Source organism: Pedobacter panaciterrae, assembly GCF_013204795.1.
In the GTDB taxonomy this organism is placed as follows: domain Bacteria; phylum Bacteroidota; class Bacteroidia; order Sphingobacteriales; family Sphingobacteriaceae; genus Pedobacter; species Pedobacter panaciterrae.
Window position 1 is genome coordinate 519044 of sequence record NZ_JABMKW010000016.1, and the last position, 57671, is coordinate 576714.

Here is a 57671-nt window from a genome sequence, read left to right on the forward strand (position 1 = left end):
TAGTAACCGGCAAATTAAGTTGTTGGTTAAGCAGGAACCATACCTGTCCGGCTTCAGATGAAGTTACCCCTTGCCCAAAAGCTAAAGCTACTTCCGGTTTTCTTACTGCTTTAATATTGCTGCTACCAAGATCTATTCCTTCTGCACTAAATCCACTTGTAACAGATAAAATGTTGATATTAGTTTCTGCAGCTACAGTCTGTAATGCACTGTACAAAGAATCAGCTGAAAGAGTTTGCCCTACTACCGGAACAACTAACGACCCATTTCCAAATGCCCGCTTACCAGAAGGAGTATTTGCGGAAAAACCTTTAAAGGCTGTTTTAACGAGCACATTTTTCAGCTGCAATTGATAAAGTGCTTTGCTAGCATTGTAATCGCTGTAGTTAATCAGGTAAGCATAAGGAGACTTTCCGCCTTCAACAGCACCCTTGCCAGGGATTAAAGCAGTAACCTGATTACCTTTTGCAATTGTCGCATTTAGTTTAGCATATTTTAAACCATAAGCATGAATAATGCTCCATCCTGTATTATCATAAAAAATACTGTCTTTTAAAACGTTCTCTTCAAAAATAGAGTGTACCAGTAAAAAATTTGGTTGGGCTGATGGCACCACATAAGCCTTTCCTTTTTCAAACGTTTTGCCATCATGAGTGGTGTTATCAGCTAGTTCATAAACATTTATATGATGCTGCAGCAACAGGCCTAAAAACTTTTGAGTTAAATTAACATCCTTACTATCACCAAAAACAAATGTCTTTGCTGGATTTTTCTGTCCTTGCTCCAGCGCATACTTAAAAAAATCCTTTTGAACTTTAAATAGGCCCGCTTTCTCAGCAACAGAACCTCTTATTGTTGAAAAACTTGTGGCCAGATGATTTCTGATAGTGAAAGCAAAAGTAAGTGGGCCGTTGCTCGACTCCTGTAAGATCCCTCTGGAGCTTGCCTGCTCAAATGTAGCCGCAACAGAACCAAAGAATTTAGGATATGTGGAACCATAAATTGGCGAAAGATTATCATAATTTTCTTTGGTAAAGTAGAACGACCCAATATCGTCTAAAGCTTTAGCATGGTATTTAGCTAAAACAACATTAAAATCGTAAATAAATTGGGGTATTACCGGACTCTCGTGGCGCTTCGGACTTGGTTCAAAATAATAAGTTGCGTTTGTTCCCTGTTCATGAAAATCAATTTGAACATTCGGATACCATTTATGAAAAAACACAAGGCGATTGCGGCTCTCAATCTGAACAAGATTTAACCAATCTCTGTTTAAATCTGTAAAATAATGATTGGTACGCCCATTTGGCCATGCTTCCTGATGTTCCTTATCTATTGGATCGCCAACAGCTGGAAACGAGTGATAAGCATTGTGCCAATTTGCGGCCCTGTCTCTTCCATCTGGATTCAATGCCGGATCTATAAAAATAACCGATTCATCTAACCATTTTTTCGTTTCTGCATCCTGGCTTGCCGCCAAATAATATCCGGTAAGTAAACTTACCTCCGTACTAGAAGTCTCGTTACCATGTACACCATAACCCAGATGTACTATAACAGGTGCATTACTGCTTAGCGCAGGTTTTGAAGGGTCTACCTGGTTCAGATGATCCTGTCTTATTTGTTCCAGATTATTATAGTTTGCAGGAGAAGTTATAGTTACTATAATTTGCTCTCTTTGTTCATATGTTTTGCCTATTGATTCAACATGAACACGATCGCTTATTTTTGCCAGTTCTCTGAAATAATCGACGACCCTTTCATATCTGGTAAAGTAGGATCCAATCGGATAGCCAAGGTATTGTTCCGGACTAGGTACTTTAGCATCTAAAGCAGTTGCTTTAGGAAAGTAATAATTATTTTGGGCAAATGTGTGTTGAACCAGCAGCATTAAAAATACGATCAATATCTTACTGGATTTATAGATTATTTTCATCATTATTTAAGTTAATAGATTAATTAATATCCTGGATTTTGTGTTACATCTGGGTCTGATAAAACATCAGAATACGGAATTGGAAACAACCAGTAGTTCTTATTGGTTAAACCCAATACTACTGCTGCCCTTTCGGTTCTTACCAGATCAAACCATCTATGAGCTTCAAAAGCAAACTCAATCCCATTTTCGTCTTCGATAGCTTTAATAAGATCTGCTTGGGTTACCGCTGTCGTTTCTGGCACATCAGCTCTTTTTCTTATCGCATTTAAATCTCCGGCTGACCCTGTCAAATTATTTTGCTGTGCCCTTGCTTCGGCACGTATCAGATACAATTCTGCAATTCGAATTAAATATGATGGATCAGTACTTGTAGATGTTGTATTATACAACACGCCATATACCGTAGCCCCGCTACCAGCTATTAAGGCGTTGCGGGTACCGCCTATTGCCGGATTATTTAATTTTGCCACTAATGCATCCGAAGGCTTTAAAGTAAACTGTCCTCCGGCCGAACTTGGATACCATAAATTCCAGTAGCTATTCCGGTCGTTAACTGAGTAAGCAAGCTCAAATACCGATTCGGCACTTTGAAAAGGTGCTGTAAAAAACGACTTATATGGTTTTACCAAAGAATACTTCGTATTATTTATAACCAGCGTAGCATACTTCTCTGCATCGGCCCATTGTTTCCTATATAAATGGAGTCTGGCTCTAAGTGCTCTTGCAGTACTTTTTTGCGCCCGGTTACGGGTTGTCGCATCCTCCGGAAGGAGCTCTTCAGCTTTAACCAGATCTGCTAAAACCTGATCATAAGTTTGATCCAGCGTACTACGCTTAATGCCTTTCAAAACGGTAAGATCTGTAGTTGGCTTTAATTGGAGCTGAATGCCACCCCAGCCTCTTGCAAGGTCAAAGAAAGACAATGCACGAATAAAGTACGCCTCTCCAAGAATTTTATTCTTTTCGGCAGCGGTCAGTAATGGGTCTGTTACCCCCGGCACGTACGTAATTACACTATTAGCAGAATTTATTGTTTTATAAATATTCTGATAAGCTGCAACCGTAATTACATTATCTGTAGGAACTGCATTTTGATCTAACTGGAGGTATTCACTTAAGGTTCCATTAAAGATAACATTGTCTGTGGTAATGGTACCCAGTGTTGGGTAGTTCGAGGCATAGTATCCCTGAAGACGATCATATGTACCAATTATGGCTGCACGCGCGGTGCTTACATCAGTAATAGAACTTTCTGTTGGTAAAGAATTATTTGGTACTTCTTCCAGGTATTTTTTGCACGATGCTAAAAAGAAAATAACAGCAATGAGGACTGTATTTTTGATATATGTTGCTTTCATTTTTTCTAGATTTTAATCATTAAAAGGTTACATTGGCACCGATCTGGAAAGTGCGGGGCTGAGGGACAGTTGCCCAATCATAACCTGCCGTATTCTGGTTATTACTTTGAGAACTTACTTCAGGATCAAGACCGCCATAATTGGTAAAGGTTAAAAGATTGGTAGCCTGAGCATATAATCTGATCCTGCTAATGTTAATCTTTTTCAATACTGCAACTGGCAAAGTATATCCCAGGGTCAGGGTTTTTAATCTGATGAAGGAACCATCTTCAAGATACCTGGAACTTAAGCTTGCTACATTCCCGCCATAATTATTGGCTGCACCTCCATTTTCAGTAGGATTCGAACTGTATGTAGTCAATCTTGGAATATCAGTGATATCCCCTTCCTTTTGCCAGCGATCTAGCTGACGCGGTAAAAAGCCAATATTAGCCTGAGTTCCTCCATGAACCATGAAGAAATCATTCATATTCATAATCTTGTTACCTTGCTGAAAATAAACGAAGAAGCTCAGATCGAAGCTCTTATAGCTTAAATTATTGGTTAAACCTCCGGTATATTTTGGCAATGCATTGCCTACTATTTGTCTATCGGCAGAAGTGATCAGACCATCCTTATTTACATCTTCATAAACGGCATTACCCGTTTTAGGATCAACGTATAACTGTTTGTACAACTGGAAGGAATTAACCGAATAACCTTGTCTTAGAATTGAAATATTTCTGCCCGAAGCGCCTAAGCTGATATCTGAAGCAAGTTTTTCGATCTTATTATTGTTAAAAGAGATATTAAAATTGGTTGTCCATTTAAAATCTGTTGATGCCACATTCGTGGAATTGATGCCCAATTCAAATCCTTTATTACGTACCGAACCATAATTTTGCAGGTAGCTGGCAAAGCCTGAGCGGTAAGGAACAGGAACGTTTAATAACAAATCATAGGTATATTTATTATAGTAATCTGCCACAATGCTTAGCCTGTTCTTGAAAAACCCGAACTCGGCTCCAACATTAAACTGACGAGTAGTTTCCCAGGTAAGGTCTGGATTAGCAAGTTGCGAAGGGGATATTCCGGGTTGCTCCAGGTAATTTGCTCCTGACGACCATAAACCTTGTGCTGCATAGGAGCCAATTCCGTTTTGATTTCCAGAAAGCCCAAGACTGGCCCTAAGTTTTAATTCATCAAATACATTCAGATTTTTAATAAAATCTTCCTGCCCAGCACGCCATGCTACACCTCCAGAGGGGAAATATCCCCAACGTTTGTTTATCCCGAATTTTGAAGATCCATCGGCACGGATACTTCCATCAATTGTATACTTCCCATTATAGGTATAACTTACCTTACTAAAGAAAGATAACAGTTTGGATTCAGCTCTGGAAGAAGTACCGGAGCGAGTTGCTGCAACAGAGACAGAACGAAGGCTGTTTGCCGCAAAACCAGTTCCGGTAGCAGCTGTGCTTTCATTTAATACCGTATTTATGGTATTACCAACCAATGCATTAATATTGTGCTTACCATCTTCGCCAAAAGATTTCACAAAATTCAATACCTGCTCATTAGTTAAAACAAGGTTCTTTGTTTCTGTTGATGAAGCTGAACCATTAGCGGCAATACCTGCACTGATTAGTGTACTAGAATAGCTGTTGTCATATTCACTGCTATTATCTAAACTCCAGCTACTGCGTAATTTAAGTCCTGGAACTATTGAATACTCACCATAAACATTGCCAATAGTACGCCACCCTACCGCTTTACTATCGAGGTTTTCTATTAATGCAAGATGATTGTCAAAGCTACCATACCTGGCATATGTACCATCCTCTTTAAATATTGGAAGGTATGATCTCGGAAATAATGCCGAATTGATAACTCCTTGAGGATTGTTGTCACTTCCGCTCAAGTTCCTGTTTGATCTGGTAAAGTTAATACTGGTACCAATCTTTAATCTGTCGGTTAAATAATTATCATAGTTTAACCTGGCCGAATAACGGGTATAGTCTGATGGTTTTACTATGGATTCCTGATCTAAGTAACCAAGCCCAACATAATAAGTGCTTTTATCTGTACCCCCTTGTGTAGATACCTCGTAATTTGAGGTACGGGCAGTACGAAACAGACCACTGATCCTATCATATGTCGGTTGGGTTTCTGGATTCGGAAAAGGCAAAACCACTGCAGAAAGATCTTCGCCTTTATCAATAGCGGTATTAATTCTGGATTCATTAGTCAACAAAGCTACTTCCGGCCCTGTAGCTACTTCAAACTTATTGATAGCAGTCGACCATCCCTGAAAAGAATTTAAATTTATCTTTGCACTAGTGTTTCGCTTTCCTCTTTTGGTTGTTACAATAATTACTCCATTTGCCCCTAATGAACCATATATTGCTGTTGCATTTGCATCCTTTAGAATTTGTATGTCTTCTATATCAGATGGATTCAAATCAGCGATTGGATTGGAAGCCTGCTGGTTACCTAATCCTGCGGAGATAGGATCAGAATTACTTACAAATACGCCATCAATTATATAAAGTGGATCTACAGAAGCATTGATCGAATTGTTTCCCCGAACTCTAAAGGTAATACCACCACCGGGTACGCCAGAATTTGAAGACACCTGTACGCCTGTAGCTTTCCCTTGTAACAGCTGATTAAATCCTCCTGATGGCTGATCCTGGACAACACTCCCACTAACACTGGTAATCGAGCTTGCTATATATTTACGTTCCTGAGAACTGTAACCCGTAACTACTATTTCATTTAGCTCACTAAGGTTTTCTTTTAAAAGGATTTCTACAGGGCTCCCTTTAGCAGTAATTTCCTGTTGTACAAACCCAATAAAACTTACTACAAGTGTGTACGGAAAGGTTTGTCCGGTTACAAAACTGAATTTACCATTCTCATCTGCGGCAACAGAATGAGTAGTCCCTTTTATTTTTATTACAGCACCCGGAAGGGGTTGTTTTGTTGTGGCATCTAACACAATACCATTTAATTTTGATTTAATTGTTGGTGCACCTACCTGTGCGGCTGCAACATGTGCCCATAATACACAAATGAGCAGGTATGCGCTTCTTTTATATAAATGCTTCATTTTAAAAGTTTAAAAAAGTAATGACATGCGAGTCCCCTTACCTCCTCTTTGAGTGGCATAATTGTGGAATCTAAAAATTTAAAGGTGATCGAAAATCTGCCTAAACAATCAGGCGAAATCCCCTAACAACAACGGCAACACTTGGAGAAGTTGCCCGAAAATAATGATGCTGATTGAAGCCTCACCATTGGAAAATAATGATCAGATTTAGAAGTACTGAGCGACTTGTTTTGAAGTAAAATTGCGTTCATGATTAAATAGTATATTAAATCTATAGAATTAATATACAAATAAAGCAATAAATCATAACATCCGCAATTTTTTATTTAAACTATAGGAACATTAACTAAGAAGAATTGAGATTTATACACTAAAAGTGTAAAATTTCTGAACCACAACATTCTTTTTATCGTTTCCAGCACAATAATTGTTGTCTTAAATTTTTAATTCAATATCTTACTTAATCCCAAATTTATGCACAAAAAACTACCAGTACCTTTATGGACCATCTTATCTCCAATCGTTGCCTGGCTAGCCTATTTTGGCAGTTCATTGGATCTGGGGATTTTCTATACATTCTTTCTTGCAGCCGTACTCATTGCCGCGGTACTTGCCGCAGTCCATCATGCTGAGGTTGTTGCTCATCGGGTTGGTGAACCCTTCGGCACTTTGCTGCTTGCACTGGCCATTACCGTTATTGAGGTTGCGCTGATCGTTTCTTTAATGTTAACAGGTGGCCCCGATACCGCGGCACTTGCCCGCGATACGGTTCTAGCCGCTGTAATGATTATTTTAACTGGAATTATTGGTCTGTGCCTACTTGTAGGGGGAGCCAAGTTTAAAGAACAGGTGTTTAGTTTACCAGGGGTAAGTGCGGCTGTGGTTACCCTTACAGCAATACTGGTACTCACGCTGATTCTTCCAAATTATACCACAAGTAAGGCAGGTCCTGAATACACCCCTATCCAACTCATTTTTGTAGCTGTGGTATGTCTGGTGTTGTATGGTGCTTTTGTAATGGTTCAAACCATCAGGCATCGCGATTTCTTTTTACCTCCCGATGCAGATGGCGACGAAGAGGTACACGCTGAACCGCCAACCAATAAAGTCGCTCTTTTAAGTACTTTCTTATTGCTTTTATGCCTGGGTATTGTAGTATTGCTCGCAAAGGCTCTGGCACCCGATATAGAAAATGCGGTCATCAACTTTGGAGCACCAAAGTCATTGGTAGGGGTCATCATTGCCGCAGTAGTGTTACTGCCAGAGGGGCTTGCAGCCTATCGCGCAGCCAGAAAGAACCGTTTACAAACAAGTCTTAACCTGGCGTTAGGATCTGCGCTGGCCAGTATCGGTTTAACCATTCCGGCTGTGGCAATCGTATCTATGGTAACAGGAATGACCATTACCTTAGGAATTGACATGAAGGCTACCGTATTACTCTTGCTGGCACAGTTTACAATCATGCTTTCGCTGGCTACGGGCAAAACTAATATCTTACAGGGAGTGGTTTTACTGGTCATATTTGCAGTCTATCTTTTCACGATAATAGCCCCATAATTTATTTAAATGGGTTACCTTTTTAGGGCAAGTGTATTAATTAATGAACAAAACTTGTATCTAAAACAAAATTATTATGAAAACCCTATTCAAATTTGGCTTTTTAGCTTTAGCAATATCTTTATCAGTTGCCGCTTGTACTTCAGAAAAAAAAGCAGATGCTACAGATTCTACAATGACTGATACTTCTATGACCACAATGGACACTACTGTAACTGATTCAGCTGCTATCGATACCGCTGTGAAGACGCAATAAAAAAATAATTTTAGGTTAATTACCTAAATAAAAGCGCCTGTTCAATTAATGAACAGGCGCTTTTGCTTTAATTCAACTATCTACTCAACTAGTTTATATCAGACCTATTTTTTCTTTTTGGAAGATTTGGCCAGCGGATTAAACTCCAGGCAGAGACTCAGCCAATGCCTCAGCTCCTGCTGCTTCTCTACATCAGTATCATCTACATACACAAAGTCTTTCATGGTTCGTCCATTGTTGATCATCTGCCTGCAATTGCTATCTTCCAATTTTTCCTCTACTTTGCTTGCTCCAATGCGGCATAATAAACCCGTACTGGTTACACATATACACATCTTTTCATCAACCATAAAGCAAATCCCGCTAAACATTGCTTTTTCTGTCACGTCATCCCGATCTTCAAGTAACTCTCGGACACGGTTCGCTAATCGTTCATTATAACTCATAAACTATTTTACGTTTAACTCAATGGTAAAAATACCATTCCTTTACCTAAATCACAATGGTGCACAGACATGTTAAACCGAATGAATAAACGAGGATGAATTAAAGAGTACGCAGATAAAGAAGACAAGCACTCCAAAAGAATTGAACTCACGGCTAAAGGAGAACACGTATCCGAGTATGATATTACCGGACTAAAAAAAATGCAACCCTGATCATGAGCGGGTCCACTGCAGATGACAAAGACTTATGTATTCAATTGTTAAAAAATGTTGAAATAAAATTCTCAGACCTACGGTAAAAATACAAAGGGAAGGCGTTGATGAGATATTTGCTGGTTGCAAAGTGTATTTGAGAATAACCCTAAAACAAAAACAGTTGTCCGGATTTGCCGGACTAGTTCTTGCGAATCACAAAGTGGGCAAGTGCAGGATCACCCATCATTCGCTGTACCTCGGACCGGACAATGTCCTGCACATCTTGTTTGATCTGCAGATAATTCTTTTGGACCATACTTGAATTGACTGTTCTGATCACTGGGATGGGAACATAAGCTTCCTCTTCCCTGTTGAGGGCCTGAAAGTCATTCTGTATCTCGCCATGGAAAGCCTTTAAGGTAATTTTTTGATCCGGGGTATCGGCAACCATCCCTACAAATTCACCACTGGAAAGTGCCGCAATTCTGGAAGCGGGAACGGCAAATTCAAGTTGCCTGCTTTTGCTGATGGAAGTATCTCCGCTATTGATTGACAAGCTTTGGCGGTCCTGCATAATTTTACCGATGCGTTCGCTCAGCTGCTTGGCAGTATCCCCGGTTACCTGGCCGGCAATGATGTTGCCCACTGTACTCATGATCACGTCGGCCTGTTCCCGGCCATAGTCCTTTCGCAGTTGGCTGGCATCCTGAATGCCCAGACATACCCCGATTTTATTACTCCTGCCAGTAGCAATGGTAGGAATGATATCCGTAGTCAGTGTGGGAAATTCATCGAAGATCAGCATGGATTTCAGCTTATTCTTCTGATTGATGATTTTCAGCAAACGGTTTACATACAAGGAAAGCACTGCCCCGTAGGTCTGGATCTTCTGCGGATTGTTTCCCATGCAAATGACCTTCGGATGCTCGGGATTATTGATGTCCAAGCTAAAATCATTTCCGGACAGCACATAGTAAAGCTGAGGAGATGATAACCTGGCCAGGGCAATCTTAGCCGAAGCAATCTGCCCTTCGAGTTGCTCCATGACATCATTCAGGTAGGCATTTACAAATGGGTTAATCAAAACTTCTATTTCCTTCTCCAGACGCATTACCGTAAACAAACTGTCATAATCCAGCTGAATCAATTCAATGGCATGTGGCAAAGTACAATAGGCGCCGTTTTGGTATTTACGTAAAAACCAAATGATTGCAGTCACAAAATTAATTGGGGACTCCACAAAAAAATCTCCTTGCTTTTTCTGCCACTCCCGGTTCAGTCCCAACAGAATGGTACGGGCAGATTCTGAGGCGTCGGTGATGTCAACCATTCCCAGCGGATCAAATACGTTTCCACGATGACATCGCGACAAGTCATCACTACTGCCAAGGGATTGTTCGGAAAAAAAATAAAGCGCATCAAAGCAAGGCTCAAAGCCGGCTACCAGGTACTGTTAAAAGACAATCAATCACATTAATTAATTAAATCCAAAAATCATGAACAAGAAAAATGTAGAATTCCTGAAAGACCAGATCAAATACACTGGATTTGGTGAAGGCTATGAAAGCCAGCTGAATGAGAAGATCGGCAAAGAACTCAAAGAATTTCAACTCTTAAACCGCACAGAATTCGGCAATGATGTGGTAGTCTCCAGGTTGGATTTCAGTCGTTCAGAATCAAGCGACCTGTACTTTTTTAACCGTTATGAACTCACATTCAGACCTCCACACTCCCAAGAGCTGATGAGCCAAACCTTTCAAATCGGCAAGGAGAACAACATCACCCAGAAAGAGGCCTATAACCTGCTAAGCGGGAGATCCGTTTTCAAGGAGTACAGCAAAATGGAGAAAGACCTGATCCAGGACAAATACGTCACTACAGGTGAGAAATACAATGCCTGGACACAGCTGAACTTTAAGGAAACCGATAAATACGGAAACTACAAATTCCAGACTTTTGGGGACAATTATGGCTTTGATCTGCAGCAAGCATTGGAAAAATTGCCCATTGCAGAACTTGGGGACGAAACAACAGCTGCAAGACTGCTGCAATCGCTCCAAAAAGGTAACCTGCAATCGGTAAACTTCGTTGAAGATGGTCAATTGCAGCAGCATTTCCTGGCCGCCAATCCCCGATTTAAAAGTGTTGATGTATACGATATGAACCTGAATAAATTGTACCTCAACCAGCAACAGGGGAAAGAACAAATAAATTCCCAGGCAGCATCCCTGGAAAACAAGACACCCAGACCCAGGGTAAAAAAGTCCGGTCCCACCATGTCTTAGCAAACAAGAATTCCAAACCGCTGACGTCAACACTGGCGTCAGCAAATCACAATATCCAAGAAAGAATGGAAGCAACAGTTATTTTAAAGCAATTTCTGGAAAAAATCGAACACGACCCACGAATCAGGACCACACACATTGCCGTTTACATGGCGCTTTATCGGCACTGGATTCAAAGCGATCACCCCGCTTTCATCCGGGTAAAAAGCAAGCAGCTCATGCCGCAGGCAAAAGTATCCAGCAGTGCAACCTGGCATAGCGCCATCAGGGCTCTGGATGAATATGGGTATATACTCTACCAGCCCAACTTCAATAGAATGAGTTGCAGCAAAGTAATGATGCTGGATTTCTCCACCGCACCCTAGTTTGAGATACATTTAGCGCAATTGTCCTCAGACTGTAAACGAGCCAAGCTGCTGTGACGGCCTCTGGAGCCGGGCTATGTCCTCTTAAAAAAGATATCAAAATGGTTTATTCCGTCAGCGCACACTTTTTATTGTTTCCGGTCCAGGACATCTTTGATTTTATTCGCATGTTCCATCAGCTCGGTAAGGTATGCCCAATTCTCCTTCTCAATGCAGGATTTGAATTTCCTGAGCTGAGTAATGTGTTCATTTAACACATCAAGTACGTTTTCCTTATTTTGTTTAAATATGGGCATCCACATGGCAGGACTACTTTTGGCCAGCCTTACTGTACTTTCGAAACCCGCACTGGCCAGTTCAAATATGGCATTTTCTTCTTTCTCTTTTTCCAGCACCGTATTGGCCAGGGCAAAGGAAGTAATATGGGAAATATGACTGACATAGGCCACATGTACATCATGATCCTTTCCGCCCATGTATACATTGTACATGCCAAGTAATTTATACAACCGTTCTACTGTTTCAAGAGCATCCTTATCGCTTTCCCCTGCATCACAAATGACGTTGGCCCGACCGTCGAACGCATCCAATGTTGCCGCTTCCGGGCCACTGAATTCTGTTCCCCACATGGGGTGCGTGGCGATATACCTTCCCCTATTCGCATGCCCCTTTACGGCCTCCAGAAGAGAGGTTTTAGTGGAACCGGTATCCAGTACAACCTGGTGTGTTACAAGATCTAAGATATGAGGTAGTAATTTCTCACATACGCTTACCGGAGCACTAAGTATAACCAGGTCGCTGCTTGCTATTGCGCTGTCCAGATCAGCCACTTCATCGACAATCCCAAGTTCCAGTGCCTTCTGCGTATGTGTCTGCTGATTATCCACTCCTATCACTTTTGAAGCGAAGCCCCTATGCTTTAACACCATGGCCATGGAACCGCCGATAAGTCCAAGACCTACAACTGCTATTTTCATCTGTTTAGGTATTTTTTTTATTGTGAGTATATGCGTTATTTATACGAGTTACTGATCCGGCCTATCGCCTGCTCAAACCTGGAAAGATCGCCACAAAGACTGATCCGGATGTACCGATTTCCCTGACTGCCAAATATGCCTCCCGGGGTCAGAAAAACATTTGCTCCGTAAAGGATTTCATCGCTAAGGGCATAAGCATCCGGGTAATGATCAGGTATTTTTGCCCAAACAAATAAACCAACCTGTTTAAGCTCATAGCTGCAGCCCAGAATATCAAGTATACGATATACCTTATCTCTCCTTTGCGAATAGATGCTGTTGATAGAATTGTACCAGTCAGTCCCAAGACTTAAAGCCTTTGCTGCCGCCATTTGCAGCGGCTGGAACATTCCGCTATCCATATTACTTTTAAACCTCAACACCTCTTCAACCCGTTCTTTTGATCCGCAAAGCATACCGATGCGCCAACCCGCCATATTATGAGATTTACTCAAGGAGTTCAGTTCCAGTACCACTTCTTTAGCACCAGGCACCTCCAAAAGGCTTACAGGATGATCATTTAGAATGAAGCTGTATGGATTATCATGTATCAGCAAGATTTGATTTTCTTTTGCAAAGCGTATCAGGTTTTCAAACATCCCGGCATTTACCTGCTGCCCGGTAGGCATGTGCGGATAATTCACGAACATTAGCTTCACCTTGCTCAAATCCGTAGCGGCCAGTGCCTGGAGATCGGGATACCAGTTTCGCTCCTCCTGTAAGAGATAAGTTACAGCTTTGCCTCCTGCCAGTTTAACTGCACTGGCATAAGTAGGGTAACCGGGATCCGGGATCAATGCTTCCTCACCCTCATTCAAATAAGTCATACAGATGTGCATGATCCCTTCTTTAGAGCCAATCAGGGGCAATACTTCGGTGTCAGGATCAAGCGTTACCCGATACCACTTTTGATACCAATCTGCAAAGGCCTGTCGCAATGCAGGTATGCCTTTGTATCCCTGATAACCATGTACACCTGGCTTTGCAGCCTCTTCCTGCAATGTCCTGATCACATCCGGATGCGGTGGAAGATCGGGACTCCCGATGCCTAAGTTAATGATGTTTTTGCCTTCTTTATTCAGGGATTCTATCTCCCTAAGTTTTTGGGAGAAGTAGTATTCACTAACCCCCTCCATTCTTTTTGCAATCATGATTAAAAATTACTTTTACCCCGAAACAGTGATAACCGAATTAATTCAGACAGTAAATATCTATAGATTCGTTTTGATGTTGATCTGTAAAAAACTGTTTTCTTTCAAGCCATAAAAATAGGTTTTTAATCGAGAAAATTAAGTCATAATTTTTACATAAGAAATTTCATATGAGTAAATTTAGTTGTATAGCTTTATCATAAAATTCAGCTACCCAATATTTCGATGAAAATCAATGCGAAGCCCTTATTGATCACGTTAACTTTAGGTATTTTAACTGCAATAGGCTCGATCTCCATTGACATCTATTTACCGGCATTTGGTGTAATGGCCAATTACTTTAAAGTACCAATTGTTCGTATTGAAGGTACCGTAACATTGTTTCTGTTCGGCATGTCCTTTGGCCAATTGTTTATTGGTCCCATGTCTGATGTGTGGGGCAGAAAAACCCCTTTAAGAGTGGGGTTAGCAGCGTATGTCCTTTGCAGCATTTGCTGCGTAATTACCAGTTCTTTCCCTGTATTTCTGACACTAAGGTTTATCCAGGGGCTTGCAGGAAGCGCTTGTCAGGTCATCTGCAGGGCATTGGTAGGTGATATTTATAAGGACAAAAATGCAGCCCATGTATTCACTGTTTTACAGATCATAATGGGGGTTTCGCCAATATTGTCGCCAATAGCCGGCGGGATGTTAGCCGAAGCATCCACCTGGAAATACCTATTTCTAATTATGGCAGTTGTTTCGGGAGCAGGACTAATAGGATGTTTAACTATTTTACCCGCAGGAAAACCTCCGGCTGCTGATAAAAAATTCTACCTTCCTGTCATATTCAAAAACTATATCTATTGCATAAAACATCCCGCATTTATTAATTATGCAATAGTAAGAGCCATTAGCAATAGCGCAGCATTCTCCTTTATTACGGCTTCGCCATTTATATTTACACAGATTTATGGGTTAAGCAAAAAGCAGTTCGGCTTTGTGTTTTCCGGTTTTGCGATAGGAATAATTGCTACCGGAATACTCAACACCAGACTGCTGAAACATTTTGAGGTTCAAAAAATCACAAAACTTGCAATGATGTGCCAATTGGTTACAGGTTTAATAATGATAATCGTATTATATTTTAATGGGCCTTTCGCTGTTTTATTGGCATTGATCTTTATATTTTTAGCTATGCTTGGCTTGATTCTACCCAACACTACTTCTTTATATATCGGAGCCATTCCATCATTCAGCGGATCAGCTTCTGCACTGGTAGGAGCCGTAAGTTACCTATCTGCTTTTTTGATCACATCAATACTAAGTATACTTTACAATGGTACAGCCTACCCCATGATCTTAATGATGTATTGTTGTGCCGTTGTGGCTTATTTATGTTTGCAGCATAAGCATCTGGAAAGGTAGTGACCTTAGGCAGTTCTATATTTCGATGGTGACAACTCGGTATGTTTCCGGAAAAAATTATTGAAATGCGAGGGTTCTTCAAAACCCAGACAATAGCTGATTTCAGAAATGTTCCAGTCTGTATGTTTCAACAACGCTTTAGCTTCGCTTGCAATCCTGTTTGCAATATAGTAGCTGGTCGTCTTCCCGGTCGTCTCTTTTATGGCCCTGTTAAGGTGGTTAACGTGAACGAACAGCCTTTCAGCAAAGTCTTTGGCCGAACGCATATTAAATCGTTGTTCAGCCGATACAATCGGAAACTGACGTTCCAGAAGCTCCGAAAATACAGCAGTAATTCTGGCATTGGCATCATTGGTATGATACAGGTTTTCGGTAGGCTCCAACTTTAGCGCATAATGGATCATTTCGGTTACATAATTCAACAACAGGTCCCGTTTGTATTTATAATCAGATTCCATTTCCTTGATGATCTTTTTAAAGATCACTGAAACTTCCTCTTTTTGCTGCTCATCAAGAATATAGCATGGTTTTCCACCAATGGTAAACATGGGGAGGTCATTTAAGCTACCTCTCAATTTTTCACTATAAAAGGCTTCTTTGAAAATACAAAAGAAGCCTCTATTTTCCTTCGATGCACATTCCATTTTATAGGGTACCTGCGGGTTGAAAAAGATGAGTGCAGTACCATCGATCTTTATCGTTTTGTCGGCATAATGATAAAGGTTGGATCCGGTAACCAGGCTGATCTTGAAAAAATCCCTACGTGCATATTCAACAGTTGAATTTCCTTCCGGAGTACTGATGTCTTCCAATACAAAGGCATTAAAATCGCCAATTGCTTTTTGTGCATCGCTGGCAACGCCTGCGAATTTGTGCCTGTAAAAATCTTCTAAAGTTTCTATTTCAGCCATATGTTTTTTACCTGATCAAAAATAAAGATATTCCTGCAATTAATAACCTGTTGTCAACCTGCTATTCAAAGCCGGTGGCCTTACCAATATATGCCAGCTGTTCCATTTCTTTTTGTACAAATGCTATCTTAGCGTTGGCAAATTCGTAGGCATCCTCACCAAGAAACAAATGAACCGGAGGGTTTTCCATGTCTGCTACGCTGATAAAGGCTGCAGCAGCTTTTTTCGGATCACCAGGTTGATTCCCGTTAATATCCTGTTCGTGGGCAGCCTGAACCGCTCGTACCTCAGCATACTCCTGCATTTGATTTGATGGTACATTTAGCGAGGAATCACTTAGAAAATTGGTCCTGAAATATCCTGGTGATACTACCGTTACTTTTACACCAAAATTTTTCACTTCTTCCCTCAATGATTCTGAGAAACCATGAACTGCAAATTTTGTAGCACAATAGATTCCAAAACCAGGGAAAGCTCCTGTAAAACCACCAATAGATGCGATGTTAAAGATGTGCCCGGAACCTTGTTTGCGCAGATACGGCATTGCCTTCCTAATCACATTTAAAGAACCAAATACGTTGACATCGAAGTTTTGCCTGCTTTCCGCATCTGTCAATTCCTCAAGGGCGCCCGCTAAGCCATAGCCTGCATTATTCACAATGACATCCACCTTTCCAAAGCGCGCCACAACTTGTTCGATTGCAGCTGAGACACTTTCTTCATTCCTAATATCAACCGATAAGGGAAGAAAATTGTCATTTTCAGTACCTATTGCATTTTTTAAGTCCTGGATGCTTCTGGAAGTTGCAGCGACCTTTTGTCCTTGTTCCAATAACTGTATTGCAAGTGCTAATCCTAATCCCTTCGAAGCTCCTGTAATGAACCATACTTTTTGAATTGTTTTATCCATGATTATTGCTTTTTAATTTATGTAAACAAAGGTAAGCCCTCATGGAAACGCAATGATTGCAGAGAACAAATGAATACTTGCAAAATTCAAACAATCGTCCTGTTACAAAATGAGATGGTGGAAGCACTCGGAATACTTAAAAAGGTAATCCAATAATGTTTATTGGATTACCTCATTTTGGAATTTAGTCAGGCAAAAGCAGTCTTCAGCTCATTACTCACCCGTACCTTTCTGTATCGGTTAAAAGCAATAAACAGTATGCCCATAACCAGAATCAAAGAAATGTTTGCTATCCCCAGTAAAGTCTGGCTTTTAACAGCATATAAATTTGCAAACCCATAGCTAAATACCGAGCTAACCATATACATGGCACCACCGGTAAGTCCGCTTGCAACACCTGCATTTTTTGAAAAGCGGCTAAGGCAATAACCATAAATGATGTTGAAAATAAAACCACCGCACATATGTATACAGATCGTGAAGCCTATCAATGTATAAATATTACTACCAAAAGGAACTGTCAATATCATAAGGAACACTAAACTCACCTGTACGATAAGAGCGGTAACAACCTTTTTAGCCAGGGGCTGTTTAATAAGCGATTTGGCAATGATCCCACCAGTCATGATAGAAAAACCAGATAACAATGAACTATAGCCCGTAGTAACAGCAGAATAACCAAATACACTTTCTATAATAAAGGGGCTCGACAAACTGTAAATAACCACCATGCCAAAGCAAATGCCAATAATCGCCAAACCAAGGATAAAATCGGGTGTTTTTAGCATGCCACTATAAGTCTGTGCAATTGACCTGATCTTAAACGGATGAAAATGTTTTAAAGATTCGCCGCTGTAGATGAGTTCCAAAATTAAAAATAGAAGCGACAACACACCAAGGAAATAGAAGTTAGATTGCCAGCCAAAGACACTTTGCAAGTATCCCCCTAAAAATGGCGCCATAATGGGAGCACATGCCCAGATAATGGCAAACAAGCTGATGTAATGCTTTAATTTATCTCCCGAATAGATATCAACAAAATAGGCACGCTTTCCTACTACAATAAAGGCAATGGTGATACCCTGAATAATACGCATTGCATAAATAACATAAATATTGGGTACAATGGCAATAACAAAACTGGTCAGCGAAAACAGTGCGAGTGATACAATACCGATCCTAAAACGTCCGAAGCTATCCAATATGCTTCCAATAAAAATCTGGCTTACGCCTATACTAAACATAAATAGTACCAACGAAAGCTGAATAGCGGATGCTGAAACATGCAAGTCTTTTGCCATCGCCGGAAGTGAAGGCAAATAAATATCTGTAGCAAATCCCGACAATGGAATCAACGACAGGGCTAGCACAGTACTAAATCCCTGGTGATTTTCTTTTAAAGTTTTCATTGTTTTCTGCTATCAATTGCTTCCGTGTGCGGCTTCAGAAACAGCTTTCCACTCTTCAAAGCTGGCCAGACGTTCTTCATAAACTTTTTTTACCGAAGGATAAGCAAAAGACCCTAACAATAACCTTAGTGGTGGATGAGGTGCATCTACTAATTTAATTATGGCTTTTGCAGTAGCTGCTGGTTGTCCAAAAAAACCAGGAACGGACACAGCCTTCTGAAATGCATCTTTTACCGGACTATATATCTCCATAGGTTTTGCTTGAAAAGCCGACTCGCCGGACCAGTCTGTTGCATAGCCATTGGGCTCTACCAAAGAAACGTTAATGCCAAAGGCTTTCACTTCCAAAGCAAGTGTTTCAGTTAAACCTTCTACAGCAAATTTGGAAGCATTGTAAATCCCCAATACCGGAGCTGCTATTAAACCTAAATAACTTGATACCTGAATAATGTGTCCGGCCTTCTGCGCGCGCATAATCGGTAACACCGCTTGTGTTACCCAAAGCACGCCAAAGAAATTTGTTTCCATTTGGCTCCTTGCTTCTTGTTCAGAAGTTTCCTCAACGGCTCCAAACAGTCCATACCCAGCATTATTGATCAGTACATCAATTCTTCCAAAATGTTCCTTCGCCCTATTTACGGCTTCAACGCAGGCCTGGCGATCGTTAACATCCAATTGAACAGGCAATACCTGATCCCCAAATTGATCGCTCAGGCCCTGAAGCGCTTCGATGTTCCTTCCTGTAGCTACTACCCGATCACCACGTTTTAGAAATGCCTCTGCCCAGATTTTTCCAAATCCCCTGGAGGCTCCTGTGATTAAAATTACTTTTGACATTGTTTCTTATATTAATTGTTAAAACTCAGCACACAAAATAGACCAATCGGTCTTTAATTTGACAAAAAAATTATATTAAATACGACTCAAATTCAAGTTTGATGGCCTCGTGGATAATTCGCATTTGCTCATCACTTTCTAATACCCTTCTGAACAAAATAGCACCTTCAATCATGGCAAAAACTTTTATGCTAAAGTTCTTCGGATTCACCGTGGCTGATATTTCATGATGGGCAATACCATCAGATATGATATCAAAAAATCTTTTTTGCGAGGACCGGATTGCTTTCTTTACATATTCTTTCATATTAGGATGGGTATCATCAGACTCAACGCCAAAGTTCAGAATAGGGCAACCTCCCTCGGTGTTTTGAATCTCTGTATAGGCATCCAATAAATTTAAAAATTTTTCTTTCGCGGTTCCTCCACGCAACACAGCTCTATTCAATTGATCGGCAAGCTTCTCTGTCAGGTATAAAAAGGACGCTACACATATTTCATCCTTACTTTCGAAGTTTCCATAAATACCGCCTTTGGCCAGTTTTGTTGCCTCCATGATGTCACTAAGCGAAGTACCGGCCATTCCTTTTCTGTTGATAATGGAAGCCGATTTCTCGATAATAAATTTCCTTGTCCGCTCTGCCTTATTCATTACTTAAATATTAGAGGAAGCAAAAATAAACCATTCGGTCTATTTTAACAAATGTTTTCATCTTTCTATTGTAAAATTGCTCATAAAATGGGTAATCCAGTAGTCTACGGACCATGCGCCACTCCCCTTAATGATAATGATAAGCAGGATTGATAAGAGCAATATAAAATATTCAATGCCTTCCCCCTTTTTCCTGCCAGTCCAGTTCATCGCCCAGCCATCAGGGGCGTGCACCACAATGGCCGCAGCAAAGATGATAAAATTACCTATCGCGGCTACCCTGCCAAGGCATCCAATAATCAGTCCTATACTCCCCAATGTCTGGGCAACAATGACCAGACAGGCTATTAATACAGAAACCTTCTTAGCTTTAAAATCTGCTAGCGTTCCTTTAATGCCTATTCCTCCTCCCAATGGTGGAAACCATCCAAAGAGCTTTTGCATGCCATAAGGCAAAATGATTACGCCGGCCACCACCCTAAGGATGAGGGGAACATAATCATTGCCGGTATAAAAGATGCTGTCTATCATAAGGAGAGAATAAGCTAAAGTTAGCATATTAATTAATTTTCATTCGTTTCTCAAGATCATTTCCAAATGAATTATGATCTTGACTATTCTTGCTACCTTTAGTGTAAGATTGTTAAAACTACCCCTTCCAGAAATTATGTTGTCGAGTACGCTTATAGAAAAAGAGATTAAGGAATCCTTCTCTATCCATTTTTTTGCAGATAGACAATATGAACACCCATCGGCATCTCGGCTTGCTTATAACCGGATAATTCTGGTCAGTACCGGGCTTGGCACGCTAAAAATAGATGACCATACGTTTAAAATTTCATCGTCCGAACTTTTTCTAATTTCAAAAGGGCAGGTCGTAAATTTTAAAAAAGGCAGCAAATTTACTGGTTACGAGCTCAGTTTTGGTGATTGCTTTTGGGAAAAAGCTCCTTCAAGCGCCAATAATTGTAAGGCTGTACTGTTCAACAATGCCTCTGCAAACCAAATGCTCCCACTCATAAAAGAAGACCATGAAGAACTTAGTTCGCTGTTCAAATCTTTATGGAATGAATTCGCAAGAGAAGAATATATCAATAAGTTGGATGCAATGGCTGCCTATCTAAAAATTATCATGATAAAAATAGCTAACGTAAACGCATCCCTTGCAAGTGGAATCGACAATTATGAGAATCAGCTCTACAGACAGTTTATTGAATTGATAAGTGCACATTATCAAAGCTCACATGAGGTAGCGGCATACTCGAAGCTTTTAGGTATTTCTGCCCGAAAACTGGCCGATCTATCAAAACGTTGCAGTGGTAGAGGAGCCAAGGATCTCATAAATGGACAGCTTATTGCAGAAGCAAAAAGGTCTTTACAGTTCTCCTCTATGCCAATTAAAGAAATTGCACTTCAATTGAACTTTGCAACGCCGGACCAGTTCAGTCATTTTTTTAAGAAGAACGTACAGGTATCGCCCAAAGATTACCGGATGCTTTTTACAAACCTTGGTAGGTGATCATCTAACCAATTACACATTTGCAGCTTTTAACATGTGATTAACGGATTTTAACATTCCCTATGCCATAAGACGGCGGTAACTTTGGGAAAACAAAAAGACGATGTCAGTTAATAAATTAAAAACGGTTGCAGGTATAAGCATTCCCGATAGCAGCATTGCCAATCAGGCAACAGAACTTTTATTAGAACATGGAACAGAATTCATCTACAATCACTCTTTAAGGGTATTTCTTTTTTCTTCTTTAAATGGAAAAAGAAACCAGCTAAAATATGATCAGGAGTTGTTATATGTGAGCTCGGTATTCCACGATTTAGGTTTAACAAAACACTACAGCAGCCCTGATCTGCGTTTCGAAGTAGACGGAGCTAACGCCGCGCGCGATTTTCTTAAAAGTCATGGCCTACCGAAAGAATCTTTGCAGTTGGTTTGGGATACTATTGCTTTACATACTACGATAGGTATTGCAGAACACAAGGAACCCGAAGTAGCGCTGATGTATTCAGGCGTCGGCTTAGATGTAATGGGAGAAGGATATGAGCACCTCAGCGAAGAGAACAGAATTGAGATCATAAGTGCCTTTCCACGTAATGATTTCAAGAAAAACATCATCCCAACTTTTTTTAGTGGGTTTGAACATAAAACAGAGACCACTTTTGGTAATATCAAAGCTGATGTGTGTGCTTATATGATCCCAAATTTCCATCGCAAAAATTTCTGCGATTGCATTTTACATTCGCCATGGAATGATTAATAAGGATCAATAATTATTGCTTTCACAATTGTTAAGCAATTGTGAAAGCAATAATATAACTAGTTAATATGCACGCTAGCTATTCCTTTTTCCAACGCATGATCTTGTATGCCTGGTAATGAGGTTCCTTCTGCACGAATTACGGTGATATCTGTCATCCCCAAAAAGCCCAGAATAGTTCTCATGTAAGGTTCAACATAGTCGATTGATTTTAGTGGCCCTTCTGAGTAAATCGCTCCTGAGGACAGGGCTATATAAACTTTTTTGTTCTTGACCAATCCCTCAGGGCCATTTTCATCGTATTTGAAAGTGAGGCCGGATCTGGCAATATGATCTATCCATGCTTTTAAAGAAGAGTGAATACTGTAATTGTAAATCGGAGCACCGATCACAATCACATCCGCTTCCATGATTTCTTTAATTGCTTCATCTGAATGTTTAACCGCAGCTAAGAGCTCTGGTGTTCTATTTTCAGCCGGCGTAAAAAAGGAAGCTAAATGCGATTCTTCCAGGTGTGGAAAGTGTTTTTCAAGGAGATTGCTTTCCTGAACGGTACTGTCTGGGTAAGCTGCCTTAATCTTTTCAACAATGGCGTTTCCTAATTTAATGCTAAAAGAGGCATCGCCTCTTGGACTTGATATAACATGCAATATCTTTTTCATGAATTTATGATTTATTGTTGTCAAATCTATATACATTTGCTTACAAAAGATTAGTAGTATACAAAAGGTTAGCACTAATATTTTGTTTAGTAAACTGTAAATCAATTAATTATGCACGAAACACTGCAGCCAACTTCAAATGAATGCACAAGCAGACTGGCTTCTATCTCTGACGCACTTTATGTGATTGGAGGGAAGTGGAAGCTTAGGGTTATAGTCTCACTTCGTGAGAACAATAAGCGGTTTAACGAGATCCAGCGAAGTGTTGAGGGGATATCTGCACGGGTGTTATCAGCTGAACTTAAAGAACTTGAAATAAATGGTTTTGTAAAAAGAGTGGTTCATCCGCAAACTCCAGTGGTGGTTGAATATCAGTTGACACCATATGCTGATACTTTAAGCGGTGTATTGGAAACCCTGTCCGATTGGGGGGCAATGCACCGAAATAAATTGAGAAGCGAACGCTAGAAAAGGAAGAACTGAAAAATTCTCCCTTTTCGTACTCCTTAAGTTGTCTGTCAGATATTATATTTTGATGCTATTCTTTTGGAAGACAGTTATCGATTCGGGTCGCTTTTTTATAAATCTCTTCTGCCGAGCTCTTCATAATTTCCTGACAGGTCAATTTTCCTGCCCTATTAAATTGAATATAGTTTATTTTTCCCTCCTCTACAGTAAATTTCAACGGTTGAGATTTCTTTCCAGTGGAGATTCCACCACTGGCTACAGAGACCGTATGATCACCAACAGCAATATCGTGAATAGAAAACTGTTTGTTCTTTATTTTACAAACCAGTTTATCATCAATATATACCCTATAGTTGATTAAGGAACCCTCATATCCCGTAGATCTTATAATATAGACCTGTCCCATTTTTTCCTGAGCCATGGCTTTTTGAGAGATTGAAAAAAAGAAAATCAGATAGATTAATACTTTAATTGTTTTCATAACGCAGCATTAAGATGTTAATAGATCTTATAAAATTACAAAAAACTATAATTAAAATCGTAGTTTGCTTTATAAACGCTAAGTGATATTAAATGAAAATAATCATTACCAATATTCTATTCCTGCTTGTTCCAACCTTCATTTTCAGTAACCAGTTAGCACCCAATATTGAAAAACTCGAATGCGAACAGCTTTCAAATCCAATAGCTATTGAGCATCAACATCCTGGGCTAAGCTGGCAAATGGCATCGGAGTATCGAGCAAATAGTCAAACGGCATACCGGATAATAGTGGCAAGCAGTATCTCTTTATTACAGCAAAATAAAGGTGATTATTGGGATAGTGGCAAGATAAATTCTGTAAACTCAACCCAGGTTTTCTACAAGGGTAAGCCCTTAGCGTCCAGAAAAAAGTTGTACTGGAAAGTGATGATTTGGGATGAAAAAAATATGGCCTCTAATTGGAGCCAGACAGCTTCGTGGTCTATGGGATTATTAAAAGCCGCAGACTGGCAAGGGAAATGGATTGGCGCCTTCGAAAATCCATTTCCCGATTCGGCGATTACTTATCCCTCTCCCTTTTTTCGTAAAGAATTCACAGCCGAAAAAAAAATAAAACAAGCTATAGTTCACATCAGTGGCCTGGGGTTTTATGAATTGTTTTTAAATGGAAGGAAAATTGGAGACCAGGTACTGGCTCCCTCGGTTACCAACTATGATAAAAGATCACTGAAGAAATTACTTTATCCTTATGATGATCAATCCACTCAACGTGTACTTTATAACAGTTTCGATGTCACCAATTATCTGCTTCAAAAAAACAATGCGATTGGAATACAACTTGGTAATGGGTGGTACAATCAACGAGATCGAAGGGTTGAAGGTGATATGTGGTACGATGCGCCAAGGTTAATTTTTCAATTAGAGATAGAATATGTAGACGGCACCAGCAAAATCATCGGATCCGATAAAACCTGGAAAACAGCAAACGGACCGTTATTAAAGGATGGTATTTTTACAGGAGAAAAATATGATGCACGACTGGAATTGGGAGAATGGAATAAAATTGGTTATTCCGATGTTCAGTGGAAATCGGCCATTTTTGTGCGTTCACCTACCGGTGCTTTACGTCCGCAGCTTGCTCCTTTTGATAAAATTACCAGAACGCTGATACCTGCTTTTGAGGGTAAAACAAAAGACTCTGTTTATTCCTATCATTTAGATGAAACGGTATCAGGCTGGGCAGCAATAACTGTTCAAGGAAAAGCAGGCAGTCGGATTAAAATCAGGTATATCAGCGAGGAAGGTGATGATTATGGTCAGCTCGACAGCTACGTCTTGAAAGGGAAAGGGATAGAAAACTGGGAGCCAAAATTTACATGGCATGCTTTCAGAAGAATTGAATTAATTACCCAGGATGTAAGCCTTGACAAGGAGAGTTTAAAAATAAAAGAAGTCCACACGGATGTAAAATCAAATGGAAACTTCGAATGTTCAAACCCATTTTTAAATAAGATAAATACAGCCTATATCAAAACACAAAATGCAAACTTCCATGGAAGTATCAGCAGCGATTGTCCTCATAGAGAAAGACTAGGCTATACAGGAGATGGGCAGGTGATCATAGAAAGTTCCATTCTCACCTATGATATGCGTCAGTTTTATCGCAAATGGTTCAACGATATGGACGATGCCAGAAATAAAAAAACCGGATTTGTTACGCACACAGCCCCTTTTGGCGGTGGCGGAGGTGGGCCGGCTTGGGGGTCGGCCTATGTAATTATGCCCTGGACCTATTTTTCTTATTATGGAGATACCACAGTTTTGGCCGAGCATTATACCGGCATGAAACAATGGGTGGAATACCTGCAAACCAGAACCGACAAAGACGGATTAATAACCAGAGAAGAACCTAACGGATGGTGTTTAGGAGATTGGTGTACGCCCAACAATATTCAAATTCCGGCACCTTTGGTTAACACAGCCTACTTTTATCATGTTACCAATATCATGACAAAAGTGGCAAAGACATTGGGTAAAAATGATGATTCTCAAAAATTTGAGAACCTTGCAAATGAAATAAAAACAAATTTCAATAAGGCGTACTATAACACCTCCAAACAAACCTACTGGGAAGGCAGGCAGGGTGCTGATGTATTTGCTCTAGCTTTTGACCTGGTACCAAAGGAGAACTATGAGATCGTTTTCAACTCGTTACTAGCGCATCTAAAGGAAATTAATTACCATTTTGATACAGGTATTTTAGGAACTCCCCTGCTGATAAAAGTGCTTTCACAAAATAACCGGGATGATATTGCCTACCAAATTATGAATCAAAAAGATTCCCCGGGCTTTGGTTATTTACTGGACAGCAAAAACAGCACTTTATGGGAATCGTGGAATGGCGATGGCTCCAGGTGCCACCCTATGTTTGGAAGCGTGGTGGAATGGTTTTATTCAGGTATTGCAGGGATAAAAGTTGATCCGGCAAGTGTGGGTATGAAACATTTTTTAATTCAGCCAAAACCTATAGCCGATTTAAATTATTGCAAATCCTCATACAATAGTTCATTTGGGAAAATACGTTCAGAATGGAAACGAGATAATGGAAAGCTGCAGGTATTGATTGAGGTACCTAAAAATAGTTCAGCAACTTTTGTTTTACCTGGAAATAAAACGAAGATAAAGTATGATTCCGGACAAAGCACTTTAGCAAAAGAAACCAACAATAAATATCAGATCGAATTTCAATCAGGTGTATATAGCTTTGAGATAATATAAAAACAGCTTTGTTCTTAGATTGATATTCAACTAAATTTTAATTATTTTACGATATGAAATTACTATTAACGCTCTTATGTACTGTCATTTACCTTACTGGCTTGGCTCAGGAAAAATCACAATCAGATACGACCGTATATGAATTTACGGTCGTTCAGGTAATGCCTAAATTTAAAGGTGGCATGAAAAAGTTTTATGAAGCGGTAAATGCTAACCTGGAATACCCTAAAGGCGCCAAGGAGGCTGGAATTAAAGGCCGGGTATTTTTGTCATTCATCGTTGAATTGGATGGACGTATATCTAACATCAAAGTTGATAGAAAACTTGGTCATGGCTGTGATGAAGCTGCAGTAGCGGCAGTTCAAAAAACATCGTTTACTGAACCAGCCTATTACAAGGACAAACCAGTGCGTATGTTGCTAAACATGCCTGTTGGCTTTGGTATTTAATCCAGCAGTCGAATTTTTCTATTCCACTTTATCTGGGCTTCTTTATCTGCACCATGATTGGTTTCTTCATCATATTGATGCTGCAGTTTTTCGAACTCCTGATAAAACTTCTTGTAATTGGCTTTGATCTCATTCTTATAATTTTTGGTGTAATGGCTCGCGTTTAGGGCATCCTGGACCTTCTTTCCAATAAAGAACCCGATAACAATATGCCCCTGTTCATGAGCGATTAACTGATCTAAATTCTCATTCTTTATTCTCGATTTGTCGAGGTAACTCCGGGAACTGTTAGGACTGATCGTCAGGGCGACCTTTACTTTCACATCTTTTGAACGTCGCGTACCCTCTATGTTAAAACCGTAACTGTAATCGATATAGGTCATGCTTGCAAAGGATGTATTATTGGGCACAGGACCTTTGAAAAAGCTAATGTCAATTACTGGAATGTCTTTAGAAATATTGCTTTGCGCAAAAGAATGCGCCTGCGCCAAAAGCAAAAGAATAAATACAGATCTTTTTAGCAAAGAAACAAAGGGGAAAAATAACTTGATATCCATAGGAGATTACCATTATGATGACGCTCAATAAGGCCAATAATGATGCCAGTCATCTTTCACCTTTTTCCAACCATCACTAAACACAAACCGAAAGCTGGCTACTTCTGATAAACACGTACATAATCAACTTCAAAACGGTTGGGGAATTTGGTGTTTTCAAGACCACCTCCATTGGTACCTCCCATGGCCAGGTTCAACAGCATGTAATGAGGTTGTTTAAATGGATGTGTATTACTGCCATCTTTATTGTAAAGACTATCCATATCTACTTTAATCAGCAGCTGCTCATCTATATATAAGGCGATGTCTTTTTCTGTCCAGTCCATTCGCCAGATATGGAATTTTGAGACCCATTCGGGTCCACCCAATTCTATGATGGACTTGGAATTGCTGTGCCATTCCGCCTGATATTTTTTTGAAGTCCCAACAGCAATATTGGCCAGTAATTTCCCTCTGTAATATTCCATCATGTCTATTTCGCCATTGGAAGGCCATTCTCCGGATACACCGAGCGTCCACCATGCCGGCCAAAGCCCGGAGCTTACATCAATTTTACCCCGCATCACAAAACGACCATATTGCCAGGAATGTTTACCGGCGGTTTTTATGCTTGACGAAGTATATTCCGCATTTTCTCGGTTACTTCTCCAATCCCCGGATTCCTTTTTAAAACCTGGGTTAGGTCTGGTTTCCTTTCTTCCTTCAATAACAAGCAGCCCGTTTTCACACCAGGCATTATCCTGTTGATACCATTGGGCTTCTTCGTTGCGTACAAAGCCCTGCTCGTGCGTCCAACTTGTAGCATCAGGTTTACCATTGTTGTTAAATTCATCTGCCCAGACCAATTTATAACCTTCTTTTGTGTAAATCGATTCCGGATCCGCTTTCTGCGCGGATACATTTACCGTTCCGCCAAGGGCAAAAGCAAAAAGGATGCAAGTCATTTTATTTACCATATTCATTTCTAATACAAGTGATATGCATCCCTTAAGGTAATCATTCTGAGTTTTATTCCAACATTTTAACCCATTCTATAGAAAAATTCGTCGGCTACGATTTTACCATCTTTAACTTCATACACACAAATCTCGCTCATCGGCATTCTACCATGCTCTTTGTAGGTGGCGTCTATATCCATAACTATAGAAAAATGGTTGTCCGCAACAAGCGGATCTGAGGTCGATGCACTATGAATTTCTGCTACGCTTTGTTCCCAATGCAACGTTTTATTTTTAACGGCCTCCTTGCCTTCCGTCAATTCCATTGGAGATCCTTTCGGCTCTTTACTAACTACATTGTCTGCATACAGTTCATCAATGGCTTCTGCGTGCTTGCCTTCACGGCAAAGCTGTACTAATTTGTCAGCTACTTCCTGAGTATTCATACGATTATATTTAAGTTATCTCTAAGTTATTACAAATCTGCCTTTTAATTGTTTCCCAAATGTTACGTTTGGGTTATTTTGGCACTGATCGGAAATAAAAACCAGAATGCTGTAGATGGAGCTTTTTTATAAAGATTTGATAACAATCTATTCAGAAAAACTTTTGCTGATCGAATCCAGATAACTTTCATTGTTGGACCGTTTGAAAACAATGTCCTTACATTGGTTGAATTGAGCGAATGCTTTTAAAGCTTGAACAAACTTTTCAATAATGCGCTGCTCAAGATCCACGGATTCAAAATGGATGTTATGAACGATCAGCATTTTTTGTTTGCGGTCGGCTTTGGCATCCATCCTTGCGATAAAAGTTTCCCCTGCCAGTACAGGAAGTGAAAAATAACCGTACAGGCGTTTAGGGGCAGGCACAAAACATTCGATCTGGTAATCGAAATTAAAAAAGTCCTTTAAGCGGTGACGGAAGACATTGAGGATGTCGAAGGGCGAAAGAATGAAAACATCGTTGGAAAGTTTAACGTTAATTTCCTGATCGGGGAGCATATAGAGCGGGCCTTTCAAGCCTTCTACAATTACCATTTTTACTTTTCCTTCCTGAATAATTTTTTCCAGTTCCTTTTTAACCAGGTTGCCTTTCACACGACGGGCACGCCAGGCCATTTCCTTGGCAGAACAGATACCCAGTGCGCCTAGAGTGCGGTAGATCACAAAACGAGCGTATTCCTCATCTGTAGGCATGGTGAGGTCTGTTTCCTCCGGCACTAAATTAAAGGGTAAATCATAGGTTTTCTGAAAGGCTTTAGTCCGGCTGATCATCAATTTGCCGTTCAGGTAAAGTCTTTCCAAGGCAACCTTAGCGGGTCTCCAGTCCCACCAGCCGGAGCTTGCTGCTAAGCGGTCGTTCTCGAAATCTCCAACCATTAGCGCCCCTTCCCTTTCCACCCGGTCCAGAATCTGTTTCATTAAATTAACTTCCGGCTTAGTGAGCGGTTTTCCTTGCGTTTCAAAGGCCTTTTTTACAGGCAGGGAAAAGCGGAAATCCCCCATCGGAAGATAACCTGCATCTGAGCTGAAGTATTCATAAATTCGGCCATCCTCGCTAAGGTTGGCCAGCCATTCTGTTTGATAATCCGGTATACGTGCAGCCATCACATGATGATGGGCACGTTCAACAACATAATTTGTATCCAACTGCACAAAACCGAGATGATCAATTACGTTATAAACAGCTTCTACTCCAGTTCCGAATTGTGCTTTTCGGGCGAGCCCGGCGGCATCAAGGATGATCTTCCGTGCCTGTGACTGGGTAAGGACAATAGATTCCATCTAAAACCTTAAAGCTGATAATCAAAATGCACCACATCCTCCTGGATCCCACCCGTCGACCGGTAAAAGTCGATAGCATGCTGGTCTGCAAGATCGGCCTGCACAAAAACAAACTTACATCCATGCCCCTTGCAAAACGACTTGAGCTCCTCTATTAGCCTCCTGCCAACACCTTTGCGCTGCCATGCTACTTCAACAGCCAAATCGTATATATAAACTTCAGGGGCAGCATAATATATGGAAGGCATCATGTAAGCTGTCATTCCACCAACTACGTTTTCATAATCGTCAAGCGCACTAAAAAAAACGATCTGCTGATTTTCCAGCAAGGTTTGCAAATAAGCAACCGATGGCATTTCAAAATTCTGCATTTCAAATACCCGCTCATATACCCCAACCAGGGCCATTAGCTGTTTGATATCTGAAGATTCTAATTTCCGATAAGTAATTTTCATAAACGTATAACGTAAATTCCCGGACTACCCACCAAGATACTAATACATTTCTATTTTGAGATGATTTCAGGACTGCTGATTGTTTTAATGATAAACCTGTTTGTCAGTTCATTTTCATCAGGAAATCCGCAATCAAATTTAATGGTATGCTTTCCAGACTTAAGGCTTGGAATGGGCTGTTTTAATGCAATTTCGTTCTTAAAACTCCCCTTATTATCATAAATTTTAAGAGTTGTTCCATTGCATACAACTGAGTTTCCTGCTTCATATTCGCCCGGCAATTCAAGTTTAAAATATCCATCTAATTCAATCCACGGATTACTGATTACACCTTCTTTTCCCATAAAAGTAAGGGTAAAATTTAAGGGTTGTTCTGCATTACCATTTACAAACTGCCATTCCGAAAAGGTTGGTTGTCCAGGCTGAAGCACCTGCTTAGTATGTTCAAATTTGAATTTTTTAAATGGATATAGTTTCCAACCCTCGTTATTATGTTCCAGATGAAAATCGTTTTCCGGATTCTTTAATCTTGTCAATTGATCAGGAGAGAAAATTTTCTTTTTATAAGCATCCTGCCAAAGCTTGATCAGAGCTAATAGCTGAGTAGTATTTGGATTTTTTTGCAAATTTTTATAGCGTGCAACCAAAGCAAAACCTGCATGGTAACCGGCAGCTCTTGCCATCATCCATTCGATGTCATCTGCCGTTGTTGTTGAAGAAAGTAAAAACCATCCCAGCATATTAGGCATGTAATTTCTTTCCAAAAAAGGTTGGTTTTCCAAACGAAAATCTCCCTGGGATTCACGAAATCCGCCATACCATGGTTCTCCCCAGTTCCAATAATGACAAATATGCCAATAATAATGACTGGAACGACTTGTGCCGTTAACCAAGGTCTGCTTGGTATCCTTGAAAACCTTTTCGGCAAAAGCCTGCATACCATAATCACCTTCCCCCGAGGATAGACATCCTTCATGACCATCAAAATCCATCTGGCTAACCCCAGTTTCAGTAAAAAAACGACCTAAATTCCCTGCAATTTCCTGTTGAAGGCTAAAATTTGTAAAAAGCGTGTTATAGGGATAATCCATCATCATCCCTACTGCTGCCCCTTTTTCCTGAGCGGATGCTTTTGTTCCATAAGCACCTCGCTGGCAATCCAACAATTTGAATGGGCGTTCTGATGTCACTTCACGGAAACGGATAATTTCTTCACCGATTTGAACAGCATGTAATGTACTTGGCTTTATGTTCTTAAAATACTCATTAGATTCAACAACAATTTCAGTAGCAGACGATGTGATGTTTTCTGTTAGTATGGAGGAACCAGTTAAAGCAAGGCGCTTGTCGGGCAGCGGTGTAACATAAGGATCATTCGTATTGATAAAATTACTAAGTGTGTGTACACCTATACGAATCCCTTTTTTTGATGCTTTATCAACACAAACTTTCATTCCCGCATTCCCATTTGGGAAACTTGCAGGATTTAAAACAAAATGGCCCCAGGATTGAAACGGACTTTCATGGTAAACGGACATGAGTTCTGCCTGTTTTGCATAATTCAATAAGGTATCTATATTACTTTCATCAAAATCCGCAATCATGTAGGCCCTCCCGGTTTCAGGGGACTGTTTATGCCAAACCCCGTTAATCAATGGATGTGGAAGCCCCTCGGCAAGCTCAATTGTTCCGATACGAGATAGCACTTGATTTTCGGAACATCCAAAAAGGGCAATCTTTGAACCTATTGTAGTTTCATTGGGTATTGCATTAACCGGCATATTCGGATATTGATTCCAAACCGTGATTTTGCGGTCTTTTGATCGATCCAGACTGAATGCCTGTAAACTACTCCCATAGGACTGACTAACCGCCACCGAACCTCGCGAATAATCCGCCCCTTCAGCATTTTTTAAAACACCTCCAATGGTTTTTACGTTTAATGATTGAAGCCCGATCGCATATTCACCATCACGTACCACCCCAACCACTTCTCCAATCGTTTGCCCAATAATAGTTGGATATGCGCCCCAGACAACTGCATTTACTTTATCTTTTGTGTTCAAACGAATTAATTCGAAAACAAGGTGGGTTTTCTTTTGGACAACTTTTATTTCTGCGGAAACCTTGGCCTTCATAAAATTCAGGATAATGACACCTGATTTACTATTAAATACAGCTTGAGCCGGCTCTTCCCATTCCTCGGCGACACGAACACTTAATAAAGGGGCCTTTTCTCCGATAGCAAGGTAATTTTTTCCAGTCTTAGGATTTAGCATTGCGGCGACCTGACCAGTCTGGGAAATGCTGAGGCTCAGATCGTCTGTTTTTAGATTGATTTGCTGCGCAGATGCATTAAAAAATTGGACCAAAAGTGTAAAAATAACCAGGACAGTTTTTTTCATGAATAAAAAGGAATCTAATTTATACTTCGGTTTTCACCAGTAAAAGAAATGAAATTGAATAAATAATAAAGCTAAAATATAAATAGAATCCCTGATAAACTATTCAAATTTTGACACTTGTTGATGCTTTTTTGACCTATGGCGCTGAAGTTATGGCTTTCAATTTTGAACTTTTTGAACAAGATGCATATCAAAAGATTTTTGTTTCTTTTGCTTTTCGTAATGGCAAAAGCGCCGGCGTGACCCAGGCTTGAAATCTTACTCAATTTTTTGGTAAGCCACCGGATAGCGCTTTCTGAACATCGCGTAGGTCGCACTGACCATCACTAAGGCTACCACGGCATCTGTGGCTGTCCCAACACCAATGACGGCTACTTTTGACCCGAATGCGAAGATAATATCAAAGAAGATTCCGGCAAATACCCATTCTTTTAATCTCAGCAATTTGTCGGGAATCAGGAGCACGATGACGCCCGATATTTTAGCCACCCCCAGCAGGTAAATAAAATGCGCAGGGTAACCAAGTTGCTGGGTAATTTCCCAAACCAAAGCATTTTTGGTCAGTTCAAAGAATCCGCTTGCACCGAACCATAGGGAAGTTAAAACGATGCCGATCCAGAAGGTTATGTTTGTTGTTTTGGTATTCATGATTTCTATATTTATGTACTGTCTTACTTAAGTGTTTGCTATTTACTTTACCTTAATGTCTTTAAATTCGCCGGCGGTGACTATTGCCCTGGTGGCGCTGTGTATGGCGCTGCTTTTTCTATCCTGCAGCAGACCGATGATTTCCCATCCTGTTGCGCTGTATGCTTTGGGTAGTTCAATGCTAATCTTGCCTTTTTCGGGTTGATCCAGCTGGAAAGTCTGTAAGCTCCTTACAATCTGCGCATGACTCAATGTACGGCCTTCATTTTCCCCACGTTTGATCTGATGAACTGCGTTCTTTTGAACGATCGCGATCAGCAGTTCATCGTCAGTTGTTTTTCCGGTTACCTGGTAATTGAGGCTCATTTTTGCGCCCTGCTGCTTGCCCTGCAGTTGCAGTGTGTTGACTGCGCTACCGCTAATGCCACTTGCTATGGCATAATTCATCGCTGACGCATTGGAACCTACGAATTCCGTTTTACCATTAACCACTACTTGCGGTGTGTAAACCTGTGCACGAAGCTTGCTTGCATACTGATACTGACGTTTGCTGTAATCCGGATTGCTAAACACATCACGCCAGCCCTGGTTATCCCAGTAATCTACATGGTAAGACAAAGCATAAACGGGTTTGTCTCCGGCTTCGCGCTGCACTTTAGCCAATAGCTCGTCTGCTGGCGGACAGCTGGAACAGCCTTCGGAAGTAAAGAGTTCGAGAACGACGAAGCCATCCCCTTTTATCGTTTGTGAGATAGATGATTTGGAGGCCATTGATCTATTGGCCAGGGTCGCGGTCAGCAATAAGATGACGGCTAATGCACAAAGCATGGTGAGTTGTATCCTTTTCATAATTTGAATCTTTAATTTGATCCAAACTTAGGGACTAAGGATACCCAAAAACAGGAGATTCGGGTTGAATCGGACAATTGGGATCGCCACATAGACAGGGCGACCCTTCAATTGGATTGTTGTTAACGGTTCTCCATCCAGGATAAGAAAGAGGTCGATTTTTCCTTATTGATAAGCAGTTTATCCGGAGTTTCGATTACCAATTTCACATATAGCTTACGCAGGAAATAATGCTCAATCTCCTTAATTGCACTGAAGTTGATCAGGTATTGTCGGTTCACCCTAAAAAACTGCTTTTGTGAAACCGAGCCGGTAATCTGATCCAGGGATTGGTTCAGGGAAAATTCTTGTCCGTCGAAGCACATGATCGAAGTGGACTCATTCCGGATGTAGAAATAGGCGATCTGTGCGATCTGTACTGTGGTATATTTCTGGTGCTTGAATACCAGGAAACTCGTCTTCTCCGCAGGTTGAACCATCTGGATCAGCAGGTCGCTCAGATCCGGAATCGTCTTTTGCTGAAAGAAGTTTTTCAGGTCATCCACTTTTTTCATGGCCCCGGCAATATCTTCTTTTGAAAATGGCTTCAGCACGTAATCCACTCCGTTACGCTTAAAAGCCTCAAGCGAATACTCGTCAAAGGCTGTACAAAAAACCACCGGGCAGCTAATTGTTACCGATTTGAAAATCTCAAAGCTGAGGCCATCTGCCAGCTGAACGTCCATGAAAATCAGGTCGGGCTGTGGTCCTTTGGATAACGCCGCTACCGACTCTTCGATACTTTGGTACGCGCCCGTGATTTTGGCATTGGGTCGGAGTTCCCGGAGTATATTTTCCAATGATTTGGCGGTTCGTAATTCGTCCTCAATGATGATGATGTTCATAGATTAATGGAAGTTTGATTTGAAATAATTGCTGGTCGTCCAGGATCTCCACTTTCCTGTCCAGCAAATGACTGTACTTGAGTTCAATATTTTTGAGACCAACTCCCAGAGAGCTTTCCTCGTTATTCTTTAGCTGTATCTGATTCTCCACTACCAGCATTCCTGCTTCGCGGTAGATACTGATGTTTAATGGCCGATGTAAGGAGACGATGTTATGTTTCAGGCAATTCTCCACAAGCAGTTGTAGGGTAAATGGCGGAATAAGCGTTTCCAGCACTTCATCATCCAGTTTGTTGGTAAATATAAAACCATCATCAAACCTGGCCTTTTGCAGGAAAAGATAGGCGTTGAGGATATCCATCTCTTCACGAACGTGAATGAGATCCAGCTTGCGGCTCTCTAAGGTGTATCGGTAAAAGTTAGCCAGTTTCAGGATGAAATCTACCGACTGCTCATCATTGCTCTCTACCATGGCTTTCAGGGTATTCAGACTGTTGAAAAGGAAATGCGGATTGACCTGTTGTTTGAGCAGGTCATACTGCGCGCTGAGGTTGTCGTTTCTGAAGCGCTCCAACTCCATATTTACGTGTTGGTTCTCATAGTTCTGCTGCAGCAGGTTTAAAAACATATAGAAGACCAGGTTAATCAAGATCCCCCGAACCTCTACCATCAGCATCGTGGGGCCAAATTCAATATGGGAAAGTATTAGCTGCTGGATATAAGCCAGTGCGAGCATTACAGCGAGTCCGAATAACAGGGACTTCAGTAGTTTACGGTAAGAGATCTGCTGACCCTGGGTCTTATTGCTTTTTCGCGAAAGCATATAGATATTGAAGTACCACATCGTTACCGCAAAAGCCGCTGTGATACCTGCATTCACCGCAGCTTCTAAAAGATTGAACTGATGGGAAGCAAGTTGAGGCACTGAAGACAATACCCCCAGCACGATAGAACTGCTCCATATAATGGTATTTGATATCTTGAAATTCATTTTTTTCATGGATAAGCCAGGTGAGGTTAATCTGCCATTCTTATTTTTTCACGATGCTGCTTGCCCCATCGGATCATCTCCAGGATAATGGCCCCAAAAGAAAGGCAATAGTCTGTTTCACTGTATTCGACCAGCACTGGTGTTGAGGGTGTGACGGTTCTTTTGATCAGTTTATTGGCTTCCATATCCTTCAATTCCCTTGAAAGCATCCGGGTAGTGATACCCGGAATGCTTCTTTGTATGTCGCGAAAGCGCCTGTTGCCGTTACAGATCGAATTGATGATCATTAGCCTCCATTTTCCGCCCATGACGTACATGGTATCCTGCAGTGCCTGGATTTCTTCCTTTTGATTTCTGGGATCGGAAAGTATTTCTCCCGACTTACGGATAAGTTCTTCATTACTCATGATGTACTACTGGTTAAGGATTGCTTGCAAGATACTAAGATACGAAAGCTTATAAACTCATTCCCCCGTCCATCACGATTTCCGCACCGGTGATAAAACCGGAAGCCTCTCCGGCGAAATAAGCCACCATTTTAGCAACATCATCCGCAGCACCTATTTTCCGGAGCGGAATGCGCTCAATCATCCAGTCATCCAGGCCTTGTCGGCTGGCCTGGTCAAGTCCGAGTTTATTTAGAATCTCGGTCTGCGTTGGTCCTGGACTTACCGCATTCACACGTATCCCCCGCGGAGCCAATTCTACAGCTGCGATCTTCATTATTGAGTTCAGCGCCGTTTTGCCCGAGCTGTAGATAGAGGAGTTGGCTCCGCTCATGCTCGCCACGTTCGAGGAGAGGAAAACTACCGACGCACCATCATTCAGAATTGGAATAAAGCGGCTCAGCGTAAAGTATGCTCCCTTAAAATTGACATCCATCACATAGTCGAAATCCCGCTCGGTTGCATTTTCAATCCCTGCACCTGCCAAAACTCCTGCATTAATGAACAGGATATCGATCCTGTCATATTGTGCGCTCACTTTTTCAGCAAGTTCTTCAATAGCCGAGACCCGGCCCTGATCACTCACAAAACCGGTTACACCCAGATCTGCTGCCGCTTTTTGCAGCGCATCTTCGCGTCTTCCGGTAATGATGACTTCCGCGCCCTGTAATTTTAATTCTTTCGCAGTCGCATATCCGATACCACTGTTCCCTCCTGTGATGAGGGCTATTTTTCCTTTTAGCGTTTCCATATTTTTCTATTGTAAATTTGAACAAAAATAAAATGCATTTGGTATAATTTTGTTACCAGTATAATCAATGATACCAGCTAAAGCATTATTCCTGACATCATTCCGACAATACAATAGCATCATTTTATCTGCTCATATCCAGTGGTTTATACGGTTACTGAAATTTCTACATTGATATTGTTTCTGCTTGCTTTTGAATAAGGACAGGTCTGATGAGCAGCCGCTACAATGCCGGTTGCTTCTTCAACAGAAAGACCTGGGAGGTTAACCTGTAACCTGGCCTGTAAGGCAAAGCCCTCTTCTCCTGTTCCCAGGTCAACTTCAGTGTCTACAGAGGTTCCTTCCGGAAGTTTGATTTTTGCAGCAGCGGCATTGTGCTGCATGGCACCGATGAAACAGGCAGACCAGCCGGCAGCGAACAGTTGCTCGGGATTGGTGCCTTTGCCAATACTTCCCGGAGTAGACAGTTCGATGTCTAAACGCCCATCTGTGCTCTTTGCTTTACCTTCGCGGCCTCCGGTGATGTGTACTTTTCCAGTGTATAATACTTTAGTGATTGCAGATCCGCCAGTGGCGGTTAAAACTGTTTGATTTTTCATTGTATTTGAATATTTAAATTTTTGAATGATGATGATTGTGAGTTATTCATGTTTATCGGGTCCATGTGGCAACCTCAAGGATAGCATCCGCGAAAGCTTGCGGGGCTTCCTGCGGAAGGTTATGGCCAACGCCACCGTTAATGTTATGGTGTGCATATTTTCCTTTAAAGCGAATGGCATAGACGCTCGGATCGGGATGCGGCGCTCCGTTGGCATCCCCTTCCAGGGTTACTGTAGGCACGGTAATGTAAGGAGCAGTAGCGAGTTTAGATTCCAGGGCATCATATTTAGCTTCTCCTTTAGTGATCCCTAATCTCCAACGGTAATTGTCAATCACGATTTGTACGTGATCAGGGTTTTTGAAGGATGCTGCAGAACGGCTATAAGTCTCCTCGCTGAATTTCCAGGTTGGCGAGGCCGTCTGCCAGATCAGTTTGTTGAACTCAGCGGTATTTACCTGATACCCCGCCTGGCCACGATCTGTAGCAAAGTAGTACTGGTACCACCATGACAGCTCGGCTTGTGGTTTAAGCGGCGCCTTGTTACCAGCCTGGCTGCCGATTAGGTAGCCGCTCACAGAAACCAGTCCTTTCACGCGATCCGGCCATAATGCGGCCATGATATCTGCGGTACGTGCACCCCAATCAAATCCGCCGACGATGGCATTTTTGATTTTCAAAGCATCCATAAAGGCAATCATGTCCACGGCAAGGGCAGATTGCTGACCGTTACGTGGCGTTGCAGCAGACAGAAAGCGCGTGCTGCCATAACCGCGCAGGTAAGGGATGAGCACCCTATAGCCTTTAGCGGTCAAGATTTCGGATACCTCTTTGTAACTGTAAATGTCATATGGCCAGCCATGAAGAAGCAGAACGGGCTCACCATTGGCCGGACCCGCCTCTACATAACCAATATTGAGTACACCTGCCTTTATTTGTTTGATGTGATTAAAAGGGTCCTCGAGCTGCCTGAGCGTACTGTTCTCAGCTATCGTGATTGGTTTTGCTGTAGCTGAAGAAAATAAAATCAGCTGTAGCGCTGCAAATATAAAGGCTAGTCTTCCTAAGCAGTGGCGAGGGGATATAGATTGATTTTTCATTGTATTTTGTTTAGTATTTGTTGATTGATAAGGTAAATTTAGTGCTGCCGGGACCTGAGAAAAATTACAACCGGGCTGAAGTAGACAAGCTTAGACGCCAACCAGGCATTTGGGGGGGTCGAACATTATGCTCAATTTACTCCGATGGTCGTTTTTTCTTTTTCAGCTGAATGGTGATCATACCGCAGCTTTGTGGATCCCGTTCAAATCTCGCCGTAGATATTGCGAGTACAGAAGCGAAGGCGATCATAGCTGCCGCAAGCCGCCTCCTGATTTCAACTGCCAGGTCCCGGGCCGAAAATAAAAAGATGCTAGTTTTCATAATTACTGTTTATTAGGTGATTTGATACCCCAAAACTACCAGGACAGGCTATGAAAAAACGAGTAAAAAACCTTGGGTCAGACAAATCGGGCCATGACCCAGACAGCCTGGTGGCTGAATTTTCTCCGAAAGCAATCTTCAAAAAAATCCCCCAAGGGATTTTCGATTTGGCTTCTTTATAGGAATATATTAAATTTAGCAACGACCGACTTACAAAGCCAGTTAGCATCAGCACCGTTTATGAAATTTTTTGTACTATTTATTTTGTCTTTCCTATTGGTATCTGCCCTACCATTTCTCTGGAATCAATTTTCATTTGTTAAAGCAGGCTTTCCCTTTCCTTACCTGCAAAGAATGACCTTTGAGAATTCAGAATTCACATCCACAACAATCTCGTTTGTAAGGGTAAATTTTGCGTATGATTTGATTTTAGTAGGGATTTTTGTTTGGGTATTCTATAAATTCAGCGCAACCATAAAAGGTCACACTTCATCTAAGCGTCCTTTTGAGAAATAAATGAATGAGAAAAACCTTAATTTTAATTTTAATTGCAATCGCCACAATTGCCTCAATTTATACCCTGGTCCATTATATTAAAATGGATGGATTTTCATTCTCCTGGATTCTGAACTTCCTGCTGATGTTGTTTGTTGTTGTTTTTACCGGAGCACTAAAAAGTCCACTTGGTTCTCCCTACTTTAACGAAAAGGAATGGGAAGGGAGAGGAAAAACATATGAATATCTCGGAATAAATTTTTTTCGAAAACTATTGGTTTGGGTTGGCTGGGAAAAGGTGATCAGAAAATCCAATCCCATAGAAAAAAACACCAAAGCTTTAGTGAATTTGCATTATCAGACAAAAAAATCTGAACTAGACCACTTAATTATCCTGCTGATCGTCCTGGGTTTTAATGTTTTTGTGGCATTCGAATTTGGAGTGCTCAAATCATTGTGGTTACTCATATTAAATGTTTTACTAAACCTTTATCCGATTTTTCTTCAACGATATAATCGGCCAAGAATAAAACGAGCTATAAATTTAAGTAAACGAGCTATCTAATCTGATCGCTTCTTTTAAAAGCTTTTTTATTGGATTTTCATCAATCTCCTCTGCGGTTTGATAGATTTTATAAAAAATTTGCTTGTTTGTTCCATGAGACAGAAAGTGATCATGGTCATTTAATTTATGTCCATACCAAAAACCTAAAAGAACGCCTTTTTTGATACCTCCCCTGGGAACAGTTGAAGGCCAAATAATACATATCCCTTTGTTGCCATAAAAAAACGGAACATTGTATGAGATTTTCTCTTTACAGTATTCAGGAAGAGATTCAATAATTATCTGTCGCAATACGTCGACAATTATTTTTTCTTCTTCAGGAAGGATAGTAAACAGATCAACAAGGTTTCTGATTTTCATTGGAATTGGTTTTGCTACATGTATTGCCTATTCAAACTCAGTGATAGATTATTTTTTCAGCGACCCCAGATGCTTATAAGTATTGAGCAGCACACCTGTTGGTGTGGTCGATGTGCTAACGAATTCGAGCTCACGCGCGTCAAAGCTGTCAGAAAGAATGCGTTTGCCTTTACCCAGTAATACCGGGTATACAATCAGGATAACCTCATCTATCAATCCCGCGTTGAGTAGCAAAGGTGTCAGTGATATACTTCCGGAAACGACCAGATCGGGTCCGTCGGTCAACTTGAGTTTGCGAAGCTCCTCGATGAAATCTTCTCCAAGATCTTTCACTGGTCCCCATTTAAGGCTTTCCGGTCTGTGCGTCACTACGTGTTTGGTTGCAGCGTTTATAGCGTTCGCCATCGGAAAGTCTCCGGCATTTGGCCAATAGCCCAACCACTCATCGTATGTGCGTCGGCCAATCAGCAGGTCAAAACCAGGACCGTATGCGTCAAGAAGCATAGCCAATCCGTCAGAGGTCCGGTATGGTGCAGTCCATGCGCCATATGCATAGTTTTTGTCGTGCTCAATCACGCCGTCAAGCGAGATATGTTCGAAAATTCTGATCTTTCTCATTTTGATGCTATTTAGTATAATGATGATTCAAATTTAAAGAGGACAGGCTAGCTGTGTGAGGTGTAATTGCGACAATATAAGGGTGTTTTTCTCCTCTAACGCGCAATATCCTTTAACACCCAATCCATCTCCAGGTCCTTATTTGCTAAATAATCCTCAATAGTGTAGGAAATTGATACATCAGGCATTAATCCACGCCCGTCAATGTTTGTAATGTCACCAAAATAGGCCGGCATGTTGCCATAAGCGAGTGAAAGTTTACTGGTGGGAAGCGTCATATTTTTGATTATCCCTGCAGTCCAGACATTTTTACTGCCTCCGGTTTCTTCACCAACAAAAGTTACGTTTTTTAGGTTTCGCATATTTGCTGCCAGTAAACTGGATGCCGAAAAACTACCACCATTTATAAGTACATATATTTTGCCTTTAAATATGCTGGTATCAGGTGTAACAATGGGATAATTTAATTTAGATGCCTTTTTAACCCAGTCCCGTATTTTTGGATTATCATACAGTAACTTTTGCCGGCTTATTTCTGCCGGAAGCTTGTAGAAATAGGTTGGCGTATCTATTAAGAAACTATATATGCTTGATGCCCAACCGATTTCTCCTCCAGTGTTTCCGCGCAGGTCTATTATTAATGTTTTTAATTTTCTCTTTTGAATGTCCGCAAAAATACCGTGATACCCTTCATAATTAGCGCCATTAAAAAAGGTCTGGAGTTTAAGGTAGGCAATGCTACTATCAGCCGTTAATAATTTATACGCTGTATGTGGGGGCCGGGCAACACTACTGCTATCATAACCAGGTTTTTGAAAGGCATTTAGTGTGATTTGTTGCATACCTTTATTGGAACTGAGCTTAAAGTTCAAAGGTTCCCTTTTCGGATATAAAAAACGATAACGTTCTGCAAATAGGCCGCCGTTCATCAGGAACTCTTTATAGGTAGTATTATAACCATCTGAGGTAATGTAGTGGCTCAAGCTATCTATCAATTTAGCGGCTGGAACATCATTAATACTTAAGATCTCTGTACCCTTAGCTATTGTGGAATCGACAGATAAATTTTCGCTGATAAATAGCCTGTGTGCTATTACCCGGTAATTAAATTGATAAATAGGGTGCTGTAATGTTGGTTTCTTTAAAAATGCAATATCAGAGGCGGTAAATTTCGAGTAGTCTATGTTGATGGTTAAATGGCCATCGCCGATATAACTGATAACGCTTAATAGTTTAACATATAGACTTATGCTGGTAAGTGGTTGTTTTATGGTCATCCTTAAACTATCAAATTTATGGTCAAGATCTTTTTTACTGATATATAGATAAAGATTTGGATTTTCTTTTTCTAATGTGTTTTGCACGAGGTAAACATCTTTTTTAAGATCAGCGGGTTGATGCAGTTTTACAGACATTTCATCAAGATATTGCGCTTTACTATACGTACATAAAAGTAGCAGGCAGATAACTGAGATAAAATAATTCATCGACAAAATGGAATTTATTAAAGGTAATAATTATGGCCGTTTTTTAATACATGGACTTTGTTATCCACAAAACTGTATCGGCGCTCCGCAACTTGCGGAAAAATGCAACAGTATAATAAAACGAGCTAATCAGTAAACTACTGTAAATCAAACCCGTGCCAAAAAATTGATAGTTAGGCATTATTATGTAGCATACTCAAAACATAAATAACAAGAATATTTAGTTGAACTTTAATATAGTAATTATGAAAAAGATCATTTTATCAGCAGCAATTTTAGCTGTAGCAGGATTAACCTCAGTAAAAGCAAGCGAAATCAAAAATCCAGTGATGATTAGTGTTCATCAGGATAGTACAACCAAAACTCCGGTAGAATTAAAAGATCTTCCAGAACCAGTGCAAAAAACTTTGCAAACAGATCCAGTTAAAGAATGGACTCCAACAGCTGCATTTTTGGTAACAAATGCAGATAAATCAAGCTTTTACCAAATCGATGTTAAAAAAGGTGAGGAAACATCATCTTTGAAAATTGACAAAGACGGTAAAATAGTACAATAACATTTCATCTTAGTCAGAACCCCTGAATAGTTCTGATAAAATATAATCACAACAGCATTCCCTTAGTGATTGAAAAGGGCTGATGATGATTGAAAGGGGCTGCTTTTAAGCAGCCTTTTTTATGCATATATATTCCGATTAAGTGTTTACCAAAGATGACTACTTCACAAAATCAATACGCTGCACCAGATAGGCCTTTCCAAAGTTAGCTGGATCATGGGTTACTGTAGCTTTGATGAACTTCCATTTTGCTCGGCCTGACTGGTGGTTTAGCTCCCAGTTGTTACGTATTTCTAAAGCATTTTGCCATATTTTCTCCAATTGGTCTTTCACCGTCTGACTTGCGTAAGTGAGTTCCAATTTATCCCGGATATATTCATACTTATCATTCCATTATGCAGCAAAACCTGAATATGGAATTTCCAGATTATATCATAACAATGGAAAAAAGAAGCAATGAAAACCGCATGATCATAAAAGACGTAGATGACTAGTACATATTTTATGATAAATGAAATAAAGTTATTAGACAAAATACACTTGCAGAAGTATTTGCATCTGTTCTCGATGTTAAATTCCGGAAAAATTGAAATTGCCGAGTTCGAACAATTGTTTCTTGAAATCAAATCTCAGGATGAGTATGGGCAGTTGGGAAAGTTTGACGAGAGAATAGGAAAGGTTTTAGATACCCTCTATCTCGACATCAGATATTACTCACTGGCTTACTTGTATGATCCTGATGATTTTGTTAATGTTAATTTAATTAATTTTAATGAATGTGAGTTGATAAGAAGAGCAAAAGAGGCTTTTAAGAAGTTACAGAAACTGCAAAGCGTTAATAAAATTTAAGCTCAAACGTTCAATTTTTTTGCCTTCTTTTTGGGAGGTGCAGATCGTTAAGACCTGGCACTACTCTAGTCCGCTATATGTTCGGCTCTGGTCGAACAAGGTTCGAACAATTTCGGTCTCAGCGTGTAGCAAAAGGCGACTATATTATGTGTAACACTACCTGGACCAAAGGCCACCTAAGGCATGATACTCGTTTTCGGTGACGGCATGATAACCGTGCTGTACAAAACGTTTCTTTTATTTTTCATATCATTTCTAATTGATTAAGCGAAATTACTTTGACATATTTCAGCCTGAAGAGCTTAGATTGCAAATAAAAATGTAAACTTTGTAAATAAAATCTTGACATTATGCATGTTAACCGAAATCTCCTGTCCGGGAAACGCAAGTACCTGTTCGGGTTGTTGCTACTCTTGTTTATTTCTGTAATCTGCGTGGCTTTCAGTAGGAAGGATGGTGACGACTTTGATATCGCCAGGAGAGAAGTTTTGCTACGGAGGCTTGGACATGAGATACTCTTACAGTCGGGCGACAGTACATCAAGAGTGCTTCCGGTAAAAAAGATCGCAGAAAATGAATACCAGATCAGGTTTGAGAATGAGCTTACTTTTCAACCGGACTCTCTGGTGAATACTACTCAGCGCTTGTTGGGCAAAGATCAGCTGGCACGTGATTATGTTGTAAACGTAATGAACTGTAGCAATGCCAGTGTAGCCTATGGATACGCGATATCCAAAAATAAGAAAGATGATATTGTAGCATGCTTAGGAAGAAAACAGCCTAGAGCATGTTACATGATCAACATCAAATTTAAACCGACGGGCATAAATGTAGCAAAGAATGAATATTTTTTGGGAGGTCTGTCATTTTTAGCAGTTGTTGGGTTTTTCTTTTTGAGATCTGCTAAGCCGCGGAAGGCCTTACCTGAGAATGGGCATGCTGATATGTTCACTTTGGGCTCAGTGTTGTTCGACGTGAAGAATCGTAAGCTCATGACAAATGGAGAGACAACAGACCTGACCGGAACGGAAACCCGTGTACTGCGCATTTTCGCCTCGTCTCCTAACGAGATTATAGAGCGAAGTCGACTGCAAAAAGAGATATGGGAGGATGAGGGTGTTATTGTAGGTCGCAGTCTGGATATGTTCATATCAAAACTTAGAAAAAAATTGGAAATTGATCCGAATATCAAAATTGTTGTTGTTCGCGCCAAAGGATACAGGCTTGAGATTAGTTCTTAGAAGACTGAATGTATTTGCTGCTATCGGTATCCAGGAAAAGTACTGCCCCGTTATGTTTTCGTAATACAGTTGACGGAAAATCGCTACATATGGGCTTGGTTAGTGTATTTAACACAGCCTGTGCTTTTGCCTGTCCGGGTACCACACAATTGATAATCTTTGCACTCATTAGAACGGGGATTGTTAATGTTAGCGCCTGAGTAGGTACATCGTCTAGACTAGCAAAACAACCATCATTAACCTGCTGCTGCCTGCAGGGCAAATCTAATGTAACCACCTTTACGATTTCAGGATCACTAAAATTGGCAACGGGCGGATCATTAAAAGCAAGATGCCCATTTTCACCTATCCCCATACAAACGATATCAATCGGATGTTTTTCAAGTAATCTCGAATAACGTTTACATTCTGATTGAACGTCATCAACATTTCCATTCAAGTAGTTCACAGACTTAAAATTGAACTTATCAAATATGCGCTCTTTTAAAAAATTCCCAAATCTTTGGGTTGCATTTTCATCCAAATTGATATACTCATCCATATGAAAAGCATTTACGTGCTCCCATTTAATGTTCTCGTAAAAAAGCGCGCTCAAAAATTCATTTTGTGAAGGAGCTGCTGCAAATACGATATTAACGGAATCTTTATTTTTCAAAACAGCATTAATCTCGATGGCGAGCCGACTCGCTGCCGCAGCTCCCATTAATTTTCTTGACTTGTAAACCCGAAGCTCAGGCATGCTTAACTCTTTTTTTTTCACCACCAGATATAAATTAAATTGATTTTACATATATACTTTTCCCAGACACTATGGTTTGCATAATGTTCACATGATCATCGAAGATGACGATATCAGCGTCCTTACCTGCCACCAATGATCCTTTTCGATCTCCTATGCCGATTATATTTGCCGGACTAAGAGAAGCCATTTTAACGGCATCTTCCAGGGTAGCATCAGCCATTTCCACCATATTTCTAACCAGCTTATCCATCGTAGCAACACTACCCGCAAAGGCAGTTCTGTCTTTCAATTTAGCCACGTTATCTTCAACAATAACTTCCAGGCCATCACGTCGACTACCAAGAATACTTGGCCCTGGCGGCATACCTGCGGCGCGCATTGCATCAGTAACCAGTGCAGTTCGGTCTGCCCCTTTAATTTTGAGGACAAGCTTAAGTAACGGCGGAGGAAGGTGAATGCCATCAGCAATGATTTCTACAGTCATTGCATCAAGCAGATAGGCACTTTCTATCACTCCCGCATAACGGTATGCATTTCGCCTCGAAACACCCGACATACACGAGTAAAAATGTGTAGCATGAGTAAAACCTTTTTCAAATGCCGGCAATACCTCTTCGTATATTGCATTAGTATGTGCAATGGATGGCAAAATACCTTTTTCAGTCAGGTATTGAGCAAATTCTAAGGCTCCCTTAAGCTCAGGTGCTGCACTCCAGCGTTTAATAGCCTTAGAACCCGCAATAATCTCCTGATATTCTGCCGGATCCGGCGCCCTGATATATCTTGGATCTTGTGCCCCTCTTTGCTCCATAGAGAAATATGGTCCTTCAATATGTATCCCTATAAACTGTGCGCCTTTAACATTGCTGACATCGGCAGTTTCATAAACGCTTAAAGTATCAAGCAAATCCTGATGCTCACTACTTAATGTTGTAGGCATGAGTGCTGTTGTACCATGTTTAGCGTGTAATTCTGCAATTGCCAGAAAGCCATCCGGCTCGTTGTCCATAAAATCGTGACCACCACCACCATGAACGTGTAAATCAATAAATCCAGGTGCAATGTAATTACCCCTTACATTTATTTCTAATGCCCCTTCTACATGAATATCTGAGGTGCTTACGTCAAGAATCTTTCCCCCTTCAATAATGATACACCCCCCATTAATTATACGATGGGGAGTAATTATTTTACCATTATATAGCTTAATCTTTTCCATTTTCTTTAGTATTATTTAAGCCTCTTCAGCCTATCCAGCAATACCTTGATTTTCGCATTTCTAAGCTCATTTTCCTGAGCAATTTCTGAAGGGTACATGATCTCTGAATTGAGCGCTATAAACTTCTTATCCAGTTCTTTAGTAGGTAGCGCTTCAAGCTCAGGAATTAGTGCCTTAAGCTTTTCGGCGGTCATTTCCGGAGCATTTGCCCGGGATTCTATCGACTGATAAGTAAGATATTGTATACGGATGGCTGCCATTAAGCGGTAATGTTCAAACTCTTTTGCATTTTTAACGGGCTTAAGCTTCAGGAGTATAGCAGATGCTTTTTTGGTACTATCTAACATTTGATCAATACTTAAATCCGTATTGATCGGTTTTCCTTGTGTAATCTCGAAAGGAACCGCCGAAACCGCTTTCCAAAACGCATTAGCACTGTTTTCATCAAAACCATATTGCGATTTGGCATAACCGTAAATGAACTTTTCTGTATCAAGTGCCTTCCCGGACTTTATGGATTCAAGAAATGCCGCGATAAGCATATTAAATCCGCTGATAGGATAAACACGTCGGATTGCATAAAGATCTACGATATCCCTGGTGGTTTCAAACACGGGAGAATACAATCCGGAGGTAGACCAGGAAGTCATAATGATGCCTTTGTAGCCCAGCTCTTTTGCCAACGGAACAAAATCAGAAATATTTTTAAAGTGTTTTCCCCATTGGGTGAGAAAGTAATTATCGGGATGACTCCTTATTGATGGTGCTCCCCATACTTCAAAACCACTATGCATGAGTTTTTCATGGTCACCAAACATATTGATGTCCCATCCATAATTCCAGTCTATAAAAATGGTCTCTTTTGGTAAACCCTTTAATGCCTCCGGATATTTCAAAGCAATGTCTGCCCAAAGTACCGGTCTCTTACCCAATCCAACTACAACATCGCAAAGCATTTTGATATAATCGCCATATAGCCTTCCGATACCAACTGCTTTAATCTTCTTTTTGGATTCTTCTGAGTGTCCCAGCAGATAAGTCTCATCACCACCAATATGGATATAAGGAGAATTATGTGTAGAAATCAAGTCCTGATAAAGCGTGGTAAAAAGCTTTTTAGCCTCTGCCGCGCGAATTGGATTGACCTGAGAGTAATCTTTCTGATCTTCTCTCAGGTCTTTGTATTTGGGATTTCTAAGAATGTATTCAACATGTCCAAAGCTCTGTTGAAGTGGTATGACATCAAGTTTTATAGAAGCACAGTAAGCAATAAAAGCCTTTACTTCATCTCTTGTATAAGCAAAACGATTAGGAATCAAAGGTTCGTCCTGAAAAGGATAAGTTGCCTCCCATTCCATAACCAGCGTATTAATGCCACCCTTAACCAATTGCAGCGCAAGTTTTTTAAGAGCGGGCATAGGAATGGCCTGAATGCGCAAATCGAGATGAAATCCCCTTACCGGAAATGGTGAAACCGGATCGTTTAACCCTTTTTGAAATGCATTTGCATAGCCAAAAAATGTAGTTAAAAGCATTACAAGAAATACTGTTCTTTTCATAATTTATATTTTTGTTCGGACTTACTGGTTTAAGCAAATGCCAGGCAAAATCTATTTAATTGCGATATCCAGGCTGATGTCTGATTTAAAATACCCTCCGTTATGATCTCTTGCCTCAAAAATGATCTTATCCGTATTGCCCGATCCCCCATATAGGTATTTAATGGCTCCTTTTGCAATATCAGCCTGCGAAAAAGAGGCATTTGCAGCAAGTGGAATCCCATATTTAACTAAGAATCCGGCCGTAGGAACCTGTTTTACGGAGTAGGTAATGTTATGATCAGTTGTACCTTCCATTTTCAAATTAGCCAATGTTAACGGTGCAATCTGCTCAACGGCAGAAACATTAAGCACACTTACCTTGCCGAGTGTTAAAACTGTTTGCGGTGGAGAACTAATAGTAATATAAGAACTGTAAAGTCCATTAGAGAATTCTCTTGGGCGAACCTTAATAAAATTATCAACATTGTGTTTTAAAAACACGTTGATAAAGGTTTCATTATTTGCGTAAAGCTGACTAACTGCTGAGGTAACATCAAAAGAAACCCATCCAACTGTTTCTCCGGGAATAGATAAAGTTGACATAGGAACAGAATTGTAGGTCGGAGCATTGTTCCAGGTGATTGCATTTTCCACCCAATCTTTATTTTCACCTAAATGTGCAGAAAAGGAGAATGTGGTAGCAGGCGTTAACCCTGTGGTATACACATAAACATACATCTTTGCGGCGCCAATTTTGTCGCCAAAGCTTGGTTTTTCCAGTGGGTACTGCATTACACCAATACGACCAACAGTAGCATCTGCGGAACTTACCGCTTTTAAATCTATGGTTGCCACATCGTTGAAATTGGCATTTGAGTTACCAGAACCGCCGCGAACGTAAACGTCTTTAGCCACATTGATTTTTTGTGTAATCACATTCCCCCCCTCATCGGCCTCATCCGGTTTATCGTCCAGCAACCTGTAGAAAGTAAACTGAGCAGTAACCTGGGCTACGCCGTTGTTAAATTCCAGATCCTGCGACCGTACCACTGCCGCCGTGGATCCTAATGTTGAATTCTGATTAATTCTCAGCACATATTGATCAGATGCGTTTGATGTTCTGGAGTAGTAAATATAGTTTCCATTAATGGTTTCTATTTTTCTTGTCTCATCAAGACTAAGATCAGTGGATTTTAATTTCCCTTTTATGATCAGATCGCCCAACAGGTTTTTAAGAATAATGGGAGGTACCTGATCAACACTGGTATACCCTACCGTTGCCAAAAGCTGTTTAACCGCGGGATTGGTGAGCAGTACCATGGTATAATCCTCGCTTTTACCCAGCATATCCATCAAGCCCGAACGTTTCACTGCTGAAGCAAAGAGATCAAGTTCGGTTAAATCTGAACTGTGGTCTGCAAGTAGAAACTGTTGTATGGTTTGCTCCTTAAGGTTAGCACCTGCATGAGTTCCGTCACTATCTTCATTTTTCAAAAGCTCGAGTTTGCCACAACTTACAATTGTGAGCACACACATGCAGAGAAAAAGTACTTTTGGGTAAAGATTTAATTTTTTCATCTTTAAATATTTTTTATTGGTAATATGAATTTTGATCCAACAGTGGGTTTAATCTGATTTCGGTAAGGCTTAATGGCCACAGGAAGTTTTCAGTCTGACTAAGGCCATTGATGGGCTGCATTACTTTAATGGCCTTGCCTGTACGTACCAGATCAAACCATCTCTTGCCTTCGTAACAAAGTTCTCTGGCACGTTCATCAAGGATAAGATCTTCTATTTGATCGGTGGTAAATCCGCTGTAAGAATCTTCCGCATATGGCTGGGCCCCGGCTCTGCTTCTGATTTGATTTACCAGTACCATTGCTCCGGGAATGTTGCCGGTTTTATTGAGTGCTTCAGCACGTAACAACATGATATCGGCCAGGCGATAAATAATAATATTCTTATCGTCCTGCGTACCACGAACAAATCCAGATTTCTCAAAGAATTTTACGATACCCGAATTGGTATCGAAATTAATCTTTGAACGCAAATCCGTTGAGCTGAATTTACTAGATAGGTAACCACTGGCTTTGAAGAACGGCTGGAAACCAAGATCACCATATACCGTAATCAAAAATGATCGTGTGGCCCGCTCGGCAAAATTGTAATCGATTTCGAAAATTGATTCATTAGAAGCTCCTTTCGTAAACATCTGCGCATAAGCAGTATTGTCAATTAATGCCGGATTAACATTATAATCTACCGTTGACGAGGCACTATAAAGTGAAGCAAGTGAATAGGTTGAGCTGGTCAGAATTTTCTGTGAGGCCACAAGTGCATTCTCATATTGATGACGCCACATATAAAAATCAGTATACAAAGCATTAACTGCACCTAATGTAAACTGGGCCCGGGTTGCCGGAGCCGTTGTATAAGATGCAGGGATTGGCGCTAATGCTGCAGAATCAAGATCTGCCTGGATCTGGGCGTACACCGCAGCAGTATCTGAACGTGCAATGCTTACATTTTGTTTCGCATCTACAAAGGGTTCAGTTACCAGGGGTAATTTACCCCAAATACGGGTCATGTAAAAGTAACAGAAAGCGCGAATGGCAAAGGCCTGCCCTCTTACACTATTATATTCAGCAGCTTTCCCTAAATAAAGTCCTTTACCCTTCATTTCCAAAGTGTTCTTTAGGATTAAATTACTTTGATTAACAACCTGATAGAAACCACTCCAGTTTGCAATAGGCAGACTTGAGTTGAGGTTGTTTGTTAACAAATTCAAGGTCTGCGAGCTCAATGCCAGTGGATTTATGACTACATTATCAGCCCTTCCTTCGCCGTATAAAACAGACTCCGGCGCCATTGCTCCTTGTAAAAGGTTGTATGCACCATATAAAGCTGCCGTTGCCTGAGGTGTTTCGGTCCAGAAATTCGAACTGGAATAAGAAGTTGTTGGATCGATTTCTAATGCCTTCTTACAGCTGGATAAGAAAACCAAGGTGATCAGCATAAAGCTGTATATTTTATAATCTCTTCGTTTCATAGTATTAAAGACTAAAGTTCAATGACAAATTATATGTTCTGGTTCTTGGGAAAGATCCACGATCTACACCAACGGCAAGTGCATTAGTTGATGAGCTGACCTCGGGATCATATCCGGTGTAAGAACCAAAGGTTAGCAGGTTGACTACCGAGAATCCTACAGTAGCATTGTTTATTTTTAGCTTGTTCAATACTTTCGCCGGAATTCTATAATTGAGCGCAAGATTTTGAACTCTGATAAATGAACCATCTTCTACAAATCTGCTTGAGATGGCATTGTTTAACATCGGGTCAGTTTTAACCAATCTTGGAACATCTGTTACATCACCCGGTTTTCTCCACCTTCTAAGTTGATCGGTGGTGAAATTCTGATCATATGGTGTAGCATCCAGGTTTCTTTTAACCTCATTAAACACATCATTGCCAAAACTGTAGGTGATTAATGTAGAAAGCGTGAAATTTTTGTAATTGAATTCGTTTTGAAAACCTCCAGTAAAATCAGGATTTGGATCGCCAATTACTTGCAAATCGGAATCGTTAATGATACCATCGCCATTTATGTCCTCCCATATTACATCTCCACCTTTATAGATCGATCCATTTGCGGATCCCTGACGATAAGGAACAACAGCTCCGGCTGCATCCCGCTGATATACATTATCTGTGTCATAAGCATACACGCCCAAAGCTTTAAGACCGTAAAATACGCCTGCAGTTTCCCCTACCCTTGCCATATTATAAATGTTTGGACGATAATCCTGATTGCCAGGAAGAGAAAGCACCTTATTTCTGTTTAGCGAGAAGGTGAATGTGGAATTCCATTTAAATTCCTGGTCTATGTTAACCGTTGAAAGTGTAAATTCAAGACCTTTGTTCTCTAAACTACCGAAATTGGCAGGAACTGTAGCATAACCTGTAGTGCCCGGAACAGCTACATCAAATAAAAGCCCGGTTGTCTTTTTCAGATAAGCATCTGCGGTAAAGCGAATTCTATCACGTAAAAAAGAGAGGTCCAGACCAATGTTTGTTTGTTTTGTCGTTTCCCATTTTAACGATGCATTTGGAACTCCATTAGAAACAATTGCTACATTACCTAGATAAGTACCGATGGTACTGAGTGATCCCTGCCATGCATAGTTACCGATCGACTGGTTACCTGTAACACCAAAACTTCCCCGGATCTTTGCATCTGAAATAAAACTGATTTTCTTAAACCAATCTTCTTCTGACAATCTCCAACCGGCCGAGAATGAGGGGAAATATCCAAATCTGTTATCCGCTCCAAATCTTGAAGAACCATCAGCTCTCATTACCGCAGAGAAAAGATACTTGCCTTTGTAGTCATAATTTGCCCTGGCAAAATAAGAAAGCAGACTGTATTCTTCGATGTTCTGATTATAAAGCGAAACAACAGATGTACCATTGATAGAGGTAATGGTTGCATCGATTAGGCCTCTACCAATCACATTGACGTTGTTGTCTGTAAATTTCTGGTAAGACTGTCCAAGCAAAAAGGTAAGGTTATGATCATTAGCAAGGGTTGTTCTGTAGTTTAACGTATTCTCATTGATAAAAGAATAGTTTTTCCCTGTAGTCAGGTAAGATGAACTGACCTGACCCTGTGGTAAGAGGGTTTGAGGAGTGAAATTTGTTTCCTCTGTATTCGAATAGTCAACTCCTAAAGTTGTCTTGAAATCCAAATCCTTTAAAATTTTCACTTTAAAATCTTGATTACCAAACATCCTCCATCTGTTTATTTTATTAGCAGCCAGCTCAGAGATAGCTATCGGATTGGGTTTACTTCCCTCCAGAAGTGGAATAAGTTGTCCTGTGATGGGATCATATGGTGAATAAACAGGCATGGTACTTAAAGCCTGATATATCGCACTCTGATTGCTTAGTCCGCTGAGTATTCTGTTGTAATTATTGGTGGATATGTTGAAATTCGTATTCCCCGTAATAATCTTATTTACCGTGTAATATACCTTTGCCGAAGCGTAAGTTTGCTTAAATTTAGTATTGATGATAATCGGGTCTATATCTTTATAGCCTGCACTAACAAAATAATTCATATTATTATCTTTAGAAGCACCTTTGATACTGACATCTGCTTTGTACTGATATGCCGATCGGTACATCAGATCCTGCCAATTGTTAGATTTAGAATAATATGGATGAAGTGAATCTATCACAGAGACTTTAGTTGTCTGGGCTCCTGTAAAATTATATATCGCATCTATAAATGCACTTCTGAACTGTGGCGCATTTAACACTCCAATTTTTCGCGTGATGTTTGCAATACTTCCATTTGCTGAAAACTGTATCTCTGGTTTGCTAGAATTCTTTCCACTTTTAGTAGTAATGATAATTACACCATTCGATGCTCTGGAACCGTATATAGATGCAGTTCCGTCTTTCAATACCTCTATAGATGCTATATCTTGAGGGTTTAAATCTGCCAGGGGACTAAAAGTCGATGCATCATCTACCAATCCACCACCGTAAGTATCTGCATTTATGGGAACACCATCTACGATATATAGTGGCTGACTGCTACCGTTTACTGAGGATGCCCCACGTATTCTTACTGTGGCACCGGCACCAGGCTCTCCGGAATTACTTGTAATTTGAAGTCCGGCAATCTTACCCTGCAAACTCGAATTCACATCCCCTAGGGCATGAGTATCCATCTGCTTGGCCGTAATTGATCCGACAGCACCGGTAACTTCTTTAACCTTCTGGGTACCATAGCCTACATTAATGGTTACTTCTGAAAGCTGCCTTTCGCTTTCAGCGAGCTTAATATTTAAGCGTTTACGCTCCCCTATATTAATTGTCTGATTTTGGTAACCCATATAACTCACCAGAATAACAGCTCCGGGAGTTACCTCTAAACTAAAATTACCATTCTGATCTGTTGCCGTGCCTTTATCTGTTCCCTGCACGCGGATTGAAACCCCAACAAGGGTTTCATTAGTTTTTTCATTAGTTACCTGCCCAGTTAAAGTAAATAATGTCCCTTTAGCGGGGCTGACCTGGGCAAAGGTACTCAGCATGGAAAATGCGACCATCATGGTCATTAAGTATATCTTTTTCATTGGCGGTTTTATAAAACGTTTACGTACACGATTAAAAGTCAAAAAAATTACTATTGAGCTGGTGTAAAAAATCTGTTCATCTTGTTTTTGGTTTTTAGGTTGGTAAATAATAGATTGAAATCCTATCCGGACAAAGACTACAACTATCTAAATGCTAATATATTAAATAAACGGGTACGTACACGAATTTTTTTAAAAAAAAACACATTTGTCATTTAAAACTATTTAATTCAGCTTGCGCAGGCATAAATTGAATGGTTCCAAAATGATCTGGACGATGAAAGTCAGGTATAGGGGATATCACCTTATTCCAACATAGAAAGTGAGGATTTGGCAACGCATCACCACATTTATAAAAGTTAGCTTTCGCCGTGATGCCTTCAAAGTTTTGAATTTGATGGAATATAAATACATCTGCAGGTATAATCATCGTCATCTCCCAGTTAAACTCCCCTTCCTGAGCATCTGATTTTGTCCAGGTACGAATTTTCTGCACTACAGAATTCTGAAATAAAGTTCTTTTAGCTTTTTGATTACCATAAGCCATTTTTCCAATCCCAAGGCAATTGAACTCAATATTATAATATTGATCAGACTGGTCAAAAGCGATAAAAAACTCTACACAATTATCAAGATGAACTTCGCTGTTAATCGGTCTTTCTATAGATCGGAAATAATCATTGGATATGGTAAATTTTAACAGAATGTGTTGTCCCGTATGTGCGATAGCAAAATCGGCTGTGCAAATTACTGGTATTTGAGGCCATGAATCATTAGTCAAACGATTTTGGGGATAGTTAGCTAGTTTCTCTGAAAGTTGATCTGGTGAGGCATTGGAATCTTCATTGAGGTAAAAGACATTTAAGTTCATTTTAAAATTTTATAACAAATAAAAAGGGTGATTTCTTTTTAACCAATCCAGCGCTCGAGTTTGTACCCTTTGTAGGCATAAAATAGCAGGTAGAGATAACACGGTAAAAGCACGAAATAAGCATTTTGCAGACCATAAATATCGGCAAAGTGACCATATAATAGCGGCATAACGGCATTTCCGGAAAGCCCCATGATTAGAATAGCAGCACCTATTTTTATAAAACGTCCGAGTCTATCCATAGACAATGGCCATATTCCAGCCCATATCATTGAATTTGCAAAGCCCAATAATACAATGAACCATATAGAAATATCTGCCCGATGCCCCAATATGACAACACTACCGTTACAAAAAATGATACATAAAGTAAATACAACCCCCAGGATGATGCATACACGCAAGGCCAAGATCTGAGAAAGGTATTTTGGAATCAGCGAAATTCCAAGGATATAACCAACGATTGTCGCTGTGAGTGTATACGAAGGAAATACCTTTGCTTCTAAAAGAGAAATATTCATAGAATGGGCATAACCAATAATGGTATCAACTGCAATTACCTGTGAACCTACGTGAACAAATATGGCAATTGCGCCAAGGACAAGATGGGGGAACTGAAAAATATTACGTTTCCCTTTATTTGATTCGGCGGTAACCTCATCTTCCTGCTCGGTATTAATTTCAGGTAAAGAAGAAAAGCGCACCAGAAAACCTAGTAATACCAGAATTAAACCAACACATGAATAAGGAACAATAACCCTCCTGATCAGTTCATCAAGAATCGATGCCCGTTCAACCGCTCCCATCGACTTTACTTGTTCAAACAGTGCCTTATCGGAAGACTTAAGTATAACCGCAGCAAAAAGTAAAGGAGCAAGAATTCCTGCAAATTTATTACAGATCCCCATAATACTGAACCTCATTGCCGCACTGTTTTTTGGGCCTAATATGGTTACGTAAGGATTTGCCGCAGTTTGTAAAACTGCCAGTCCTGCCCCTAGCGTAAAAAGGCCAACTAAAAATAACAGATAATTACGTAATAACGCTGCTGGTACAAATATAAATGCACCGATAGCCATCACGAAAAATCCAATCATCATACCATTCTTAAAACCAAACTTTTTAAGCAATATGGAAGCAGGAAAAGAGATGAATAAATAAGAAATATAAAAAGCAAAAGCTACAAAATAAGACTCGAGATTATTGAGCTCACAGCAAATTTTGAAGTATGGGATAAGCATTGCGTTTATCCATGTGACAAAACCGAAGACAAAAAAAAGTACCGCAATGATATACAAGGATTTAATATAAGTCTTCTGGTCCATATGGTTTGTTTACTTAACATTAA

56 protein-coding genes and 1 pseudogene (1 of these 57 cut by a window edge) are annotated in these 57671 nt (G+C 40.4%); 15 read left to right on the forward strand and 42 right to left on the reverse strand.

Annotated features, from left to right (window positions below; translation table 11 throughout):
• The 3 genes in view from HQN86_RS10100 to HQN86_RS10110 are tightly spaced (at most 20 nt apart) and all read right to left on the reverse strand, a layout consistent with a single transcriptional unit that may run on beyond the window.
• Nucleotides 1-1939, reverse strand: the 5' portion of a protein-coding gene (locus HQN86_RS10100; RefSeq protein ID WP_172660857.1) for a M14 family zinc carboxypeptidase. The gene continues 716 nt to the left of window position 1, outside the view; 1939 of the gene's 2655 nt are visible here — the first part of the coding sequence; the start codon lies at nt 1937-1939; its stop codon lies beyond the left edge, outside the window.
• Between the two features lie 20 nt (nt 1940-1959).
• Nucleotides 1960-3297: a RagB/SusD family nutrient uptake outer membrane protein gene (locus HQN86_RS10105; protein WP_172660858.1), complete on the reverse strand. Its 1338-nt coding sequence runs from the start codon at nt 3295-3297 to the stop codon at nt 1960-1962.
• A 19-nt stretch (nt 3298-3316) separates the two neighbouring features.
• The gene (locus tag HQN86_RS10110) at nt 3317-6391 is read right to left on the reverse strand and encodes a SusC/RagA family TonB-linked outer membrane protein (RefSeq protein WP_172660859.1); all 3075 of its coding nucleotides are present in this window, start codon (nt 6389-6391) and stop codon (nt 3317-3319) included.
• A 474-nt stretch (nt 6392-6865) separates the two neighbouring features.
• Here HQN86_RS10110 and HQN86_RS10115 point away from each other — a divergent pair, with 474 nt between their 5' ends.
• A complete protein-coding gene (locus tag HQN86_RS10115; RefSeq protein WP_172660860.1) occupies nt 6866-7948 on the forward strand; it encodes a calcium:proton antiporter in 1083 nt (360 codons plus the stop codon).
• Between the two features lie 76 nt (nt 7949-8024).
• Nucleotides 8025-8204 carry a hypothetical protein gene (locus tag HQN86_RS10120; RefSeq protein ID WP_172660861.1) on the forward strand — a complete coding sequence of 60 codons (180 nt, stop codon included), beginning with the start codon at nt 8025-8027 and terminating at the stop codon, nt 8202-8204.
• Between the two features lie 104 nt (nt 8205-8308).
• Here the strand turns inward: HQN86_RS10120 and HQN86_RS10125 are convergent, their stop codons facing one another.
• Both HQN86_RS10125 and HQN86_RS10130 read right to left on the reverse strand, forming a co-directional pair.
• The gene (locus HQN86_RS10125; protein WP_216854372.1) at nt 8309-8650 is read right to left on the reverse strand and encodes a TfoX/Sxy family protein; all 342 of its coding nucleotides are present in this window, start codon (nt 8648-8650) and stop codon (nt 8309-8311) included.
• A gap of 394 nt (nt 8651-9044) precedes the next feature.
• A pseudogene (locus HQN86_RS10130) lies at nt 9045-10223 on the reverse strand (type IV secretory system conjugative DNA transfer family protein); the annotation flags it as partial.
• Here HQN86_RS10130 and traM point away from each other — a divergent pair.
• The 3 genes from traM (at nt 10203) to HQN86_RS10140 (ending at nt 11495) form a co-directional block, all read left to right on the forward strand.
• Nucleotides 10203-10322: a conjugative transposon protein TraM gene (gene traM / locus HQN86_RS27220; RefSeq protein ID WP_449580842.1), complete on the forward strand. Its 120-nt coding sequence runs from the start codon at nt 10203-10205 to the stop codon at nt 10320-10322. The pseudogene HQN86_RS10130 and the gene traM overlap by 21 nt on opposite strands.
• Nucleotides 10323-10341: 19 nt before the next feature.
• The gene (locus tag HQN86_RS10135; RefSeq protein ID WP_172660864.1) at nt 10342-11130 is read left to right on the forward strand and encodes a hypothetical protein; all 789 of its coding nucleotides are present in this window, start codon (nt 10342-10344) and stop codon (nt 11128-11130) included.
• Nucleotides 11131-11195: 65 nt separating this feature from the next.
• The gene (locus HQN86_RS10140; protein ID WP_172660865.1) at nt 11196-11495 is read left to right on the forward strand and encodes a hypothetical protein; all 300 of its coding nucleotides are present in this window, start codon (nt 11196-11198) and stop codon (nt 11493-11495) included.
• 128 nt (nt 11496-11623) lie between these two features.
• On the opposite strand, the gene HQN86_RS10145 is transcribed toward HQN86_RS10140, so the two are convergent.
• Nucleotides 11624-12472: a prephenate dehydrogenase gene (locus HQN86_RS10145; protein ID WP_172660866.1), complete on the reverse strand. Its 849-nt coding sequence runs from the start codon at nt 12470-12472 to the stop codon at nt 11624-11626.
• A 35-nt stretch (nt 12473-12507) separates the two neighbouring features.
• On the reverse strand, nt 12508-13662 hold the full coding sequence (locus tag HQN86_RS10150; protein WP_172660867.1) for a pyridoxal phosphate-dependent aminotransferase: 1155 nt from the start codon (nt 13660-13662) through the stop codon (nt 12508-12510).
• 225 nt (nt 13663-13887) lie between these two features.
• Between HQN86_RS10150 and HQN86_RS10155 the strand changes: the two genes are divergently transcribed.
• Nucleotides 13888-15069, forward strand: a complete 1182-nt coding sequence (locus tag HQN86_RS10155) for a multidrug effflux MFS transporter (RefSeq protein WP_172660868.1) — start codon at nt 13888-13890, stop codon at nt 15067-15069.
• Between the two features lie 5 nt (nt 15070-15074).
• Here the strand turns inward: HQN86_RS10155 and HQN86_RS10160 are convergent, their stop codons facing one another.
• The 6 genes from HQN86_RS10160 to HQN86_RS10185 form a co-directional block, all read right to left on the reverse strand.
• A complete protein-coding gene (locus HQN86_RS10160) occupies nt 15075-15980 on the reverse strand; it encodes a helix-turn-helix domain-containing protein (RefSeq protein ID WP_172660869.1) in 906 nt (301 codons plus the stop codon).
• A 61-nt stretch (nt 15981-16041) separates the two neighbouring features.
• Nucleotides 16042-16890, reverse strand: a complete 849-nt coding sequence (locus HQN86_RS10165; RefSeq protein ID WP_172660870.1) for an SDR family oxidoreductase — start codon at nt 16888-16890, stop codon at nt 16042-16044.
• Between the two features lie 188 nt (nt 16891-17078).
• Nucleotides 17079-18299 (reverse strand): MFS transporter, encoded by a 1221-nt coding sequence (locus tag HQN86_RS10170; RefSeq protein ID WP_172660871.1) that lies wholly within the window; start codon nt 18297-18299, stop codon nt 17079-17081.
• Between the two features lie 12 nt (nt 18300-18311).
• Entirely contained in the window at nt 18312-19136 is an 825-nt protein-coding gene (locus HQN86_RS10175; protein WP_172660872.1) for an SDR family NAD(P)-dependent oxidoreductase, read from the reverse strand.
• 70 nt (nt 19137-19206) lie between these two features.
• A complete protein-coding gene (locus tag HQN86_RS10180; RefSeq protein ID WP_172660873.1) occupies nt 19207-19788 on the reverse strand; it encodes a TetR/AcrR family transcriptional regulator in 582 nt (193 codons plus the stop codon).
• Nucleotides 19789-19845: 57 nt separating this feature from the next.
• Complete coding sequence (locus HQN86_RS10185) at nt 19846-20319, reverse strand: DoxX family protein (protein WP_172660874.1); 474 nt, start codon at nt 20317-20319, stop codon at nt 19846-19848.
• Nucleotides 20320-20392: 73 nt separating this feature from the next.
• Between HQN86_RS10185 and HQN86_RS10190 the strand changes: the two genes are divergently transcribed.
• Nucleotides 20393-21307 (forward strand): AraC family transcriptional regulator, encoded by a 915-nt coding sequence (locus HQN86_RS10190; RefSeq protein ID WP_172660875.1) that lies wholly within the window; start codon nt 20393-20395, stop codon nt 21305-21307.
• Between the two features lie 103 nt (nt 21308-21410).
• Nucleotides 21411-22061: an HD domain-containing protein gene (locus HQN86_RS10195; protein ID WP_172660876.1), complete on the forward strand. Its 651-nt coding sequence runs from the start codon at nt 21411-21413 to the stop codon at nt 22059-22061.
• Between the two features lie 59 nt (nt 22062-22120).
• Here the strand turns inward: HQN86_RS10195 and HQN86_RS10200 are convergent, their stop codons facing one another.
• On the reverse strand, nt 22121-22723 hold the full coding sequence (locus HQN86_RS10200) for an FMN-dependent NADH-azoreductase (protein WP_172660877.1): 603 nt from the start codon (nt 22721-22723) through the stop codon (nt 22121-22123).
• Nucleotides 22724-22834: 111 nt separating this feature from the next.
• On the opposite strand from HQN86_RS10200, the gene HQN86_RS10205 reads away from it, so the two are divergent.
• On the forward strand, nt 22835-23191 hold the full coding sequence (locus HQN86_RS10205; protein ID WP_172660878.1) for a winged helix-turn-helix transcriptional regulator: 357 nt from the start codon (nt 22835-22837) through the stop codon (nt 23189-23191).
• 70 nt (nt 23192-23261) lie between these two features.
• On the opposite strand, the gene HQN86_RS10210 is transcribed toward HQN86_RS10205, so the two are convergent.
• On the reverse strand, nt 23262-23672 hold the full coding sequence (locus tag HQN86_RS10210) for a DUF2846 domain-containing protein (protein WP_172660879.1): 411 nt from the start codon (nt 23670-23672) through the stop codon (nt 23262-23264).
• A gap of 92 nt (nt 23673-23764) precedes the next feature.
• Between HQN86_RS10210 and HQN86_RS10215 the strand changes: the two genes are divergently transcribed.
• Nucleotides 23765-26452 carry a family 78 glycoside hydrolase catalytic domain gene (locus HQN86_RS10215; protein ID WP_172660880.1) on the forward strand — a complete coding sequence of 896 codons (2688 nt, stop codon included), beginning with the start codon at nt 23765-23767 and terminating at the stop codon, nt 26450-26452.
• A 53-nt stretch (nt 26453-26505) separates the two neighbouring features.
• On the forward strand, nt 26506-26901 hold the full coding sequence (locus tag HQN86_RS10220; RefSeq protein WP_172660881.1) for an energy transducer TonB: 396 nt from the start codon (nt 26506-26508) through the stop codon (nt 26899-26901).
• Here the strand turns inward: HQN86_RS10220 and HQN86_RS10225 are convergent.
• The 15 genes from HQN86_RS10225 to HQN86_RS10295 all read right to left on the reverse strand — a co-directional run bounded on the left by HQN86_RS10225 (nt 26898) and on the right by HQN86_RS10295 (nt 39632).
• Entirely contained in the window at nt 26898-27458 is a 561-nt protein-coding gene (locus HQN86_RS10225; protein ID WP_172660882.1) for a DUF922 domain-containing protein, read from the reverse strand. The genes HQN86_RS10220 and HQN86_RS10225 overlap by 4 nt on opposite strands.
• Nucleotides 27459-27556: 98 nt before the next feature.
• Nucleotides 27557-28402, reverse strand: coding sequence for a glycoside hydrolase family 16 protein (locus tag HQN86_RS10230; RefSeq protein WP_246269531.1), 846 nt, complete (start codon nt 28400-28402; stop codon nt 27557-27559).
• Nucleotides 28403-28479: 77 nt separating this feature from the next.
• Nucleotides 28480-28842 (reverse strand): nuclear transport factor 2 family protein, encoded by a 363-nt coding sequence (locus HQN86_RS10235; RefSeq protein WP_172660884.1) that lies wholly within the window; start codon nt 28840-28842, stop codon nt 28480-28482.
• Nucleotides 28843-28989: 147 nt separating this feature from the next.
• The gene (locus HQN86_RS10240; RefSeq protein WP_172660885.1) at nt 28990-30183 is read right to left on the reverse strand and encodes a winged helix-turn-helix domain-containing protein; all 1194 of its coding nucleotides are present in this window, start codon (nt 30181-30183) and stop codon (nt 28990-28992) included.
• Between the two features lie 8 nt (nt 30184-30191).
• On the reverse strand, nt 30192-30638 hold the full coding sequence (locus HQN86_RS10245) for a GNAT family N-acetyltransferase (protein WP_172660886.1): 447 nt from the start codon (nt 30636-30638) through the stop codon (nt 30192-30194).
• A gap of 50 nt (nt 30639-30688) precedes the next feature.
• A complete protein-coding gene (locus HQN86_RS10250; protein ID WP_172660887.1) occupies nt 30689-33043 on the reverse strand; it encodes a hypothetical protein in 2355 nt (784 codons plus the stop codon).
• A gap of 258 nt (nt 33044-33301) precedes the next feature.
• Nucleotides 33302-33691 carry a DoxX family protein gene (locus tag HQN86_RS10255; RefSeq protein WP_172660888.1) on the reverse strand — a complete coding sequence of 130 codons (390 nt, stop codon included), beginning with the start codon at nt 33689-33691 and terminating at the stop codon, nt 33302-33304.
• Between the two features lie 42 nt (nt 33692-33733).
• A complete protein-coding gene (locus tag HQN86_RS10260) occupies nt 33734-34540 on the reverse strand; it encodes a DUF1223 domain-containing protein (protein ID WP_172660889.1) in 807 nt (268 codons plus the stop codon).
• A 122-nt stretch (nt 34541-34662) separates the two neighbouring features.
• On the reverse strand, nt 34663-35424 hold the full coding sequence (locus HQN86_RS10265) for a LytR/AlgR family response regulator transcription factor (RefSeq protein ID WP_172660890.1): 762 nt from the start codon (nt 35422-35424) through the stop codon (nt 34663-34665).
• Nucleotides 35405-36415: a sensor histidine kinase gene (locus HQN86_RS10270; protein ID WP_216854373.1), complete on the reverse strand. Its 1011-nt coding sequence runs from the start codon at nt 36413-36415 to the stop codon at nt 35405-35407. The genes HQN86_RS10265 and HQN86_RS10270 overlap by 20 nt, the downstream gene beginning before the upstream one ends.
• 26 nt (nt 36416-36441) lie before the next feature.
• Nucleotides 36442-36822, reverse strand: a complete 381-nt coding sequence (locus HQN86_RS10275; protein ID WP_172660892.1) for a winged helix-turn-helix transcriptional regulator — start codon at nt 36820-36822, stop codon at nt 36442-36444.
• Between the two features lie 49 nt (nt 36823-36871).
• Nucleotides 36872-37612 carry an SDR family oxidoreductase gene (locus HQN86_RS10280; protein WP_172660893.1) on the reverse strand — a complete coding sequence of 247 codons (741 nt, stop codon included), beginning with the start codon at nt 37610-37612 and terminating at the stop codon, nt 36872-36874.
• Between the two features lie 146 nt (nt 37613-37758).
• Nucleotides 37759-38211, reverse strand: coding sequence for an organic hydroperoxide resistance protein (locus tag HQN86_RS10285; RefSeq protein ID WP_172660894.1), 453 nt, complete (start codon nt 38209-38211; stop codon nt 37759-37761).
• A 52-nt stretch (nt 38212-38263) separates the two neighbouring features.
• Nucleotides 38264-39310, reverse strand: a complete 1047-nt coding sequence (locus tag HQN86_RS10290) for an alpha/beta hydrolase (protein WP_172660895.1) — start codon at nt 39308-39310, stop codon at nt 38264-38266.
• A gap of 136 nt (nt 39311-39446) precedes the next feature.
• Nucleotides 39447-39632, reverse strand: coding sequence for a hypothetical protein (locus HQN86_RS10295; RefSeq protein WP_172660896.1), 186 nt, complete (start codon nt 39630-39632; stop codon nt 39447-39449).
• Nucleotides 39633-40152: 520 nt separating this feature from the next.
• Here HQN86_RS10295 and HQN86_RS10300 point away from each other — a divergent pair.
• On the forward strand, nt 40153-40692 hold the full coding sequence (locus HQN86_RS10300; protein WP_172660897.1) for a glycosyl-4,4'-diaponeurosporenoate acyltransferase CrtO family protein: 540 nt from the start codon (nt 40153-40155) through the stop codon (nt 40690-40692).
• On the opposite strand, the gene HQN86_RS10305 is transcribed toward HQN86_RS10300, so the two are convergent.
• From HQN86_RS10305 to HQN86_RS10315, 3 genes are all read right to left on the reverse strand, one after another.
• Nucleotides 40672-41052, reverse strand: coding sequence for a DUF1801 domain-containing protein (locus HQN86_RS10305; protein WP_172660898.1), 381 nt, complete (start codon nt 41050-41052; stop codon nt 40672-40674). The genes HQN86_RS10300 and HQN86_RS10305 overlap by 21 nt on opposite strands.
• Before the next feature lie 48 nt (nt 41053-41100).
• Complete coding sequence (locus tag HQN86_RS10310) at nt 41101-41670, reverse strand: dihydrofolate reductase family protein (RefSeq protein WP_172660899.1); 570 nt, start codon at nt 41668-41670, stop codon at nt 41101-41103.
• Nucleotides 41671-41765: 95 nt separating this feature from the next.
• A complete protein-coding gene (locus HQN86_RS10315) occupies nt 41766-43157 on the reverse strand; it encodes a S41 family peptidase (protein WP_172660900.1) in 1392 nt (463 codons plus the stop codon).
• A gap of 245 nt (nt 43158-43402) precedes the next feature.
• Here HQN86_RS10315 and HQN86_RS10320 point away from each other — a divergent pair, with 245 nt between their 5' ends.
• Nucleotides 43403-43714 carry a hypothetical protein gene (locus HQN86_RS10320; RefSeq protein ID WP_048903995.1) on the forward strand — a complete coding sequence of 104 codons (312 nt, stop codon included), beginning with the start codon at nt 43403-43405 and terminating at the stop codon, nt 43712-43714.
• 159 nt (nt 43715-43873) lie between these two features.
• On the opposite strand, the gene HQN86_RS10325 is transcribed toward HQN86_RS10320, so the two are convergent.
• On the reverse strand, nt 43874-44074 hold the full coding sequence (locus HQN86_RS10325; RefSeq protein ID WP_172660901.1) for a hypothetical protein: 201 nt from the start codon (nt 44072-44074) through the stop codon (nt 43874-43876).
• 126 nt (nt 44075-44200) lie between these two features.
• On the opposite strand from HQN86_RS10325, the gene HQN86_RS10330 reads away from it, so the two are divergent.
• Nucleotides 44201-44563, forward strand: coding sequence for a colicin immunity domain-containing protein (locus tag HQN86_RS10330; protein WP_172660902.1), 363 nt, complete (start codon nt 44201-44203; stop codon nt 44561-44563).
• Nucleotides 44564-44913: 350 nt separating this feature from the next.
• Complete coding sequence (locus HQN86_RS10335) at nt 44914-45804, forward strand: winged helix-turn-helix domain-containing protein (RefSeq protein WP_172660903.1); 891 nt, start codon at nt 44914-44916, stop codon at nt 45802-45804.
• Here HQN86_RS10335 and HQN86_RS10340 read toward each other — a convergent pair.
• The 8 genes from HQN86_RS10340 to HQN86_RS10375 all read right to left on the reverse strand — a co-directional run bounded on the left by HQN86_RS10340 (nt 45794) and on the right by HQN86_RS10375 (nt 57648).
• Nucleotides 45794-46564, reverse strand: a complete 771-nt coding sequence (locus tag HQN86_RS10340; RefSeq protein ID WP_317171690.1) for a glucosamine-6-phosphate deaminase — start codon at nt 46562-46564, stop codon at nt 45794-45796. The genes HQN86_RS10335 and HQN86_RS10340 overlap by 11 nt on opposite strands.
• Before the next feature lie 13 nt (nt 46565-46577).
• The gene (gene nagA / locus HQN86_RS10345; RefSeq protein ID WP_172660904.1) at nt 46578-47765 is read right to left on the reverse strand and encodes an N-acetylglucosamine-6-phosphate deacetylase; all 1188 of its coding nucleotides are present in this window, start codon (nt 47763-47765) and stop codon (nt 46578-46580) included.
• 11 nt (nt 47766-47776) lie between these two features.
• Nucleotides 47777-49324, reverse strand: coding sequence for a family 20 glycosylhydrolase (locus HQN86_RS10350; RefSeq protein ID WP_246269535.1), 1548 nt, complete (start codon nt 49322-49324; stop codon nt 47777-47779).
• Between the two features lie 51 nt (nt 49325-49375).
• Nucleotides 49376-50884, reverse strand: a complete 1509-nt coding sequence (locus HQN86_RS10355) for a CBM96 family carbohydrate-binding protein (protein WP_172660905.1) — start codon at nt 50882-50884, stop codon at nt 49376-49378.
• A 13-nt stretch (nt 50885-50897) separates the two neighbouring features.
• A complete protein-coding gene (locus HQN86_RS10360) occupies nt 50898-52355 on the reverse strand; it encodes a RagB/SusD family nutrient uptake outer membrane protein (protein ID WP_172660906.1) in 1458 nt (485 codons plus the stop codon).
• A 4-nt stretch (nt 52356-52359) separates the two neighbouring features.
• Nucleotides 52360-55452 (reverse strand): SusC/RagA family TonB-linked outer membrane protein, encoded by a 3093-nt coding sequence (locus HQN86_RS10365; protein WP_172660907.1) that lies wholly within the window; start codon nt 55450-55452, stop codon nt 52360-52362.
• 211 nt (nt 55453-55663) lie between these two features.
• Nucleotides 55664-56323 (reverse strand): carbohydrate-binding family 9-like protein, encoded by a 660-nt coding sequence (locus HQN86_RS10370; protein ID WP_172660908.1) that lies wholly within the window; start codon nt 56321-56323, stop codon nt 55664-55666.
• A 38-nt stretch (nt 56324-56361) separates the two neighbouring features.
• The gene (locus HQN86_RS10375; RefSeq protein ID WP_172660909.1) at nt 56362-57648 is read right to left on the reverse strand and encodes a sugar MFS transporter; all 1287 of its coding nucleotides are present in this window, start codon (nt 57646-57648) and stop codon (nt 56362-56364) included.
• Nucleotides 57649-57671 lie beyond the last annotated feature (23 nt).

Coding starts and splice junctions, on each gene's coding strand:
- HQN86_RS10105 (WP_172660858.1), bottom strand. CDS start 3,297: ATGAAAGCAACATATATCAAAAATACAGTCCTCATTGCTGTTATTTTC.
- HQN86_RS10110 (WP_172660859.1), bottom strand. CDS start 6,391: ATGAAGCATTTATATAAAAGAAGCGCATACCTGCTCATTTGTGTATTA.
- HQN86_RS10115 (WP_172660860.1), top strand. CDS start 6,866: ATGCACAAAAAACTACCAGTACCTTTATGGACCATCTTATCTCCAATC.
- HQN86_RS10120 (WP_172660861.1), top strand. CDS start 8,025: ATGAAAACCCTATTCAAATTTGGCTTTTTAGCTTTAGCAATATCTTTA.
- HQN86_RS10125 (WP_216854372.1), bottom strand. CDS start 8,650: ATGAGTTATAATGAACGATTAGCGAACCGTGTCCGAGAGTTACTTGAA.
- traM (WP_449580842.1), top strand. CDS start 10,203: ATGACATCGCGACAAGTCATCACTACTGCCAAGGGATTGTTCGGAAAA.
- HQN86_RS10135 (WP_172660864.1), top strand. CDS start 10,342: ATGAACAAGAAAAATGTAGAATTCCTGAAAGACCAGATCAAATACACT.
- HQN86_RS10140 (WP_172660865.1), top strand. CDS start 11,196: ATGGAAGCAACAGTTATTTTAAAGCAATTTCTGGAAAAAATCGAACAC.
- HQN86_RS10145 (WP_172660866.1), bottom strand. CDS start 12,472: ATGAAAATAGCAGTTGTAGGTCTTGGACTTATCGGCGGTTCCATGGCC.
- HQN86_RS10150 (WP_172660867.1), bottom strand. CDS start 13,662: ATGATTGCAAAAAGAATGGAGGGGGTTAGTGAATACTACTTCTCCCAA.
- HQN86_RS10155 (WP_172660868.1), top strand. CDS start 13,888: ATGAAAATCAATGCGAAGCCCTTATTGATCACGTTAACTTTAGGTATT.
- HQN86_RS10160 (WP_172660869.1), bottom strand. CDS start 15,980: ATGGCTGAAATAGAAACTTTAGAAGATTTTTACAGGCACAAATTCGCA.
- HQN86_RS10165 (WP_172660870.1), bottom strand. CDS start 16,890: ATGGATAAAACAATTCAAAAAGTATGGTTCATTACAGGAGCTTCGAAG.
- HQN86_RS10170 (WP_172660871.1), bottom strand. CDS start 18,299: ATGAAAACTTTAAAAGAAAATCACCAGGGATTTAGTACTGTGCTAGCC.
- HQN86_RS10175 (WP_172660872.1), bottom strand. CDS start 19,136: ATGTCAAAAGTAATTTTAATCACAGGAGCCTCCAGGGGATTTGGAAAA.
- HQN86_RS10180 (WP_172660873.1), bottom strand. CDS start 19,788: ATGAATAAGGCAGAGCGGACAAGGAAATTTATTATCGAGAAATCGGCT.
- HQN86_RS10185 (WP_172660874.1), bottom strand. CDS start 20,319: ATGATAGACAGCATCTTTTATACCGGCAATGATTATGTTCCCCTCATC.
- HQN86_RS10190 (WP_172660875.1), top strand. CDS start 20,393: ATGATCTTGACTATTCTTGCTACCTTTAGTGTAAGATTGTTAAAACTA.
- HQN86_RS10195 (WP_172660876.1), top strand. CDS start 21,411: ATGTCAGTTAATAAATTAAAAACGGTTGCAGGTATAAGCATTCCCGAT.
- HQN86_RS10200 (WP_172660877.1), bottom strand. CDS start 22,723: ATGAAAAAGATATTGCATGTTATATCAAGTCCAAGAGGCGATGCCTCT.
- HQN86_RS10205 (WP_172660878.1), top strand. CDS start 22,835: ATGCACGAAACACTGCAGCCAACTTCAAATGAATGCACAAGCAGACTG.
- HQN86_RS10210 (WP_172660879.1), bottom strand. CDS start 23,672: ATGAAAACAATTAAAGTATTAATCTATCTGATTTTCTTTTTTTCAATC.
- HQN86_RS10215 (WP_172660880.1), top strand. CDS start 23,765: ATGAAAATAATCATTACCAATATTCTATTCCTGCTTGTTCCAACCTTC.
- HQN86_RS10220 (WP_172660881.1), top strand. CDS start 26,506: ATGAAATTACTATTAACGCTCTTATGTACTGTCATTTACCTTACTGGC.
- HQN86_RS10225 (WP_172660882.1), bottom strand. CDS start 27,458: ATGGATATCAAGTTATTTTTCCCCTTTGTTTCTTTGCTAAAAAGATCT.
- HQN86_RS10230 (WP_246269531.1), bottom strand. CDS start 28,402: ATGACTTGCATCCTTTTTGCTTTTGCCCTTGGCGGAACGGTAAATGTA.
- HQN86_RS10235 (WP_172660884.1), bottom strand. CDS start 28,842: ATGAATACTCAGGAAGTAGCTGACAAATTAGTACAGCTTTGCCGTGAA.
- HQN86_RS10240 (WP_172660885.1), bottom strand. CDS start 30,183: ATGGAATCTATTGTCCTTACCCAGTCACAGGCACGGAAGATCATCCTT.
- HQN86_RS10245 (WP_172660886.1), bottom strand. CDS start 30,638: ATGAAAATTACTTATCGGAAATTAGAATCTTCAGATATCAAACAGCTA.
- HQN86_RS10250 (WP_172660887.1), bottom strand. CDS start 33,043: ATGAAAAAAACTGTCCTGGTTATTTTTACACTTTTGGTCCAATTTTTT.
- HQN86_RS10255 (WP_172660888.1), bottom strand. CDS start 33,691: ATGAATACCAAAACAACAAACATAACCTTCTGGATCGGCATCGTTTTA.
- HQN86_RS10260 (WP_172660889.1), bottom strand. CDS start 34,540: ATGAAAAGGATACAACTCACCATGCTTTGTGCATTAGCCGTCATCTTA.
- HQN86_RS10265 (WP_172660890.1), bottom strand. CDS start 35,424: ATGAACATCATCATCATTGAGGACGAATTACGAACCGCCAAATCATTG.
- HQN86_RS10270 (WP_216854373.1), bottom strand. CDS start 36,415: ATGAATTTCAAGATATCAAATACCATTATATGGAGCAGTTCTATCGTG.
- HQN86_RS10275 (WP_172660892.1), bottom strand. CDS start 36,822: ATGAGTAATGAAGAACTTATCCGTAAGTCGGGAGAAATACTTTCCGAT.
- HQN86_RS10280 (WP_172660893.1), bottom strand. CDS start 37,612: ATGGAAACGCTAAAAGGAAAAATAGCCCTCATCACAGGAGGGAACAGT.
- HQN86_RS10285 (WP_172660894.1), bottom strand. CDS start 38,211: ATGAAAAATCAAACAGTTTTAACCGCCACTGGCGGATCTGCAATCACT.
- HQN86_RS10290 (WP_172660895.1), bottom strand. CDS start 39,310: ATGAAAAATCAATCTATATCCCCTCGCCACTGCTTAGGAAGACTAGCC.
- HQN86_RS10295 (WP_172660896.1), bottom strand. CDS start 39,632: ATGAAAACTAGCATCTTTTTATTTTCGGCCCGGGACCTGGCAGTTGAA.
- HQN86_RS10300 (WP_172660897.1), top strand. CDS start 40,153: ATGAGAAAAACCTTAATTTTAATTTTAATTGCAATCGCCACAATTGCC.
- HQN86_RS10305 (WP_172660898.1), bottom strand. CDS start 41,052: ATGAAAATCAGAAACCTTGTTGATCTGTTTACTATCCTTCCTGAAGAA.
- HQN86_RS10310 (WP_172660899.1), bottom strand. CDS start 41,670: ATGAGAAAGATCAGAATTTTCGAACATATCTCGCTTGACGGCGTGATT.
- HQN86_RS10315 (WP_172660900.1), bottom strand. CDS start 43,157: ATGAATTATTTTATCTCAGTTATCTGCCTGCTACTTTTATGTACGTAT.
- HQN86_RS10320 (WP_048903995.1), top strand. CDS start 43,403: ATGAAAAAGATCATTTTATCAGCAGCAATTTTAGCTGTAGCAGGATTA.
- HQN86_RS10330 (WP_172660902.1), top strand. CDS start 44,201: ATGACTAGTACATATTTTATGATAAATGAAATAAAGTTATTAGACAAA.
- HQN86_RS10335 (WP_172660903.1), top strand. CDS start 44,914: ATGCATGTTAACCGAAATCTCCTGTCCGGGAAACGCAAGTACCTGTTC.
- nagA (WP_172660904.1), bottom strand. CDS start 47,765: ATGGAAAAGATTAAGCTATATAATGGTAAAATAATTACTCCCCATCGT.
- HQN86_RS10350 (WP_246269535.1), bottom strand. CDS start 49,324: ATGAAAAGAACAGTATTTCTTGTAATGCTTTTAACTACATTTTTTGGC.
- HQN86_RS10355 (WP_172660905.1), bottom strand. CDS start 50,884: ATGAAAAAATTAAATCTTTACCCAAAAGTACTTTTTCTCTGCATGTGT.
- HQN86_RS10360 (WP_172660906.1), bottom strand. CDS start 52,355: ATGAAACGAAGAGATTATAAAATATACAGCTTTATGCTGATCACCTTG.
- HQN86_RS10365 (WP_172660907.1), bottom strand. CDS start 55,452: ATGAAAAAGATATACTTAATGACCATGATGGTCGCATTTTCCATGCTG.
- HQN86_RS10370 (WP_172660908.1), bottom strand. CDS start 56,323: ATGAACTTAAATGTCTTTTACCTCAATGAAGATTCCAATGCCTCACCA.
- HQN86_RS10375 (WP_172660909.1), bottom strand. CDS start 57,648: ATGGACCAGAAGACTTATATTAAATCCTTGTATATCATTGCGGTACTT.